This window comes from Phenylobacterium composti DSM 19425, assembly GCF_059568645.1.
This window is the reverse complement of sequence record NZ_JCANTT010000001.1, coordinates 67,635-125,305: the sequence shown is the minus strand read 5'-3', so window position 1 is coordinate 125,305 and position 57,671 is coordinate 67,635. Positions and strand designations below refer to the sequence as shown.

At 68.5% G+C, this 57,671-nt stretch carries 48 protein-coding genes (1 of these 48 only partly in view); 23 read left to right on the top strand and 25 right to left on the bottom strand.

Features of this window, described 5'->3' with window-relative positions:
* The 3 genes in view from BO64_RS00525 to BO64_RS00515 are tightly spaced (each overlapping or abutting the next) and all read left to right on the top strand, a layout consistent with a single transcriptional unit that may run on beyond the window.
* Positions 1 to 846, top strand: partial view of a TonB-dependent receptor domain-containing protein gene (locus BO64_RS00525; protein WP_496401311.1) — the end only. The gene continues 2,079 nt to the left of window position 1, outside the view; 846 of the gene's 2,925 nt are visible here — the last part of the coding sequence; its start codon lies beyond the left edge, outside the window; it ends in the stop codon at positions 844 to 846.
* A complete protein-coding gene (locus BO64_RS00520) occupies positions 846 to 2,330 on the top strand; it encodes an MmgE/PrpD family protein (protein ID WP_496401310.1) in 1,485 nt (494 codons plus the stop codon). Before BO64_RS00525 ends, BO64_RS00520 begins: the two co-directional genes overlap by 1 nt.
* Positions 2,330 to 3,085 (top strand): IclR family transcriptional regulator, encoded by a 756-nt coding sequence (locus BO64_RS00515; RefSeq protein ID WP_496401309.1) that lies wholly within the window; start codon positions 2,330 to 2,332, stop codon positions 3,083 to 3,085. Before BO64_RS00520 ends, BO64_RS00515 begins: the two co-directional genes overlap by 1 nt.
* 13 nt (positions 3,086 to 3,098) lie before the next feature.
* Here the strand turns inward: BO64_RS00515 and BO64_RS00510 are convergent, their stop codons facing one another.
* The 12 genes from BO64_RS00510 to BO64_RS00455 all read right to left on the bottom strand — a co-directional run bounded on the left by BO64_RS00510 (position 3,099) and on the right by BO64_RS00455 (position 15,544).
* Positions 3,099 to 4,040: a glycosyltransferase family 2 protein gene (locus BO64_RS00510; protein WP_496401308.1), complete on the bottom strand. Its 942-nt coding sequence runs from the start codon at positions 4,038 to 4,040 to the stop codon at positions 3,099 to 3,101.
* 3 nt (positions 4,041 to 4,043) lie between these two features.
* The gene (locus tag BO64_RS00505) at positions 4,044 to 4,670 is read right to left on the bottom strand and encodes a class I SAM-dependent methyltransferase (RefSeq protein WP_496401307.1); all 627 of its coding nucleotides are present in this window, start codon (positions 4,668 to 4,670) and stop codon (positions 4,044 to 4,046) included.
* 21 nt (positions 4,671 to 4,691) lie between these two features.
* Positions 4,692 to 5,258: an LbetaH domain-containing protein gene (locus BO64_RS00500; protein ID WP_496401306.1), complete on the bottom strand. Its 567-nt coding sequence runs from the start codon at positions 5,256 to 5,258 to the stop codon at positions 4,692 to 4,694.
* A 10-nt stretch (positions 5,259 to 5,268) separates the two neighbouring features.
* Positions 5,269 to 6,477, bottom strand: a complete 1,209-nt coding sequence (locus BO64_RS00495) for a glycosyltransferase (protein ID WP_496401305.1) — start codon at positions 6,475 to 6,477, stop codon at positions 5,269 to 5,271.
* Positions 6,474 to 7,631 carry a glycosyltransferase gene (locus tag BO64_RS00490; protein WP_496401304.1) on the bottom strand — a complete coding sequence of 386 codons (1,158 nt, stop codon included), beginning with the start codon at positions 7,629 to 7,631 and terminating at the stop codon, positions 6,474 to 6,476. Before BO64_RS00490 ends, BO64_RS00495 begins: the two co-directional genes overlap by 4 nt.
* 3 nt (positions 7,632 to 7,634) lie before the next feature.
* Complete coding sequence (locus BO64_RS00485) at positions 7,635 to 8,435, bottom strand: glycosyltransferase family 2 protein (RefSeq protein ID WP_496401303.1); 801 nt, start codon at positions 8,433 to 8,435, stop codon at positions 7,635 to 7,637.
* On the bottom strand, positions 8,428 to 9,699 hold the full coding sequence (locus BO64_RS00480) for a hypothetical protein (RefSeq protein ID WP_496401302.1): 1,272 nt from the start codon (positions 9,697 to 9,699) through the stop codon (positions 8,428 to 8,430). Before BO64_RS00480 ends, BO64_RS00485 begins: the two co-directional genes overlap by 8 nt.
* A gap of 63 nt (positions 9,700 to 9,762) precedes the next feature.
* Positions 9,763 to 11,145 carry a lipopolysaccharide biosynthesis protein gene (locus tag BO64_RS00475; RefSeq protein WP_496401301.1) on the bottom strand — a complete coding sequence of 461 codons (1,383 nt, stop codon included), beginning with the start codon at positions 11,143 to 11,145 and terminating at the stop codon, positions 9,763 to 9,765.
* On the bottom strand, positions 11,138 to 12,223 hold the full coding sequence (locus tag BO64_RS00470) for an acyltransferase family protein (protein ID WP_496401300.1): 1,086 nt from the start codon (positions 12,221 to 12,223) through the stop codon (positions 11,138 to 11,140). Before BO64_RS00470 ends, BO64_RS00475 begins: the two co-directional genes overlap by 8 nt.
* Positions 12,220 to 13,197, bottom strand: coding sequence for a GDP-L-fucose synthase (fcl, locus tag BO64_RS00465; RefSeq protein ID WP_496401299.1), 978 nt, complete (start codon positions 13,195 to 13,197; stop codon positions 12,220 to 12,222). Before fcl ends, BO64_RS00470 begins: the two co-directional genes overlap by 4 nt.
* Complete coding sequence (gene gmd, locus BO64_RS00460; RefSeq protein WP_496401298.1) at positions 13,190 to 14,266, bottom strand: GDP-mannose 4,6-dehydratase; 1,077 nt, start codon at positions 14,264 to 14,266, stop codon at positions 13,190 to 13,192. Before gmd ends, fcl begins: the two co-directional genes overlap by 8 nt.
* Positions 14,267 to 14,284: 18 nt before the next feature.
* Positions 14,285 to 15,544, bottom strand: coding sequence for a WcaI family glycosyltransferase (locus tag BO64_RS00455; protein WP_496401297.1), 1,260 nt, complete (start codon positions 15,542 to 15,544; stop codon positions 14,285 to 14,287).
* A 171-nt stretch (positions 15,545 to 15,715) separates the two neighbouring features.
* Between BO64_RS00455 and BO64_RS00450 the strand changes: the two genes are divergently transcribed.
* Positions 15,716 to 16,687, top strand: coding sequence for an NAD-dependent epimerase/dehydratase family protein (locus BO64_RS00450; protein ID WP_496401296.1), 972 nt, complete (start codon positions 15,716 to 15,718; stop codon positions 16,685 to 16,687).
* A gap of 1 nt (position 16,688) precedes the next feature.
* On the opposite strand, the gene BO64_RS00445 is transcribed toward BO64_RS00450, so the two are convergent.
* Entirely contained in the window at positions 16,689 to 17,300 is a 612-nt protein-coding gene (locus tag BO64_RS00445) for a sugar transferase (protein WP_496401295.1), read from the bottom strand.
* Positions 17,301 to 17,566: 266 nt separating this feature from the next.
* Between BO64_RS00445 and BO64_RS00440 the strand changes: the two genes are divergently transcribed.
* Positions 17,567 to 17,821, top strand: a complete 255-nt coding sequence (locus BO64_RS00440) for a hypothetical protein (RefSeq protein ID WP_496401294.1) — start codon at positions 17,567 to 17,569, stop codon at positions 17,819 to 17,821.
* Here BO64_RS00440 and BO64_RS00435 read toward each other — a convergent pair.
* The 6 genes from BO64_RS00435 to BO64_RS00410 all read right to left on the bottom strand — a co-directional run bounded on the left by BO64_RS00435 (position 17,818) and on the right by BO64_RS00410 (position 25,320).
* The gene (locus tag BO64_RS00435) at positions 17,818 to 20,043 is read right to left on the bottom strand and encodes a GumC family protein (RefSeq protein ID WP_496401293.1); all 2,226 of its coding nucleotides are present in this window, start codon (positions 20,041 to 20,043) and stop codon (positions 17,818 to 17,820) included. The genes BO64_RS00440 and BO64_RS00435 overlap by 4 nt on opposite strands.
* A gap of 98 nt (positions 20,044 to 20,141) precedes the next feature.
* Positions 20,142 to 21,443 carry an outer membrane beta-barrel protein gene (locus tag BO64_RS00430; RefSeq protein WP_496401292.1) on the bottom strand — a complete coding sequence of 434 codons (1,302 nt, stop codon included), beginning with the start codon at positions 21,441 to 21,443 and terminating at the stop codon, positions 20,142 to 20,144.
* A gap of 153 nt (positions 21,444 to 21,596) precedes the next feature.
* On the bottom strand, positions 21,597 to 22,463 hold the full coding sequence (locus BO64_RS00425) for a hypothetical protein (RefSeq protein WP_496401291.1): 867 nt from the start codon (positions 22,461 to 22,463) through the stop codon (positions 21,597 to 21,599).
* Positions 22,464 to 22,583: 120 nt separating this feature from the next.
* A complete protein-coding gene (locus BO64_RS00420) occupies positions 22,584 to 23,165 on the bottom strand; it encodes a hypothetical protein (RefSeq protein WP_496401290.1) in 582 nt (193 codons plus the stop codon).
* Positions 23,162 to 24,511, bottom strand: coding sequence for an O-antigen ligase family protein (locus tag BO64_RS00415; protein WP_496401289.1), 1,350 nt, complete (start codon positions 24,509 to 24,511; stop codon positions 23,162 to 23,164). Before BO64_RS00415 ends, BO64_RS00420 begins: the two co-directional genes overlap by 4 nt.
* A gap of 32 nt (positions 24,512 to 24,543) precedes the next feature.
* A complete protein-coding gene (locus BO64_RS00410) occupies positions 24,544 to 25,320 on the bottom strand; it encodes a transglutaminase-like cysteine peptidase (RefSeq protein WP_496401288.1) in 777 nt (258 codons plus the stop codon).
* A 317-nt stretch (positions 25,321 to 25,637) separates the two neighbouring features.
* Between BO64_RS00410 and BO64_RS00405 the strand changes: the two genes are divergently transcribed.
* A complete protein-coding gene (locus BO64_RS00405; RefSeq protein WP_496401287.1) occupies positions 25,638 to 26,195 on the top strand; it encodes a polysaccharide biosynthesis/export family protein in 558 nt (185 codons plus the stop codon).
* A gap of 26 nt (positions 26,196 to 26,221) precedes the next feature.
* Positions 26,222 to 27,370, top strand: a complete 1,149-nt coding sequence (locus BO64_RS00400) for a glutathione S-transferase family protein (protein ID WP_496401286.1) — start codon at positions 26,222 to 26,224, stop codon at positions 27,368 to 27,370.
* A 66-nt stretch (positions 27,371 to 27,436) separates the two neighbouring features.
* On the opposite strand, the gene BO64_RS00395 is transcribed toward BO64_RS00400, so the two are convergent.
* Positions 27,437 to 29,533, bottom strand: a complete 2,097-nt coding sequence (locus BO64_RS00395; protein ID WP_496401285.1) for a PQQ-dependent dehydrogenase, methanol/ethanol family — start codon at positions 29,531 to 29,533, stop codon at positions 27,437 to 27,439.
* Between the two features lie 248 nt (positions 29,534 to 29,781).
* On the opposite strand from BO64_RS00395, the gene BO64_RS00390 reads away from it, so the two are divergent.
* Together BO64_RS00390 and BO64_RS00385 are read left to right on the top strand one after the other, a co-directional pair.
* Entirely contained in the window at positions 29,782 to 32,487 is a 2,706-nt protein-coding gene (locus tag BO64_RS00390; RefSeq protein WP_496401284.1) for a TonB-dependent receptor, read from the top strand.
* A gap of 116 nt (positions 32,488 to 32,603) precedes the next feature.
* A complete protein-coding gene (locus tag BO64_RS00385; RefSeq protein WP_496401283.1) occupies positions 32,604 to 33,224 on the top strand; it encodes a TetR/AcrR family transcriptional regulator in 621 nt (206 codons plus the stop codon).
* Here the strand turns inward: BO64_RS00385 and BO64_RS00380 are convergent.
* Genes BO64_RS00380 through BO64_RS00360 form a run of 5 tightly spaced genes read right to left on the bottom strand, consistent with a single transcriptional unit; the run spans position 33,191 to position 38,908 of the window.
* Positions 33,191 to 34,072 (bottom strand): TetR/AcrR family transcriptional regulator, encoded by an 882-nt coding sequence (locus BO64_RS00380; protein WP_496401282.1) that lies wholly within the window; start codon positions 34,070 to 34,072, stop codon positions 33,191 to 33,193. The two genes, BO64_RS00385 and BO64_RS00380, sit on opposite strands and share 34 nt — an antisense overlap.
* Positions 34,073 to 34,123: 51 nt before the next feature.
* Entirely contained in the window at positions 34,124 to 34,591 is a 468-nt protein-coding gene (locus BO64_RS00375; protein WP_496401281.1) for a VOC family protein, read from the bottom strand.
* Positions 34,588 to 35,865, bottom strand: coding sequence for a hypothetical protein (locus BO64_RS00370; RefSeq protein ID WP_496401280.1), 1,278 nt, complete (start codon positions 35,863 to 35,865; stop codon positions 34,588 to 34,590). Before BO64_RS00370 ends, BO64_RS00375 begins: the two co-directional genes overlap by 4 nt.
* Entirely contained in the window at positions 35,862 to 37,211 is a 1,350-nt protein-coding gene (locus tag BO64_RS00365; protein ID WP_496401279.1) for a DUF1552 domain-containing protein, read from the bottom strand. Before BO64_RS00365 ends, BO64_RS00370 begins: the two co-directional genes overlap by 4 nt.
* Complete coding sequence (locus BO64_RS00360) at positions 37,208 to 38,908, bottom strand: DUF1592 domain-containing protein (RefSeq protein WP_496401278.1); 1,701 nt, start codon at positions 38,906 to 38,908, stop codon at positions 37,208 to 37,210. The genes BO64_RS00365 and BO64_RS00360 overlap by 4 nt, the downstream gene beginning before the upstream one ends.
* Positions 38,909 to 39,013: 105 nt before the next feature.
* Between BO64_RS00360 and BO64_RS00355 the strand changes: the two genes are divergently transcribed.
* From BO64_RS00355 to cas2, 14 genes are all read left to right on the top strand, one after another.
* Positions 39,014 to 39,445: a c-type cytochrome gene (locus BO64_RS00355; RefSeq protein WP_496401277.1), complete on the top strand. Its 432-nt coding sequence runs from the start codon at positions 39,014 to 39,016 to the stop codon at positions 39,443 to 39,445.
* A gap of 151 nt (positions 39,446 to 39,596) precedes the next feature.
* Positions 39,597 to 40,076 (top strand): RNA polymerase sigma factor, encoded by a 480-nt coding sequence (locus tag BO64_RS00350; RefSeq protein WP_496401276.1) that lies wholly within the window; start codon positions 39,597 to 39,599, stop codon positions 40,074 to 40,076.
* Positions 40,077 to 40,991, top strand: coding sequence for a FecR family protein (locus tag BO64_RS00345; RefSeq protein ID WP_496401275.1), 915 nt, complete (start codon positions 40,077 to 40,079; stop codon positions 40,989 to 40,991).
* A 14-nt stretch (positions 40,992 to 41,005) separates the two neighbouring features.
* Positions 41,006 to 43,531, top strand: coding sequence for a TonB-dependent receptor (locus BO64_RS00340; protein ID WP_496401274.1), 2,526 nt, complete (start codon positions 41,006 to 41,008; stop codon positions 43,529 to 43,531).
* A 137-nt stretch (positions 43,532 to 43,668) separates the two neighbouring features.
* Positions 43,669 to 45,918, top strand: coding sequence for a TonB-dependent receptor (locus BO64_RS00335; RefSeq protein ID WP_496401273.1), 2,250 nt, complete (start codon positions 43,669 to 43,671; stop codon positions 45,916 to 45,918).
* A 20-nt stretch (positions 45,919 to 45,938) separates the two neighbouring features.
* A complete protein-coding gene (locus BO64_RS00330; RefSeq protein WP_496401272.1) occupies positions 45,939 to 47,423 on the top strand; it encodes an amidohydrolase family protein in 1,485 nt (494 codons plus the stop codon).
* 29 nt (positions 47,424 to 47,452) lie between these two features.
* Positions 47,453 to 48,982, top strand: a complete 1,530-nt coding sequence (locus BO64_RS00325; protein WP_496401271.1) for an amidohydrolase family protein — start codon at positions 47,453 to 47,455, stop codon at positions 48,980 to 48,982.
* 315 nt (positions 48,983 to 49,297) lie between these two features.
* The gene (locus BO64_RS00320) at positions 49,298 to 51,802 is read left to right on the top strand and encodes a CRISPR-associated endonuclease Cas3'' (RefSeq protein ID WP_496401270.1); all 2,505 of its coding nucleotides are present in this window, start codon (positions 49,298 to 49,300) and stop codon (positions 51,800 to 51,802) included.
* Between the two features lie 72 nt (positions 51,803 to 51,874).
* Entirely contained in the window at positions 51,875 to 52,564 is a 690-nt protein-coding gene (gene cas5c / locus BO64_RS00315; protein WP_496401269.1) for a type I-C CRISPR-associated protein Cas5c, read from the top strand.
* Positions 52,561 to 54,369 (top strand): type I-C CRISPR-associated protein Cas8c/Csd1, encoded by a 1,809-nt coding sequence (gene cas8c / locus BO64_RS00310; RefSeq protein WP_496401268.1) that lies wholly within the window; start codon positions 52,561 to 52,563, stop codon positions 54,367 to 54,369. Before cas5c ends, cas8c begins: the two co-directional genes overlap by 4 nt.
* 15 nt (positions 54,370 to 54,384) lie before the next feature.
* Positions 54,385 to 55,392, top strand: a complete 1,008-nt coding sequence (cas7c, locus tag BO64_RS00305) for a type I-C CRISPR-associated protein Cas7/Csd2 (protein ID WP_496401267.1) — start codon at positions 54,385 to 54,387, stop codon at positions 55,390 to 55,392.
* A gap of 21 nt (positions 55,393 to 55,413) precedes the next feature.
* Positions 55,414 to 56,112, top strand: coding sequence for a CRISPR-associated protein Cas4 (cas4, locus tag BO64_RS00300; protein ID WP_496401321.1), 699 nt, complete (start codon positions 55,414 to 55,416; stop codon positions 56,110 to 56,112).
* Positions 56,109 to 57,149 carry a type I-C CRISPR-associated endonuclease Cas1c gene (gene cas1c, locus BO64_RS00295; RefSeq protein WP_496401266.1) on the top strand — a complete coding sequence of 347 codons (1,041 nt, stop codon included), beginning with the start codon at positions 56,109 to 56,111 and terminating at the stop codon, positions 57,147 to 57,149. The genes cas4 and cas1c overlap by 4 nt, the downstream gene beginning before the upstream one ends.
* Positions 57,150 to 57,157: 8 nt before the next feature.
* Complete coding sequence (gene cas2, locus BO64_RS00290) at positions 57,158 to 57,448, top strand: CRISPR-associated endonuclease Cas2 (protein WP_496401265.1); 291 nt, start codon at positions 57,158 to 57,160, stop codon at positions 57,446 to 57,448.
* Positions 57,449 to 57,671: the final 223 nt, after the last annotated feature.

Here is a 57,671-nt window from a genome sequence, read left to right as displayed (position 1 = left end):
GGCAGCTCGGTGAGCGGCATCGCCTCCGGCAACCTCGACCTGAAGGAAGAAACCGCCGACACCTGGACGGCGGGCCTCGTGTGGCAGAGCAAGTTCGACCAGCCGTGGCTGAGCGGCCTGTCGGCGTCGCTGGACTACTATGACATCAAGGTGAAGGACGCGATCGGCGTCATCACCGCCAGCGTCGGCCTCAATCGCTGCTTCAACGCCGATGGTCAGTCGAACCCGACCTATGACCCCAACAACTACTACTGCTCGCTGACCACGCGGAACACGAACGGCGGCATCGAGACCCAGCTGCAGCCGACCCTGAACCTCGCGGCCTATGAGGTCTCCGGGCTCGACTTCCAGACCGACTGGCGGGTGCGCCTCGATGACGTGGGCCTGGGCGATCTGGGGACGCTGAACCTGAACCTCGTGGTCTCGCGTCTGCTGGACTACCGGATCCAGAATCTGCAGGGGGCGCCGTTCCTCGACTACGCGGGCACCATCGGCAACTCGCAGATCGACTCCGGCGCCATCGGCTTCCCGAAGTGGAAGGTCGCCGCCAACCTCACCTATGAGTACGGCCCGGCGACCGCGACCCTCAGCTACCGCTGGTACGATTCCATGTCGCACGCCTCCGACGTCGGGCTTCCCGCCCCGACGCTGCCGGGCGTAACGACCCGCCAGTACGTCGATCTCACCGGGACCTGGCGAGTGGGGGAAAAGACCACCCTGCGGGCCGGTGTGCTCAATGTGTTCGACACCGCGCCGCCGGAATGGACGGGCTCGGGCGCGACGGACCTCGCGCTCTATGATCTTTTGCAACGCCGCTACTTTGTCGGCCTGAAGAGGCGCTTCTGATGATCCGTTCCAACCGACGACAGGCGCTCTTTGGCGCCGCCGCCGCGGGGCTGCTGGCTTTGCCGGCCGCCCGCGCGGCGGCCCAGGCGGCGGCTCCGGCCACGGGCGTGACCCCGCTTGTGACGGGTCCGATCAGCGCGTTCATCGCCGGGGCCCAGAAGATGGCGATCGACGCCGAGACGCTCGATCTCGGCCGGCGGCACATCCTCGACACCCTCGCATCCACCGTGGCGTGCCGGGATCTCGAGCCCTCGGAACTGGCGCGGCGGTACGCCCTCAGCCAGAGCGGCGACGCCCGCCGGGGGACGGTGACCATCCTGGGCACCCGCCTGCGCGCGGGCCTGGCGGATGCGGTGTTCGCCGGGGCCATGACGGCGCACGGGGCCGAGATCAACGATTTCATCCCGTCCGCCTTCGTGCAGCCCGGGCCGGCCATCGTCAGCGCCGCCGTAGGCCTCGCGGAACAGCGGGGGTACTCCGGGGCGGAGGTGCTGCGGTCGGTGATCGTGGGCTACGAGCTCGCCGGGCGCATCCCCAAGGCGCTCGGCCTGGAGAACCTCCGGCGCGCCAACATCGCCAACCATGGGATCGGGCCGGTGTTCGGGACGGCGGCGGCCGCCGCCTCCATCATCGGCCTGCGGGAGGATCAGATCCCGCACGTGCTGACCTACTGCGCCCAGCAGGCCTCGGGCTCATGGCAGTGGATGCTCGACGTGGAGCACGTGGAGAAGTCCTTCGTGTTCGCCGGCATGGGCGCCCGCGCCGGGCTTCAGGCGGCGCTGTTTGCCGAGCTCGGATTCCGCGGCGTCCGGGACAGCCTGGACAATCCGGCGGGCTGGATGAACTCGGCCATCTTCCGCGAGCGCGACGCCAACCGGGCCTATCTCATCGAGGCGCTCGGGCGGCGCTGGGAGCTGCCGGAGACGGCCTACAAGCGCTACCCGGTCGGGGGGCCGACCCAGCCGGCGGTGCATGGCCTGCTGCAGCTGCTGCCGCAGATCGACCGCAACCGGGTGGCGTCGGTGAAGATCTCCATGCCGGGCCGGTGGCAGGCGTTCCGCGACGCAGCCATGCCGGCGCTGAACCTCCGCTACCTGACCTCGATCATCCTGATCGACGGCCGCCTGGACTTCGTCTCCGCCCAGTCGCTGGAGCGGATGCACGGGGACGCTCAGGTCAAGGCGCTAATGCCCAAGGTGGACGTGGTGCACGATCCCGCCCAGGAGCACGCCCCTGGCGAACCGCGGACCGAATCCGCCCGTGTCGAGGTGGTGCAGGAGGATGGGCGCCGGTTCGAGATCTACGTCCCGTACGTCGTCGGCTTCCCGTCCCACCCCATGAGCAAGGCGGATGTGGAGGCCAAGGCGCTCGAGCTGATGACGCCGCGCCTCGGCGCCGGACGCGCCCGGGACGTGGTGGCAGCGGTCTGGGACATCGAGGGGCTGTCAAAGGGCGGCAAGCTCGCGTCGCTGATCGCGACCTGATGCGTCCGGTCCGCACCGCCCTGGCCGCCATCGAGGCGATCGGCCGGCTGCAGCCGGTCGGCGTCTCCGAGCTGGCCCGTCGGCTCGCCCTGCCGAAGTCGACGGTCCAGCGCACGCTCGGCGTCCTTGAGGAGGCCGGGTGGATCGAGGCGGCTGACGGCGAGCGCGCGGGGTGGGTCCTCACCCTGCGCGCGGGGCTGGCGGTGGGACGCGCCGACTACGCCACCCGCCGGCTCCGGACCGCGGCCCTGCCGGTGATGGAGGAGCTGCGGCGCCGCACGAGCGAGTCCATCTACCTCGCCGTCCGCTACGAACGGCAGATCGCGCTGGTCGAGCGCCTGGATGGCCTGAACCCGGCCGTCCACGCCTGGCCGCTCTGGCGGGCCGGGCCAATGCACGCCACCTCCCTCGGCAAGGCGATCCTCGCGGCCCTGCCTCCCGACGAGCTGAACGACTATCTCTCGCGGCCGCTGCGGGCCGTGACGCCGCGGACTCAGACGGATCCGGACGCCCTGCGGGCCGAACTCGACGAGGTCAGGGCGCGGGGTTTTGCGGTGACCTTCGAGACCAACTGGCCGGGGGAGAACGGCGTGGGCGCGGCGATCCGCGACGGCGCCGGCGCCCCCTTTGCGGCGATCTCCATCTCGGCCCCCGTCGAGCGCGTCAATGCCGCCGCCGCCCTGCAGCTGGGCGAGGCGCTGATGGAGGCGGCCCGGCGCATCAGCCTGGGGCTGTCGGCCGCCGGCGCCAAATGACGAGGCCGCCGATCTAGGCGGCGCCTCCGGACGGATGATCCTTGGCCGGCGCTAGCGGCAAGCCGGTCAGCTGGGCGAGCTTTTCCAGCGCAGCATCGCCGGTGAGGTCCCCCAGCGCCCGCTCCAGTTCCGCGACCTTGGCTCCCACCAGGAACCGGTACCAGTAACCCTGGAGGAAGTGGTAGATCGCCCCCTCGCGACCGTCCAGGAAGCCGAGCTGGACCACATAGCGCAGCAGGAAATAGGCCGTGGCGCTCACCTCGAAGGGCAGGCGGTTGTAGACCCTCTCCTTCAGAAGGCGCGTAAGGCCAGCTTTGGCCGAGCTGTTGCCGGCGGCGAGGGCGGTGTCGCGGGGAAAGAGGCCGCGCCGCTGGTTGATTACATCCACCGCCTCGCGGGTGGCGTAGCGGTTGTGCTTCTCCGTGAAGAAGCTGAGATCGTTCAGGTTCACGTCGGCGAAGCCGCCCCGGAAGGTCACGGCGCGCCCCTCGGTGAGCAGCATGTGCTCGTCCATCCAGCGCTGCTCGATCCGCGCCTTGCCCCGCCGCCAGATGCGCAGCAGCACCAGCGGATAGCGCCCGCCATGGCGGATCCAGCGGCCCATGAAGATGTGCTTGCGCCTGAGGTTCACCCCCGTCACGTCCGGCGGCAGCCGGGGCAGTTCGCGGGCGATCTCGGCCGCCAGGTCGGGCTCGACCACCTCGTCGGCGTCCAGCCGCATCACCCACTCGGCGGTGATGGGGGCGTTGTCGAGGGCCCACTGGAACTGCTGGGCGTAATTGGTCCACCGGTTGTGCAGCACAGTGGCCCCGAGCTCACGGGCGATGTCCGCGGTGCCGTCGGTGGAGCCGGAGTCGATCACGAACACCTGCGGCTGGAGCGCGGCCACGGACTCCAGGCAGCGCCGGATGTGCCGGGCCTCATTGTGCGTGAGTACGACAACCGCGAGCCGCATCACTTACCGCTCGGCGTAGGCGAACATGGACTTGGAGAGCGGATAGAAGCGGCCGGCGTAGGCAAATCGGATGTTCCGGAACCCAGCCTCCTCAAGCAGCTGGCCAAGCGTCTTACGCGACCAGAACTTGATGTGGCCGTGATCCCAGAGCGCAGTGAAGTGATCGTCCATCTTTCCGGTAGCGGCTAGTAGCAAATTCTTCCAGTAGCCGTGGAAAGGCGTCGAGATGATCAGATGCCCGCCATCCTCAAGAAGATTGTACGCGGTCCGGGCGAACGTCCGGGGCGCGTAAAGATGTTCGATGACTTCCAGCGCAAAAACGCACGGGAACTTGCCGTATTTTCCCACCAGGTCATCGTACGCCGAGCCTTGCTCGATTCGGGCCTTGGGCGCGTTGTGATGCGCTAAGGCGACCCCGTCCACCGATGGCTCGACGCCCACAACCTCGTACCCCGCCTCGGTCAGGTGCGCCGCAGTCCAGCCGACGCCGGCGCCGATCTCAAAAAGCCGCTGAGTGGGTGGGGCGACCTGACGAAGCAGGCGAAGCAGGAACGGGCGGAGATAGCCTTCGGACTCCGGTTGGTCGCTGCTGTGTCCATAGACAGCGGCATTGACTGTGTTTGAGGGCATGAGATGGCTCCGACCTTTGGGTCAGGTGAGTTGGGTCCGACGCTTCACTGGCTTGGCGGGGTTTCCCGCATAGATCGTCCAGGGATCTAGATCGCGGACGGTGACGGCTCGCGCCCCCAGCACCGCGCCCTCGCCCACGGTGACGCCCGGACCGACGAAGGCTTCGGCGGCGATCCAGGCGCGGGCGCCGATGCGGATCGGCCGGGTCTTCAGCTGGAAGTGTGCATCCTCCACGTCGTGGGTTCCGCCGCACAGGAACGCGCCCTGGGAGACGAGGGCGTAGGGGCCGAGCTCGATGCGATCCATGCAGTAGATGCGCGCGCCCGGCCCCACCGTGGCGTGCTCGCCCATGACGAGGTTGGGCGGGTACCAGACACGGGCGGAGCCGTAGACATTGGCGGTGGACGCCACACGAGCCCCGAACAGCCGCAGCAGCCATCGCCGCCAGGCTCGCAGAGGCGGCGGCGTCCAGGCCGCCAACAGCGTCCAGGTCACGGTCCAGGCCAGCCGCCGCAGCCGGTGACGCAGCGAGAAGCTGGGGCCGCCGTGCAGGGGCGAGGTTTCGCGGGCATCGAGCAGGTCGGTCATGCGGGCGCCCTCATGAGCTGGGCAAGCCGACGCGCGGTCTCGGCCACGTCGAAATGCCCAGGTGGTCCATCGTCGCGACCAGGGCCTTCACGGACCCGATCGCCGTGAAGTGCTGCTCATAGGTCGCAAGGGCCTGAGCGGACATCGCGGCGCGCTCGTCCAGGCTCATGGCGGCGAACCGCCTGAGCATGGCGCCGAGGCCATCGACGGTGTCTTCGCAGGCGAGCGCTGCGCCGCCTTCGACCGCTTCGCGCCAGATATTCACCCGCCTGGTGATCAGCGCCGGCACGCCACAGGCCAGGGCTTCAGCGACCACCATCCCGAAGTTCTCCTGATGAGACGGGAGCACGAGCGCGCTCGCCCCCCTCAGCGCCGCCCACTTGAGATCGCCGTGCAGCATCCCGGGAAAATGGACGCGGTCGCCAACACCGAGTTCGCGAGCTTGCCGTCGGAGCGTTTCGCCGAGCTGGTTCGTGTCGGGGCCGGCTATCATCAGGTCGCATGCCAGGTCCTCGGCCAGGTCAGCGTAGGCTGCGATCAGCTGATCGCAGCCCTTCACCGGATGCAGACGGCCGAGAAACAGGAGATAGGGGCGGGCGGAGAACGCCGCCGTCACCTTCGCCCATTCGCCGGCGGCGTCGGGGCATATGGGAGGCGGAGGATTGATGCCGGAGGGCGCCACCCGCGTCGTACAGCGGTACGGAAAGAAGGCGTTCTCCGCGAGGCGGCGTTCCTCCTCGGCGGTGAACAGAAGGGCGGCGGCGTCGTGAACCGCGCGGCCTTGCGCCAGGAGCCACCAGGCCTGCTTGGCCGCATGCTTCAGCCTGAACTGTCGAAACCACGGCGAGAGCATGCCATGGGCCACGATCACATAGGGCGTGGATCTGCCCTTCAGCCCTCGCCAAGTTCCGATCGAGGCGTGGTTCCAGAGGCCGTGGGCGATCACCACGTCGTAGCGCCCGGCGTTCTCCGCTAACCAACGGGCTAGGCGCGGCGTGTACCCGTATCTGGCGATACGGGCAGGCAGTCGGGCGTCAGGACTTACGCCAAGCCGATGGACCTTGATGCCGGAGCTGTCCGAGTTCGTGTCCGGCGGTTCGAGCGTCGCGACCTCGCGCTCGATACCGAGCCGCTCGGCTGCGACAAGGGCCGCCTGGAGCGCCGAGACGGGACCGCCGCCAACGGGGTCCATCGAAGGAATAACGTCGAGAATCCTCATGGGCGGAGTCTCGGGGCCTGGGTTCCGAAGTAGGGCGTCGGCGGCGGGTAGCCATCCAGCACGTGCGCCAGGATGCCGGCCAGAGCGCGTGCGCCGGCCTCGCCGGTGAGATGGCGATGCGCCCAGGTCGCACGGGCGAGGCGGCTCGCGTCCGAGCGCATCTGCGGTTCGAGGAGGGCGTCCACCGCGGCGGCGATCGTTTGTGGGGTCACCGTTTCGAGCACCGCGCCCAGGGCGGGATTGACCTCGACACAGACCGACGCCCCGGCCCGCACGGAGACGACCACCGCCGCGCCCGCAAGAAGCGCTTCCGAAACGACGGCGCCCCAGCCATCCTTTACGGTCGAGGGCAGGATCAGAACATCAACGTCGGCGAGACGCGCTCTCACCTGGGCATTGGAGAGCGCAGGCGTGTAGCGCACATCAGCCGCGGCGCTTCCCGCAAGCTCCTCGGCGACGGGCCGCAAGCTGCCGTTGCCGATGATCTCGACGCGGTGCGGTTTCTGCAAAAGCGGCAGCGCGGCTGCGAACCGGTCGAAGCCCTTGGTGGTCTCAAGGCGGCCCACATAGGCCACCGTGGGGATCGTCCTGGCCCCACGCCCCGCCTGCGGCATGGCTCCGCCATCGAGAAAGTAGGCGAAAGGGAAGACGGCGCCCGGCCGGTAGCCCGCGCGCGCAAACCAGGGCGGGCCGTTGCGCCCAATGGCGAGCACCATCCTTGCATTGCGGCGGAGCGGTCCCTCCGTTAGCCAGGATTGCAGCAGCCGAGCGCAGCCCGCGACGCCCTCCGAAGCGCGGGGCTCGCTCATGATGCCAAAGGTCCGCTTGTGGCGCCGGGCGGCCCGCAGCCCTGCGACGATCATCGGCACATGGCGGATGCCGGAGAAGATGTGCACCGCGTTCATGTCGGAGTTCTCGACGATGCGCGGGATTTCCGAGGCGTCGGGGCCGATGATGAAGCGGTCCGAAGGGTGAGGGGCCACCGACCAGCCCTGGGCGACCCGCTCGGGCGGAATATGTTGCGGCGCGATGTAATAGGCCGCGCCAAAGGCCTCCGATGCATTGACCGCGCGATAGAGCGCGATCTTGTGGGGCGAGACGGACGGGTCCCAGAAGTAGATGTCCCGCCGTGGCGGCGTTGCGGGCATGGCCATGGCTCAACGCATCGCGGGCGCAGGCCGGGCGACCTGCGCCACAAGCCGCCGCACGTCCGAGGCGCGCAGCGCGACCCAGATGAGGCGGGTCCACAGGCGTTGCAGCGGGGCCGCCCGGTCCGGCAAGACCTTCGCCGCCATCCGCTGCTGGTCCCGTTCGTAGGCCGGGATGAGACGGCCGCTGCCGCTGATGGACTCGGGATAGATTCGGAACAGCCCCCAGTCGCGCCAGACGCGCCGGAACGTCGCGCCGCGGCAGGCGAGGTCGAAGAGGACTTCGCCGTCCCAGCAGGTCCGATTTTCGACGTTGAAGCCGCCGATCTCGCGAAGCTTCGCGGTCCGGAGGAAGGTCGACTGCTGCACCACCACGGCGAGGCCGCGGGCGTAGAGCCGGGGCGTCATGCGGGGCGCCGAAACCAGCCGACGGATGACCTTGTCCTCCTCGTCGATGACCAGGCCGTTGCCGTAGACCACATCGACGCCGGTGGCGTCGAGCAGCTGGACGGCTTCAGCGAAGGCCCCTGGCGCCACCATGTCGTCGGAATTGAGATAGTAGAAATAGTCGCCGGTGCTCGCGGCCAGTCCCTTGTTCAGCCCGTCGGCGGGGCCGGCGTCGGGCTCGAAGATCGTTCTGGCGATCCGGTCGCCGTATTCCCTGATGATCTCGCGACTGCCGTCCGTAGAGCCCGGATCGACAACGATATATTCGACGTCGACGCCGGTCTGGCCGAGGACAGACTCTATACAGCGCCGAAGATAGGGCGCCTGGTTGTACGAGATCGTGACGACCGAGAGCTTAGGCATGAGGCCCCGATGGTCTGAGGTGGAACGCACGTGCGCGGGCCACTTGTCTCGCGAATGGAGCTGGCCTGGGCAGGCTCCTGTGTTCGCGGAAGACCCAGATGGCCGCGATGATCTGGCCTGCCGCCATGAAGCGGGCCTCCGCGCCGAAGGGTGAGAAGGGGATCGCCCACAGCATCTGGATGATGAGATAGCTGACGAACGGCGTCGCTGGTGACTGCAGGTCCAAGAGCCGGAACAGGGCGGTTGCGACGTAGGCGAACGCGAATGCCCAGAAGACCGCGCCCAGGACTCCAGCCTCAACCCAGGCGCCTAGGATGTAAGAGTGGGTCGGGATGAGTTCCGAGGTAATGCTCTCGTTGGCCTGGACGCCGCGCTGTCGCCGCAGGAGGACGCCCAGCGCCGCGTAGGATCGATCACTCGCCCAGGAGCCGCGGCCGATGATCGGCGAATCCGCGATGGCTCGGACTGACACCAGAGATTCCCACCGGCCAGACATCAGCAGGCCAAGGTCGCCTCGGGTCTGCATCTCGTATTTTTGTTTCGCATCCTGGCCGAGCAGGCCACTGCCGGCGGCGTGACTGTAAAGCGTCGTGCTTCCCCAGGCCGCGACCCCGCCCAGAACCAGCAAGGCGCCGACGAGGGCGGGCGTCACGACCCGGCGCCCCGGCGCAACCCTGGCGGCGACCGTTGAGAAGGCTGAAATCGCGGCCGTCCCGACAAGCATGGCGTAGTGGCTGCGGAAGTTGAACGCGAGGTTCAGCGCGCCCATGCCCAGCGGCAGGGCGGTGGGCGCAAACGGCCGTACGCGCCGCTGGGCTGCAGGCCAACTCGCCAGGACCACGCAAAGGAGTCCAAGCGGAACGGCGTAGCCGAATTTCCAGGGCGCGCCTTGTTGAAACCCAGTGGGCATGAACGCCGTCTGGATTGCGCCGGCCGCGGCCACGCCGAGGAAGAAGACCATGAGGCGGCCAATTCTCGCGTCGGTCAGCCAGAGAAGGCCGACAAACGAAACCATGAAGAAGATGATCTTCGCCCACCCGCGAGCGTAGTTCTCGAAGGGGCTCTGCCGCACAATGTCTGACACCATCAGCCCCACCAGCCACAGCATCATGAGGACGATGAATGGGGCGGCGGATCGCCACTGTGCAGGCCGCATACGAAGAAGGGCCAGTGGGACGAGACCAAGAAGCAGGATGTCGGTGAGGAACAGTTCGCCGATCACCCGGATAGAGACGAGCTGCCCAAAGCCGATCAGGAACAGCAACGCCCGGATCCAGAGTTCGCGTGCTGTGACGAGGCGGTCAGTCGGAGACGACAACGACATGGCTCAGCGCCTCCAGAACTGCGCCAGTCGAGCGATGGCGACGTGGCTGAGTGCGAGGTCATCTCGCCGGGGCAGAAACGCCGCGCGAAGAGTCATCAGGGGAGATGCGCCAAGCAGTGCGCCGGCACGGTGTAGTGCGATCGCCGCGATGACGAGTTCCGCCGCCAGAAGGATCGTAGCCGGTGCGGGCGTGTATTCGGCCGGCGTCAGCAGGCAGGCCGCGACCGCCAAGCTGTTCACAACCAGATGAGAGGCCGCCAACTCACGATGGTTGTTGGAGCCGTTGAGCACGATGTAGCTGGGATAAGCCGTCGCCTGGACGGCGGATGCCGCCATCAGAAACAGGAAGGTGGGCCAGTCCAGCTGGACTTTCCCCGCGGTCCACGCGTGGACGAGAGGTTCAGCGACCAGACAGAGGCTGGCGGCGATCGCCAGCGAGAGCCAGGTGGCCATCCACGTGAGGAGGTGCAGCATCTGGCGCAGACGCTCCAGTTGGTTCAGGCCAAAGCTGCGCGAGATTTCAGGCCGAACGGATTCCAGCAGTGTCCGGATCGGCATGATGGCCAGTCGCGAGGCCGTCCGCAGGGTCGAGAAGAGGACCACCGCCTGTGGAGACGACGAGGCGCCGACCGCCAGCAAGACGCCTTGGTTGTTCAGCGCGTTCGAGGCTGGAAAGAGGAGAAAGGACAGAGACGGGCCGGCAAGCTCCCAGAGTTCCTTCCAGCTGACGCCGACTTTGCTGCTTGTGAGCCACGGAGAGGTCAACCTTACAAAGAGCCCATAGGCGAGGGTGAGCAGCAGCGAGGTCAGCAGCGTTACGAGCGCACAGGCCGCGGGCCCGCCGCCGGCGAGGGCTGTAGTGGCGAGGGCGGCGAACTCCACCGCCCGGGCCGCAGCGAGGAGGATAAGGCCCAGCGGATAGCGCCCGTCGGCATAGAGGACGGAGTAGAAGACGGCCCTGATCATGCCGAGCAGTGTGCTGATGCTTAGCGCGGACAGGATCACGCGCGCGTCGTCGGCGGAGATCTGCCCGCCCAAAAACGTCTCAAGCGGAAGCAGCGACGCTGCAAGCAGCGCCAACGCTCCACAGACGACCGCCGAGGTCAGGGCCAACAGGATAGCGGAGTGGAAACTTCGGCTGGCGCCGGCGAGGTCGCCTCGCGCAAAGCGCATCGCCATCTGGTTGCTTGCCGCGGTGCCGAAACCGAAGTCGCTGAGGCTCAGGTAGGTCGGAATGGCCGCCAGCATGAGCCAGGCGCCGTAGGTGGACACCCCCCAGGCGGAGAGCAGGATCGGAACGGAAGCGAGTTGGATTCCAACCGCGAGCGCCTGTTGGACGAGCGATGCGCTAGCCGCCTTCGCAAGACGCTGCAGCACGCTACTCATGGGATGCCGTTCCCGGCGTTACGCTCGACGAGCACGCGCACGCTACGACGGTTGGTGTTTGGCAAGGCAAGGCTCGCAGCAGCGGCCGTTCCACTGCCAGATGGAAGGCGAGCCCCGCCAGGCAGGCCCCGACGACGCTGAGCACGAACCAGAGCGGCGCCGGTAGGCCGAGCGTAACCCCAATCTTCGCGAAGGCCGAAAGCGCCGGGAAATGGATGAGGTAGATGCTGTAGGAAGCCGCCCCGAGGATCGTCAGCATCTTGGGCGGGCGCAGTCCGGCCCGCTCAAGGGCGATGAGGCCGACCAGGCTCGCCATGGCGCCTAGGCCGAACCCCCAGATGACGAAAGGCAGGCGGCGGGGGACGTCGCCAAATGCGACGAGGCCCCACATGCCGGCGAACAGCAAGAGGCCGCAGGTGGCCAGCAGACGGGGGGCTGGGACCGACGCTCGCTCTGTCGCCCAGGCGGCCAACATCCCCATGCCGAAGAGGGCGTGATACGGCGAGGCCAGGAAGCTGAGTGGGTATTCGAGCTTCCAGAACAGCGAGAGCGCTGAGGCCGCGCACCACAGCCAGAGCGCGGGCAACCCCAAGCGCGGGCGCCACAGGGCGAAGGCGAAGAGCGCGTAGAACAGGACCTCGTGGCGCAAGGTCCATTCGACGGCCAGCAGGGCTTCCTCACGAACGGGCGTGATCAGGAACGCCGCGGCGACGGCTTTCCAGTCCAGGCTTTCGGCTGCGCGGCCGAACAGGAAGACCTCAGCGGCCAGCACCAGACACAGCACGGGCCAGAGGGGTAGGTAGATGCGGCGGAAGCGTTTCCAGAGAAACGTCAGCGACGCGCCGGCCATCCCGAACTGCCGGCCATGCGCCAGCACCATCACAAAGCCGCTGAGCACAAAGAAGAACTCCACGCCGGAGTCTCCGGCGGAGAACATGGCCCACTCGCGGCCGTAGTATTTGGGCAGGCCCATCACGGCGTTGGCGTGGAAGAGGACGACCGCCAGCGCCGCCAAGGCGCGCCCAGCTTCAAGGACTTCAACCGTCCCGCGCTGGCGCTCGGAGGTTGGCCCGGTCATCGCCGAGCCTCCGCCGAGACAGAGCGGGCCTTGTCCGCCTCTGCTGCAAACCCTGCATACACCGCCGCGACGCCCTCCCTCAGGCCGATGCGGGGGCGCCAGCCGAGGGCGCGGAGCTTGTCGCCGCTCATGAGCTTGCGGGGCGTACCGTCGGGCTTGGTGAGGTCGTGGCGGATCTCGCCCGTGAAGCCCACTACCTCGCAGACCAGGCGGGCGAGGTCGATGATGGGGATGTCCTCGCCCGAGCCGACGTTGACGTGTTCGTCCCCGGAATAGGTCTTGAGCAGGAAGACCAGCGCGTCGGCGCAGTCGTCGGCGTGAAGGAACTCGCGCCGGGGGGCGCCCGTGCCCCAGATGGTGATGTGATCCGCCCCCGCGGCCTTGGCCTCATGGGCCTTGCGGATCAGGGCCGGCAGGACGTGGCTGGTGTGAAGGTCGAAGTTGTCGCCCGGCCCATAGAGGTTGGTGGGCATGGCGCTGATGAAGTCGCAGCCGTGCTGGCGGCGGTAGGCCTGGGCCAGCTTGATGCCGGCGATCTTGGCCACCGCGTACCATTCGTTGGTCGGCTCCAGCGGGCCGGTGAGGAGGGCGTCCTCGGGGATCGGCTGGGGGGCGAACTTGGGGTAGATGCAGGACGAGCCGAGGAACAGCAGCTTCTCCACCCCCGCCTGCCAGGCGGCGTGGATGATGTTCGCCTCGATCATCAGGTTTTCGTAGAGGAAGGTGGCCGGGCGGGTGTCGTTGGCCAGGATGCCGCCGACCCTGGCCGCCGCCAGCACCACGGCGTCGGGGCGGTTGGCCGCCATCCAGGCCTCGACCTCGGCCTGGCGGCGCAGGTCGAGGGCCTCACGCCCCACGGTGAGGATCTCGCAGTCCTCGGAGGCAAGCCGGCGCACCACGGCCGAGCCGACCATGCCGCGGTGGCCGGCGACCCAGACGCGTTTGCCGGCCAGGGGGTAGATGACGTCAGGCATATTTGGCGATCGGTTCGTTGAGCATGGCCTTGAGGTCGGCGCGGACCATTTCGCGGGCGAGCTCGCGGACGCTGATCTGGTGGGTCCAGCCGAGCTTTTCGCGGGCCTTGGTCGGATCGCCGATGAGGAGGTCCACCTCGGTGGGGCGGAAGTAGCGTGGATCGACCTCAACCAGGCAGCGGCCGGTGACAGCGTCATAGCCCTTCTCGTCGACGCCATGGCCCTCCCAGCGCAGGCGGAAACCGGCGTCCTCGAAGGCCCATTCCACGAACTGGCGAACGGTGGTGGTGACGCCGGTGGCCAGGACATAGTCGTCGGGCTGGTCCTGCTGCAGCATGAGCCACATGCCGCGGACGTATTCGCGGGCATGGCCCCAGTCGCGCTTGGCGTCGAGGTTGCCCAGGAACAGCCGGTCCTGGCGGCCGTGGGCGATGGCGGCGGCGGCCCGGGTGATCTTGCGGGTGACGAAGGTCTCGCCGCGGATCGGGCTCTCGTGGTTGAAGAGGATGCCGTTGGAGGCGTGCAGGCCGTAGGCCTCGCGGTAGTTCACCACGATCCAGTAGCCGTAGAGCTTCGCCACCGCGTACGGGCTGCGCGGATAGAAGGGCGTGGTCTCCTTCTGGGGGATCTCCTGGACGAGGCCGTACAGCTCGGAGGTGGAGGCCTGGTAGAAGCGGGTCTTCTTCTCCAGCCCCAGGATCCGGATGGCCTCGAGCAGCCGCAGGGCGCCCACCGCGTCGGCGTTGGCGGTGTATTCGGGCGTCTCGAAACTGACCTGCACGTGGCTCTGGGCGGCCAGGTTGTAGATCTCGTCCGGCTGGGTCTCCTGGACGATGCGGATCAGGTTGGTGGCGTCGGTGAGGTCGCCGTAGTGCAGGACGAGGCGCGGGTCCTCCTCGTGCGGGTCCTGGTAGAGGTGCTCGATCCGCCCGGTGTTGAACGACGACGAGCGCCGCTTCACCCCGTGGACCGTGTAGCCCTTGTCCAGCAGGAACTCGGCCAGATAGGCCCCGTCCTGTCCGGTGACCCCCGTGATCAGCGCGACCTTGCGGCCCGATTTATCAACCATCTCGATCCCCTCCGGACCCTAGGCCGCCTCGCGGCGGCTGGTTGTGGTTGCCTGGGCGGCCGGCAGGAACAGCGCCGCCCGCTCGAATTCGCGGATGCCCGCCTGTTTGGAGAGGCTCGCCGCCAGGGCCAGCCGCCCGCGCTCGGCCGCGGGGTCGGGCGGGGCGGCGGCGGCGTCTGCGATGGCCGCGGCCAGGGCGTCGGGATCACCGGGCGGGGCAAGACGGCATGAGCCGCCCAGGAAGGTGGCCAGTTCGGAGCCCTCGTCGGCGGTCACCACGATGGGCCGGCCCGAGGCCAGCATGCCGCCCAGCTTGGAGGGCAGCAGCAGGTCTGCCGCCTTGCGCTCCTGGGGCAGGACGTGAAGGTCGGCGACGCGCAGAAATTCGCCGAACCTGGCCTCGGGCTGGAAGGGCAGGAACCGCAGGTTGGGAAGCTCGGCGGCGGCGGCCTCGAGCTGTGGCCGCATGGGCCCGTCGCCGGCGACCACGAAGACGATGTCCGGCCGCGCAGCCAAGCGGCGGGCGGCCTCGATCAGCAGCCCGAGCCCCTGTTTGGCGCCGAGATTGCCGGCGTAGAGGATCACGAAGTCGGACGGCGCAAGGCCCAGCTCCCGGCGGTAGGCCCCGGCGTCGAGGTCCGGGCGGATCTGGTCGATGTCGACCCAGTTGCGGATCACCGCGATCTTCTCGGCCGGGACGCCCTTGGCGGCGATCTTCCCGGCCATGCGGTTGGAAATGGTGATCACCCGGTCGAAGGCGCGGGCGGCCCATCGGTCGAACCAGGCGGCGAGCCGCGCCGCGAGGCTGCCGCCGTCCAAGTGGCCCACGGCGAAGGCGGCCTCCACCTCAAGATCCTGCACGTGCAGGACGGCCTTCGCGCCCACCAGGCGCGCGCCCAGGAGGGCAACGGGGGCGACGAAAAGCGTGGGCTCCACCGCCAGCACCACGTCCGGCCGCTGCCGCAGGATTCGCCACAGGGCCACGGGCGCGGAACTGAGGGCGAAGGACAGCGGCGCCAGCATCCGCCGCACGCCGCTCATCTGCTCGTGCAGATAGAGCGGGCAACGATAGAGCGTGACTCCCGCCAGGGTCTCGCGCGTCCAGCCGTTGGAATAGCCGGGGCGGCAGCGCCAGCCCGGATAGTGGGGCGGGGTGGTGATGACCGTGACCTGATGGCCCTGGGCGGCGAGATGTTCGCCGATCTCGCCGGTATAGCGGCCCACCCCCGCAATCTCGGGGGCGTAGTTCATCCCGTAAATGACGACGCGTTTGCCCAAAATCACCGCCCCCCGCGGCGCCTCCGCTTGCGAAGGTCTCAGATGCGCATGATGACTACTGGCTCGTGGGTCCCGCGCTGCAACGTGTAGTGCGGTCATGATACAACGTCTGCACGAATGGCGCCGCGCGTTTCGGCGCCGTCTCGGCCGGGGTGGAAATTGAGCGAAGTTGTGAAACCCTTCGCGCGCGCCGTGGTCACCGGCGCCAGCGGCTTTATCGGCACGCGCCTTGTGGCGCGGCTGGCCGGGCAGGGCGTGGAGGTGGTGGCGGTGGACATCGCCACGCCGCGGGCTGTGCTGCCGGGCGTGTCCTATGTCACGGCGGATGTCCGCGAGCCCCTGGACCCGCGCCTCGCTGAAGGGGCGGACGCGATCTACAACCTGGCCGCCGTGCACCGCACGCCCGGCCATCCCCCGCACGAATACTACGACACCAACGTCAAGGGCGCGGCGCATGTCGCGGCCCTGGCCGAGGCGGCGGGCGTGGCACTGATCGTCTTCACCAGCTCGATCTCGGTCTATGGTCCGTCGGAGACACCGCTCACCGAGGACTCGCCCCTGCGGCCGACCACGGACTACGGCCGCTCCAAGCGGATGGCCGAGGAGGTGCATCGGGGCTGGCTGGAGGGCGGTGCGGATCGCCGACTGGTCACCGTCCGCCCGGGCGTGGTGTTCGGGCCCGGCGAGCGGGGCAACTACACGCGCCTCGCCAGGGCGTTGAAGCGGGGTCTGTTCGTCTATCCGGGACGGCGGGATGCGGTGAAGAGCGGCGGCCACGTGGACGAACTGCTCCGGGCCATCGACTTCGCCGTGGGCCTTGGCCGGCGCGAGGTGCTGTTCAACTTCGCCTTTCCGGAGGAGAGCACCACCGAACAGATCGTCGAGGCTTTCGCCCGGACGGCGGGCTATCGGCGCGCCTTTGCGACCCTGCCCCTGCCGCCGCTCCTGGCGGCGGCGCGGGTGTTCGAGGCAGCGGACAGGCTGGGCCTGAAGAACCCGATCCATCGCGAACGGGTGATGAAGCTGGTGCGGTCGACGCGGGTGACGCCCCGGTGGTTGCTCGACAACGGCTACCGGTTCGAACTCGACCTCGAGACCGCCCTGGCCCACTGGAACGCTGAGACGCACGGTCATTTCGACTGAGCTAATAGACGCCGCGGCGCAGGATGACGGCCGGGACGGTGGCGGCGAGGATCGCCAGGTAGCGACCGACGGAGCGGGTCCTGGCGTAGAGCACATCCAGGGCCACGCGGCGCCGATAGCTGACATCGTTGCGGCCACGCACCTGCCAGAGGCCGGTGATCCCCGGGCGCACGGCGACGTAGTAGCGGAACCAGCGGCCGTAGCGCGGAACCTCGGCGAGGACGATCGGCCGCGGCCCCACCAGGCTCATGTCGCCGGCCAGGACATTCAGGAGCTGGGGCAACTCATCGAGGCTGGTGACCCGGATCAGGCGTCCGATGGGCGTGACCCGGGGGTCGCGACGCAGCTTGTGGGTGGCGTCCCATTCGGCGCGGGCGACAGGGTCGGAGGCGAGGAGCGCATTCAGCCGCGCTTCGGCGTCCACGACCATGCTGCGAAACTTCCAGCAGCGGAAGGTGCGACCGCCGCGGCCAATCCGGGCATGGCCGAACAGGATCGGGCCGCCGTCCTGCAGCTTGACCGCCAGGGCCAGCATCGCGAGCGTCGGCAGGAAGAACAGGAGCAGCGCAAGGCTCAGGACAATGTCCAGGGCCCGGCAGACATCGAACGCCACGGCGCGACGGCCACGGCCGACAGACTCCGGATGTCCGGAATCGGGACCGCCGTCGATCGCCAGTCGATCTGTGCCAGCTAGAAACACCGTCGCCCCCCGACTACGGCTAACGTCGTTCTAGCTCGCCAAAAGCGTGCCAACCACAACTTTCCCCCCCCTCGTGCGCCAGAAAGCGGAACGGCGTTCGCCTTTGCGTCCCGCGAGGCCCCAGAGACGGACTGTTAAGCAGCCGGCGGCATCCTGCTTCCGCACTTGGGAGGACAGCCGTGGCGCGGCCTCTGCAGAAGCCAGCAGAAGCGCTGGCGCCCCCGCTCGGCCGAAAGGCCGCTCCGGCCCTGGTCGTGGCCGTGCCGCCGGACGGCGATGGTCCGGCCCGACGCCTGCAGCGGGAACTGGAATGCGCCCTGGCCGGCGGGCCTGAAGACCTGCGCTGGTCCGCCCGCCGTTCGACGGCCTTTGCGCTGGCCGTGAACGGCGCGCTCTGGCTGGCCCTGGCGGGCGGTCTGCGCACCGTCCTCTAGCTCGCGTAGTACTTCTTGTAGTCGGCGTAGTAGTAACCAGGATCGCCATAGCCGTACCGGGCTTGCTGACGCATATCCATCTGGGTGAGAGCGACGCCCGCCACATGGCCGCCGGTGCCCTCGAACTGGCGGAAGGCGGCCTCGATCGCCTGCTGTGGCGTCTTCCGCCAGCGGGCGAGCAGCACCACCGTGTCCACTTTGGACGCCAGGACGCGGGTGTCGGCGACGGGGAGAACCGGGGCGGTGTCGAGCAAAACTAGGTCGTAGCGCGAGCGCAGGTCCGCCAGGAGGCGATCCATGGCGCCGGACCCGAACAGGTCCTTCGGCGTAAAGGCGCCCGGCGCCAGTGACAGGAAGTGGGCGCCCGACGCCTTGTCGGCGATGATCGCCTCCTCAAGCTTGGCCGCGCCGCTGAGCACTTCAATGAGGCCGCAGGTGGGCTCCTGCCCCAGGATGCGGTTCACGGTCCGGCGCCGGATATCGCAGTCGACGACCACGACCCGCGCGCCCTGCAGGGCGACCGTGCGGCCGAGGCAGACGGCGGTGGTGGTCTTGCCTTCGCTGGGCAGCGCCGAGGTGATGGCGACGATCCGGACCGGTTCGCCCAGGCGGGCATAGGTGATTGACGCGCGGAGGTTCCGGAACGCTTCGCTGAACCCTGAGAGGGGCTTTGCGACCACATAGTCGATGGGCGAGGCTGCGCCTTCGGCCACCGATGAGAGCAGCGGAATGGCGCCGAGATAGGCGGTGTCCAGTTTCCGCTCGACGTCCTCGGCGGTGGCGAGGCCGGAATCCAGCAGTTCCGCCACCACGACCGCGCCGCCGCCGGCGGCCACGGCCAGGAGCGCGCCTAGCAGCAGGTTCAGGCCGACATTCGGCGAGCTCTGGCTGGTCGGCACCTTCGCGCGGGAGACGATGCGGGCGTCCGACTGTTCGATGCCCTGCTGAGCGCTGGTCTGCTTGTAGCGGGCAAGATAGCTCTCATAGAGCGTCCGGGAGGCCTCGGCCGTGCGTTCGAGCTCGTTCAGCCGCACCATGGCGCGGTTGTTGGCGGCGAGCGTGCCCTTGGCCCCGCCGAGGCTGCCGGCCAGGGCCGCGGCGCGTTGTCGGGACACCGCGGCTTTCGCCTCCAGGTTCGAGATGATCCGCTGAATCTCCTGGTCGATCTGGGCGTCGATGTCGGAGAGCTGGCGCTTGGCCTTGAGCATCTCGGGGTGGCGCTCGCCATAGCGCCCCTGGAGATCGGCGACCTGGCCGCTGACCTGGGCCCGCTGCGCGCGAAGTTGCTGGACGACCGGGGAACTCAGGGCCTCGCCCACATCGTCCCCCGACGAGCCGGCGGCCAGCTGACGCCGTGCCGTGGCCAGGCGCGCTTCGTCCTCGGCCACCTGCGCCCGCGCCTGGGCGAGGGTCATGTTGTAGTTCGAGATCTCCTGCTCGGTGAGGCTGGTGCCCGAGGCGCTGAGGAGATTGTTGGCGATCTTGAACTGCTGGACCGCGGCTTCGTCGGCGATCACCTGGGCGCGGAGGCTGCTCAGGCGTTCATTCAGCCAGTTGGTCGCCTGCTGGGTGGCGTCGAACTTCGCCTCCATCTGCTCGAGCAGGTAGAGCTCGGCGTACTTGTTGGCGATGGTTGCCGCCTTGGCGGGGCTCTTGGCCTCGTAGTCGATGCGGATGACGTAGGTGAGGCCCGAACGGCGCACGGACAGGCCGCTGAGCACGGCGTCGATGACGGCGTCCCGCTGCCGCTCCAGCTCTAGCCTCGTCGGCGTCTTTGCGGGCGTCCCTATGCCAAGGGCATCCCTGGCCCCGGCGAGGATCGCCCCCATGCCCTTGGGCTTGCGGAGGACGGCGTTGAATTCCGGATCCTCGTCGAGCTTGAGGGCCTTGACCACGCGGCCGGCCAGTTGCCGCGACTTCAGGACCTCGACCTCGGTGTCGACGGCGCCGGAGTCCGCCGGCAGGCCCGAGAGCACGGCCTCGGCGTCCATGACCTTCTCGGTCCGGGTGTCCAGCATGACGCTGGCCGTGGCCGTGTACTTGGGCGTCGCCTGGACGGTCACGAGCACCGCGGCCAGGAACACCAGCAGGGCGATGGCGGAGAACAGCCGGATACGACGCAGGAACGTCGCATACAGCCGCCGCAGGTCGAGTTCACCGAACTGCCCGCGCGATGGAGAACGGTTCTCCGCACCGACCGGCGCAGACGCATGAATGTTCATGTGCAGCCTCTAAACCGGCGGCTCGCATCCTGATGGACCAAAGCCAGACTCCCCTGTCGCCGTGATGACGACAGCGCGCGCAGCCGCACGCTTCGAACTCAGAACTGGGCGGTGAGGGTGGCGAAGACCTTGTGCTGCTTGTAGCCGACGCCCACGCCCTTCACGACGTCGCGGCGGTCGAAGCTCCAGCCCCCCGTCACGCCGAGGCCGCGGTTGAGCAGATAGGTCGCGCTGAGGCCGGCGGCCTGCCGCTCGTCGCGGCGGCCGACCACGTCGTACTCGTCCTCGCCGTAGCTCGCGCGGGCGGTGAGGATCACGTTGCGCAGCAGCTCGTGATCAACCACGACGCCCACATTATTGGCCAGATAGCCGCCGGACCCGGGCGTGGCGCTGTCCTCCACGCTCCGCGAGCCGCTGAAGGTCACGGTGGTGAGTTGGGTCGGGAACCATTCGAGCTCGGCCCGGACGCCGAAGCCGTCGATCTTGTCGAGGCGGGCATCGTCGAACTTCTGCTCCAGGTAGCCCACGGCCAGTTCGCCGCGGAGCAGGGCGCTGAGCTCGAAGTTCGTCCCGGCCAGCACCTGATAGCCGTCGGAGTCGCGTCCGAGATCCGTGGCCGAGCCGTTGTAGTCGTAGTTCCGGTCGTTGCCGGTCACCTCGACGAAGACGGCGGAGGCGGGGCTGACCGCATAGTCGATCCGACCGCCGTAGGTTTGGATCACGCGGTCGCGGTAGCTCTGGTCGACCCGGCCGCCGCCCACGCGGTCGACGGACTGATAGTCATAGCGACGCGCGTCGTAGCGGGCCGTGAAGCGCAGCCGGTTCACGGTGTGTTGGCCAACCAGGCCGAAGACGCCCAACTTGTAGCGCACGGGCTCGGCGGCCAGACCCGGGCTGTCGGGCGAGGTGCGCGGCTCGGTGAGCTTGGAATAGTCGATGTTGCCCCGCAGGTTGGTGAAGCGCAGGACGTCCATGCGGCCGTTGGCGCCGACGGAGTAGTCGGTGGTGTTCTCGTCCTTGGCGTCGGAATAGCGGCTGAGGGTGGTGCGGGCGTAGGCGCCGATGGCGTGCCGGTTCCAGTCGGACGACAGCGAGACTTCCGGCGTCACGCGCCAGATCACGTCGTCCTCCTCGAGGCCCTCGGTGGCGTAGATGTTGTCGTTGTACTCGGCGGTGGCCGTCACCTTCGGGTACAGCAGCAGAGTCCCGGCGCGCAGGCCGCGGGCCTCGTAGCCCTCCCGCGGGCGTTGGGAGACGCTGATGTTGCGATCCCGGGCGAAGAGGTCCGCCGCGTCGGTAGGCAGGGCCACCCCGATGCGCTCGCCGCCCTGCGGCGATGTCGATGACGGCCCCGCCGGCTGAGCGATGCCCGCCCCAGCCATGCCCAGCACAAGAGCCACGGCCGTTCCGGCCGCAAGGACGCGCTTATCCCCGTTCACAGCTTTCCCCTGCTCTCATTGAATTTCGTCAGGCCCGCGCCTCCCCGACGCGCGCCTGACGACCAACTTCTCACTCAGTCACTGGCCGGTCCGAACGCCTGGCCGGTCCGGCGGTCAGCCCAGACCGGGCAGATAGTCCGGATCGGAGTTCTCTTCCGTATCGACACGGGTAGGCGTGTCGGTCTGGGTTTGAGGTTGCGTGGTCGTGGTCTGAGTGTTCGTCGCCGCCGTGTTGGTGGTCGGCGGCGCCAGCGCCACGGCGATGCCCTGACTGGCCAGGTTGTTCTGGGCGACGGCCACCGCGGCCGCCACCACGGCGTCGGACGCGCCCGAGGCGGCCACGACGGACTCCGTCGCCGCCTGCGGATCGGCGCCGGAAGCGACGGCCGTAGCGATGGCGGCAGCCACTACTTGGGTCTGGGCCGCCTGGACGCCGGCCAGGACCGCGCCCTGCAGCGCGCCGGCCTGGCTGAGGTTGGAGACGGCCTGAGCCACGGCGACATTGGCCACGGTCGGCGGAGCCTGGGCGGCGGCGAGGGTGGAATTGACCGCCGCTTCCACAGCGGCGGGCGTCACGGCGCCGCCCGTCTGGACGACCACGGCCTGGACCGCGGCGGTGACGGCCGCGCCGACCACCACCTGCTGCACGGTCGTGGCGACATTGGCGCTGAGCCCTTCGCCCTGCAGGGCGACGGCGGCTTGCGCCAGGGCCTGGGCCGCCACTTGCGGCGGGACCTGGGCCACTTCCTCGGCGATCACCTGCTGGATCAGATCGTCGAGATTCGAAGCCCCCTCGTTCTCGCGGACGACCTCGGCGACGCGCTCGGCGATCTCCGCGGCGAGGGCCGCGGGCGCCTGGGGCGCTTCAGCGGCGGCAGGCGCCTGGCCTTGAGCGATGGCGAGGCCGCCGACGGCGAGAGATGCGAAGAGGGCGGTGGCGACGCGCGCGCCTGCGCCCTTGCGAGTGAACACACCAGCCATACTGACCCCCAATCCGTAGCGGTGTTCGTTGCGCCGGGTTCATAATCCAGTGGTCGCCGAGAGTCTATAGTTGCGATTTCGAGGCTCGGTTACTGCTGCTTTTCTAATCAGCGAGCGCCGCTAATCGTGCGAGTTGAAATAATCGCGCGCGAGTTGAAATTTCCGCAGCAACAGGGCCGCGGCGACGCGCCCGGCCGGATCGCTTATTTCCCCAAGCAGGGCTTCCACCCGACCGGCCTGGCCATGGAGCCTGTGGACAGTCTCGATTTCGTAGAGCGCCGCCTGCCGGGTGGAGGGATCGAGGGCCGGCCAGTTCTCCAGGGCCAGGCGGCTGCGGCGCAGGGCCGCCCGGGGATCCACCGGCAGGAGCCGGTAGGAGAGCGCCAGCTGGTCCTCGGCGGCGGCAGAGAGATAGCCCAGACGGTCGCGCTCGAGGCCGGCGAGACTCAGCCGGGCGGCGGTGTTCATCGGCGAGAGCGCCAGGGCTTCACGGAGCCTGTCCTCGGCGGCTGCGAGGTCTTCGGGACGTCCGCCGGCGGCGAGGCGGTCGGCGGCCAGGCTGTAGCCGTGGCTGAGCCCGAGGCGGACCGGTCCTGCGCCTACGGCGCCGCCGGTGTTCAGGGCGACGAGGCCGGCAAGGCCGCAGGCGGCCGCCAGGGCGGCGACGGCGGCGGCGAGGAAGGCGGGCGAAGGCGTCTTCATCGGACGGACGATCCCTGGGCGGCGCTGAAGCCCAGACCCAGCAGCAGGCTCCACAACATGGCGATGGAATAGAGTTCGAGGGCGAAGTCGCTGGCCCCGTGGACCAGGACGACCACGCTGGCGGCGAGGAGGCCGAACAGGATGGGCTTCAGGCGGGTGCGGCGCAGGGCGTTGCGCACGGTCAGGGCGAGGACGGCGCCGATGGCGGTGAACATCGGCAGGGCGCCGAAGAGGCCGGCCTGCTCCAGCCAGTTCAGATAGACATTGTGGGCCGCAGCGGCGGTCCAGACGCTCTGGATGCTGGCGGCGGCGGTGACCATGCGGTGCACGGTGTCGAAGGTCCCCAGGCCGTAGCCCATGAGCGGGGCGGCCTTGAATGCCTCCCAGTGCATCTGGAACAGCAGCCGCCGGCCGTCCGCGTCCCAGGCGTTGGTCGCCAGGCGGTCGAGCAGGCGGTCGCCGAAGATCCCCAGGGCCGCGGCCGCCAGCAGCAGGCCGCCCAGGCTGAGCACGGCGGCGCGAGAGAGCTTCACCGCCCCGCCGAAGGTTAGGAGGGCGATGAAGGCGACGAGGCCTAGGGCCGTGGCGACGAATCCGCCCCGGGACGCCGTCGCCAGGACCGCAACCAGGATCAGCAGCGCGAGGCCGCCCGCGGGCGCGGTCTTGCTGAACCGCAGCTGCGGCGGGGCGGCCCGGGCCCGGGAGACGGTGACGCCAAGCGCCGCCATCAGGAGCGCGCCGAACATGGTAGCGGCCGGGTTGGGCATGCGGAAGGGCGCCCCCAGCCGCAGGCCGCCGGCGCCCAGCGGATCGGCGGCGAAGGCGATCAAGGACCAGAGCGCGAGGCCGCCCGCAAAAACGGCGATGACGCCTGCCGTCAGTCGGGCCCGGTCGTCGGACGAGCCCAGGCCCAGGCCGAGGGCGAACACGGCGGCGAGGCCCAGGAGCTTGAACAACTCGGTAAGGGTGCGCGACTTGTCCACGGTGGAGGCCGGCGGCGAAACGCCCGCATAGTCCCAGACCGGATGCGGCCCGCCGGGCGCCCATGGCGTCAGCGACCAGACGATCACAAGCAAGGCGAGGCCGAAGGCGGCCGCCGGGGTGGTGAGCCCGCGGATCCGATTCAGGTCCCGGCGCAGGGCCGGGTCGAACAGGGAAAGCCCCAGCAGGATCGCTGCAGCGAGGGCCAGCGTGAAGGCGGGTTTCGAGAGCGCCGCGCCCGCCGGCGCCCACTGGGCGGCGAAGACAAGCAGCGGAGCTGCGAGGGCCAGCCAGCGTCCCCCCAGCCCCCACCAGCGCGGACTCCAATACGGAGCCGACGGACCTGCGTTCTCCCGAATCTGCACGCGTACCCCCGTTATCGGGGCGCGAGAAAACTCTAGCCGAGGCGGGTGGGCAAGGGCGGCTCGGCGCCCGCGGAGGTCGCGGGCTCGGCCCCGGACGCCGGCAGCGCCCAGCGGGTGGATGAGCCAGCCACTTGGCGCTGGAGCCAGCGATAGCCGGTCTTGCTCCAGGGCAGGATGTAGGGGGTCAGGTTGTCGAGGGCGTAGGCGCCGCTGGCGGTCTCCACCAGCAGCACGGCATGGCGCTCGCCCTTGGGCGTCACCACGACGGCGATGGACAGGGCGTCGCGCCGCACCCCGGCGGCGAGCAGGGCCCGGCGCTTCTCCAGCACATAGTCTTCGCAGTCGCCGAATCCGACGCCGGCCTGGAGCGGCAGGCTCCAGAACTCGTCCACGCCATAGGCCTCGATGTCGGCCTTGCGGGCGATGGCGCGGTTGATGCGGTCGTTGACGCTGGTGAGGGTCGCCCAGAGCTTCGGCGTCAGCTCCACCGCCTCGGGGGCGAGCGCGGCTTCTATGGCCGCCGCCGGCGGCGCGGCGTGGGCCGCCGGCGCGGTGCGCAGCAGGGCCGACCAGTGGGGCTGGATCGCCGAGACGGCCTCGGCGGCTTCGGCGGCTGCAAGTTCCGGCGCTGATTCAGCGGCGGCGGGCGTGAGCCTGACGGCGGCGAAGGCGCCGCCGCATTCGGCGGGCTCGCGCTGGCAGAAGGCGATGAAGCCCTGCGGCGGAGCGGCGCGCAGGCCCAGGGGCATGGGGGAGGAGGCCTCGGGGGTGGTCGCGCAGGCGGCGGCCGAGCAGGCCAGGAAGATCATCAGCGCATACTGCGCGAGTGTGTTGATTTGTCGCACTTGGCCACGTCCCAATTCTTGGGTTGCGGCCTCCGGTATTGCAGGTGCTGCTTAACTGCGGCTGTATGATTGTGGACTATGACTAGCAAACAACTATGGTTGAGTTGCAATTTACCATGAACTTTCACTGAAAGTGGCGGTTATTTATTTAAATCGCTGTTATCCAAATTTTGCCGCTCAGGGCTGCGGCCTGGGGTTGCAGGCGGGGCTATTCCGCGCGCGGGCCGGCTGAAGTAAGAAAAGCGCCGTTCGGGAAACCGCGGTTGCGGAGTTATTGCGTCATGACGAGACTGTTCGGCCTGCTGATGGCCGTCACGGCCCTGGCTCTGACCTCGCCGACTGTGGCTGCGGCGCAGAAAGCCGAAGCCACGCGCGAGGTGCCCGAATACCGGCTGGGTTCGGGCGACAAGATTCGCGTGATCACCTACGGCGAGGACTCCCTGACGGGCGAGTTCCAGGTGAGCGGCGCCGGGAAGGTGTCGCTGCCGCTGGTGGGCGAGGTCGAGGCCGCCGGGCTCACGGCCCGGGAATTCCAGGAGCGCGTCGAGGCGGCCCTGAAGGACGGCTACCTGAAGGAGCCGCGAGTCAGCGTCGAGGTGCTGAATTACCGGCCGTTCTACATCCTGGGCGAGGTCACCAAGCCGGGGGAATACCCCTACACCAACGGCCTGACCGTGCTGAACGCCGTGGCGACGGCCAACGGCTTCACCTACCGAGCCAACAAGAACAAGGTGTTCATCAAGCGCGCCGACGGCGACAAGGAAGAAGAATACCCCCTGACCAGCACGACCCAGGTCGCGCCGGGGGACACCATCCGCATCGGGGAGCGCTTCTTCTAGGCCCAACTCCGCGTTAGACGAGGGAGATGACCTCCGCAGATCACATCCTCTACGGCGTTCCCCATTCGCTCTACACGGGCAAGACGCGGGCCTACCTGCGCAAGCAGGGGATTGTGTACGAGGAGCGGACCCCGGCCTCGCCCGAGTTCCGCGAGCAGATCATGCCGGTCATCGGCCGGTCGATCATTCCGGTGGTCGTCACCCCCGACGGCGAGATCATCCAGGACACGGTCGACATCCTCGACCATTTCGAGGCGACGGGCGCTCGGGTCAGCGCCTATCCACCGGGCGCCCGGCAGCGGGTGCTGGCCCATGTGCTGGAGCTCTACGCCGTCGTCACCCTGAGCCGCCACGCGATGCACTACCGTTGGTCCTATTTCGACCAGCAGGAGGCCTTCCTGGTGGACGCCTTTGCCCGGGGCTCAGGCCGGGAGGCGGCCGAGGCGGTGATGCGGCGCATGGCCTCGTACCTGCCGGGGCTGGGCGTCACGCCCGAGACGATCCCGGTGATCGAGGAGTCGTACCGGCTGCTCCTGGCCAATCTCGAGGCCCATTTCTCGGTGCACCCCTACCTCTTCGGGGGCGAGCCGTCGGTGGGCGACTACGGGCTGTTCGGGCCGCTGTTCGCGCACCTTGGCCGCGACCCCATCCCTGCCGACCAGATGAAGCGCGAGGCTCCGCGGGTGGCCCGCTGGGTGGAGCGCATGAACGCCCCCGACCCCGACCTGCCGGAGTACCGGGACTATCCGCCGGCCTATCTCGACGGCGACGCCGTGCCCGAGACCCTCGCGCCGCTGCTCGCCCAGGTCGCCGAAGAACTGCTGCCCGAGGCCGAGGCCAAGCTCGCCGCCTTCCGGGCGTTCGTGGAGGCCAACGACCCGCAGGAGGGGGCGCCGGTGGCGCCCAAACCGCATCAACGGGTGATCGGCCTGACCGCCAGCAGCTTCCGGGGCGTGGCGTGCGAGACCGTGCTGCAGCCCTACATGCTCTATCTGTGGCAGCGGGTCACGGACGCCTGGGAGGCGCTGGAGCCGCGGGCGGCGGATGAGGTCCGGCAATACCTGGGCCGCTTCGGCCTCGACCGACTGCTCACGGCCGAGCGGCCGATCCGGGTGGAGCGGCGGAACCACATCGAGGTGTGGGGCCCGCGTCAGGGCGCGTCGCTGGCCGGCTGAGCGGGCTTCAACGCAAACGGTCCGGGAAGGTCCCGGGCCGCAGGGCGTCGTATGCGGAGGCGGGGCCTAGCGGCGCTGCTGCGCCTCGGCCGCCGCCTTGGCCTTGTTGGCCTCGCTGACCACATAGTGCCAGATCATCTCGGCCTCCCCGGGCGCCAGCAGGGTCTTGAACGAGGCCATGCCGCGGGCGGCGCGCGATCCATCGATCACCACGGCGTTCCAGTCGGCCAGGCTGTTCAGGGTGGTGGAGTAGCGCAGGTCGGGGATCGACTTGTCGGCAACCGCGGCCGCGCCATGACAGCCTGAGCAGACCCGGGCATAGGCGGCTTGGCCGGAGATGACGTCCTCGTTGGTGCCGGTGAGGAGCGGCGGATCCAGGGTCTGCCGGATCGTGCCGGCCTGGGCGGCCGTGAACGGTTCGGCGGGCAAGCGGGCCTCGCCTCCCAGCTTGTAGACCAGCAGGCGGGAGTTGTTGGCGCTGACCGGGCTCGTTCTCTGCTGGCCGTCCGGCAGGCCGCGGGCCCCGGCCAGGACGGCCACATACTGTTCGCCGCCGATCTCATAGGACATCGGTGCGGCGACGATCTTGGCCTGCGTCGGTTGGGACCACAGCCGACGGCCGGTCGCAGCGTCATAGGCGTCGAAGGTCCCGGCGTGGTTGCCGGAGAAGACGAGGCCGCCGGCCGTCGCCATCACCCCGCTCGACCCATAGACGGCGTTCTCCACGCGCCAGACTTCCTTCGCCTGGACGGGGTCCCAGGCCTGCAGGTAGCTGCGCACGGCCCCACCCTTGGGCGCGCCCGGCTGCTTGTAGAGGGGCAGGGCGGCGGCGGCGTCGACCCCCGTGTTGTAGGCGCGGTCGCTGACCTTGAGCTCCGCCGTGCTGCCGTAGGGGCCGTTGTTCTCGGTCACCGGCAGGTACACGAGGCCGGTCCGGGGGCTGTACGACCAGGGGTGCCAGTTGTGCGCTCCCAGGGGGCCGGGCGAGACGATCACCGGCTCGCCGGTGCGGTCATAGCGCGCGGCGGGGCGCTCGACGGGGCGGCCGGTGGCGAGATCGACGCGCTCGGCCCAGTCCACCGGCGCGAACTTCTCGGCCGACAGCAGGGCGCCGGTGCGCGCATCCAGGACATAGAAGAAGCCGTTCTTGGGAGCCTGCAGGACCACCCGGCGCGGCCGCCCGCGCCACGGAAGCGTCGCGACCATGATCGGTTGGGCGGCGGTGAAGTCCCAGGTTTCGCCCGGCGTGGTCTGGTAGTGCCAGCGATAGGCGCCGGTGTCCGGATCGAGCGCGACGATGGAGGACAGGAACAGGTTGTCGCCGCCGCCGGGGCTGCGGAACCGCTGGTTCCACGGGGTGCCGTTGCCGACCCCGATGTAGAGGAGGCCGGTCTCGACGTCATAGGCCATGCCGTCCCAGACCGTGCCGCCGCCGCCGAGCTTCCACCATTCGCCAGTCCAGGTGCGAGCCGCCTGCTCGAGCTCGGGCGTTTCGAAGCCCGCGGCAGGATCCCCCGGCACGGTGTAGAAGCGCCAAAGGCGCCGGCCGGTGGCGGCGTCATAGGCGGTGACATAGCCGCGGGCGTTGTAGTCGGCCCCGCCGTTGCCGATGATCACCTTGTCCCGCACGATCCGGGGCGCCCCGGTGATGGTGTAGGCGCGTCCGGGTTCGGTCGTCAGCACGGACCAGATTTCCTGGCCGGTTCGGGCGTCCAGGGCGATCAGCCGGCCGTCGAGGACGCCCAGGTAGATGCGGCCCTTCCAGGCGGCGACGCCGCGGTTGACCACGTCACAGCAGGCGATCTGGGCGACCGCGGGATCGACCTTCGGGTCATAGGACCAGAGCGGCCGGCCCGTGGCCGCATCGAAGGCCTTCACCTTGCTCCAGGCGGTGGTGACGTAGAGCACCCCGTCCACGACGATGGGGGTGGCCTCCTGGCCGCGCTCGGTGTCGATGTCGGCGTACCAGGCCAGGCCCAGCTGTCCGACGGTCTTGGTGTTCACCTGGGCGAGGGGGCTGAAGCGCTGTTCATCGTAGGTGCGGCCGACCGCGAGCCACTCGCCGTTGCGCTCGGCGCTGCGCAGCCGCCGCTCATCGACGCCCGCCGACGGCGACGCACCCGCCACAAGGAGCAAGGCGGCCAGGGCGGTCGTCAGCGCCATCGCCCCGCCGCGCCGGAAGTTTCGCGCGCCCGGGAGCCGCGCCCTCCCACGATCCGTCGCCAGCGTCATTTGCCCCTCCATTGCTGACATCATCACCATAAAGGCCGGTGGCCAACTTTGTGAATGTTGGATCGCCCTGGCGAATCCGGCCGGATGTGTCGCCGGATACAGCGAGAGCGTATTGACGATCAAACCATTATGATCTCCATTCAGCGCCACAATAGGAGACGCTCCAAAGGGGGGAACCAATGCAGCGCGCGCTTCTGGCGTCGGCGTCTTTTGCCGCCATCGCCCTGACCACGCCGGCCTTCGCGCAGGACGGCGGGGGCTCTGTCGTCGATGAGCTCATCGTCACCGCGCAGAAGCGCGAGGAATCCATTCAGGACGTGCCGATCGCGGTGTCGGCCTATAGCGAGGAGGCCCTGCGGGCGCAGCGAATCGACGGCGTGGGCAACCTCGTGCAGTCGGTGCCGAACCTTACGTTCCAGCGCCGGTCCCTGCGGACCAACTTCCAGATTCGCGGGGTGGGGGCCCAGCTGATCGCCACCACGGGGGACGATGGCGTCGGCGTTCACCTCAACAACGCCCCGCTCACCGCCAACCGTATCGCAGACGCCGAGTTCTTCGATGTGCAGCGGGTGGAAGTGCTCCGCGGTCCGCAGGGCACCCTCTACGGGCGCAACGCCACCGGCGGGGTGGTGAACGTGATCACAAGCAAGCCCGAGCATCAGTTCAGCGCGGGCGTCACGGCAGAGCTGGGCAACTACGACACGCGGCGGGCCCAGGGTTATCTGAACCTGCCCCTCGGCGACATGTTCGCCGTGCGCCTGGCGGCCTTCGGCCTCGACCGCGAGGGCTACACCCGCAACACCGTGGACGGCCGGCGCATCGACGGCCGGGAGATCCTGGCCGGCCGCGCGACCCTGCTGTTCGAGCCGACCTCCACGTTCAGCGCCACCCTGATGTGGGAGGGCTTTTCCGAGGACGACACCCGCGGCGCGCGCAAGGCGCTCTGCAAGTATGACGCCGGCCCGGCGACGGTCGGCGGCGTCGCCACCGGCGCGGCTCAGGCGGCCTTGAGCCAGGGGTGCCTGACGGCCTCGGTCTATGGCGACGACGTGTATGACGCCGCCAATGTGCTCGCCACGTTCCCCGGCATCCTCGGGCGGCAGATCGGCCTGTGGACCGCGGATCCGAACGCCGGGGCCACCGTGTCGCGTAACCTGCGTGAGGTGGAGGTGGTCGGCCGGCCGGTCTACCGGCCGCGCACCGACATCTATCAGCTGAACCTGGAATGGCAGGCCACGCCGAACCTGACGGTGACGTCGCTCACCGGCTATGCGGAGAACGAGAGCTACGCCCGCGGCGACACCACGGGGGTCCGCACCCTCCGGCCCTTCGGCGTCACCCGCTTCACGCCCGCCGGCACGCTCACCGACGGGCAGTTCGGGGTGACGGACCGCTTCCAGGCCGAAGCCGGGGCCGCCGCGCACAGCGAGCAGTGGAGCCAGGAACTGCGACTGCAGTCCGACTTCGACGGACCGATCAACTTCAGCCTCGGCGGCATTTACCTCGACTACGAGACCAGCACGACGACCTATTCGGCCTCGAACGTCACGACCCTGGCCACGCAGGTCCTAGTGCCCACGGCCTATGTCGATCCTCTGGCTGATCCGGACTTCACCGGCCACAACTACTTCATCAGCCTGACGGAATACGACCTCACCTCGAAGGCGCTGTTCGGCGAAGTTTACTGGCAGGCGACCGACACCCTGAGGATCACGGGCGGTCTGCGCTACACCGACGACCGGAAGAAGACCCGGGGCTCCGGCGCCACCCTGCTGGCGCCCGGGCGCGGCCCGACCTTCAGTCCCGAGCAGCGCGTGCGGTTCAAGGAGACGACCGGGCGACTCAACGTCGACTGGTCGCCAGACCTGCCGTTCACGGACAGCACCCTGATCTACGCCTCCTACGCCAAGGGCTATAAGGGCGGCGGCTTCAACCCGGCCAGCGTCGTCACCATGGGCCTGCGGGAGGCGTTCGCCCCCGAGTTCGTCAACGCCTATGAGATCGGGACCAAGAACACCCTCCTGGGCGGCGCCATGGTCCTCAACCTCACCGCCTTCCAGTACGACTACAAGGGCTACCAGATCGCGCGCAGCGTGAACCGGTCGATCTACAACGAGAACGTCGACGCCACGATCAAGGGCGTCGAACTCGAGGGAATCTGGGAGCCGGTGCAGAACCTGCGGCTGAACGCCAACATAGGCTATCTCCGTACCCGCATCGACGAGGGAAGCGCAGTCGACACCTTTGACCGCACCCACGGCGACAGCCGGTACATCTACGCCAACGCCACCACGGGCGGCTGCATCCTGAACGCCGCGGGCGTGGCCGATCTGCTGCGTAATCCGGTGGGGCCGGCCGTCCTGGCGGGTGTGGCGTGCAGCGGTCCGGCGACCATGATCGCGCGGCTGACCGCCGCCGGGGTCGCCCCGGCTGCAGCGGACGCGCTGGCGGCGGGGGTGTACTCCTACGATCCCGGCGTCGCCCTCTATTCGACCGGGGCCGGCGAAGGGGTGGTTCAGAGCCTGGTGGGCAACGACCTGCCGGCGGCGCCCAAGTGGACTGTCTCGCTCGGCGCCCAGTACCGCTGGACCCTGCCGGGCGGCTGGGAGGCGACGGCGCGCGGCGACTACTACCGCCAGTCCCAGAGCTACATGCGCTACACCAACCACCCGACCGATCGCATCCGGGCCTGGGACAACGTCAACGCCACCCTGACCCTGGACCGGCCGGAAAACGGCCTGAGTGTCCAGCTCTTCGTCAAGAACCTCCTCGACGACGACACCATCGTCGGCTTCGACATCTCGGACGAAAACCTCGGGGCTCTGCGGAACGTGATCCTCCTGGATCCGCGCACCTACGGCGTCGCCGTCACCAAGCGCTTCTGACGGTGTTCCCCTACCGGGCGGCGGCCGGCCGGGCCGCCGCCCGATCTTTTCCATGGCGCGCCGCATCGCGTGTCCGCCCAAAGCCGACTAAGAAGGGCCCGGTAGAGGAGGGCCGCGTGGCAGGCAGGCAGAGGCTGACGCCGGAAATCCGCCGTCAACAGATCATCGCGGCCGCGAGGACGCTGCTGCTGGAGAAGGGCTATCTGCCCCTGCCCATGGAGGCGCTCGCGGCGCAAGCCGGGGTCTCGAAGGGCCTCGTCTATGGATACTTCCCGACGCAGCACGATCTCTTCAACGCCATGCTGCTCGAGGAATTCGCCGCCCTGGAGGAGGCCGGGCTGGCCGCCGCGCTGTCCGCCCCAGGCCTCGCCGCCCGGACCCAGGCCGCAGCGGAGCTCTACCTTCGGCATGTGGCCCTTCGCGGGCCCGCCCTGCACTACATTCTCCGCGACAGCTATATGGCCGGCCGGTTCGATCCGCAGGCCCGGAGGCTGAGGGACCGGATTTTGCGAGGCTTCGCCCGGCTCGCGCGCCGTGAACTGCGCCTGCCGCCGCAGGAGGCCATCGCGGCGGTCGCCATGGTGATTGCGATCCCCGAGGAGACCGGGCGGCTGGTTTGGCAGGGCGAGCTGCAACTGCCCCGCGCCCTTGAGATGGCGGGCCGGCTCGTGGCCTCGTCCATATCCGCCCTGCGGCCGGCCGGTCAGGCCTCGGCGTCGGCCGTCGGGGAGCGGTAGGCGCGCACCAGGTCGCGGTGGCCGGTCATGGTGATGGCCAGGGTGAGCCGCTCGGCGGCGTCGATCCCGATCTTGCCGCCGGCCACAAGGCGGCCGGCTCGCAGGCAGACCGCGGTCAGCACCGTCGTCAGCACCCGGGCGGCGTCAGGCGGCATGCCGTAGGCGTCGGCGAGGCCGGCCACCAGCTGGGTTCTGTCCGACTGCTGGGCGGCCTGGCGTTCAGCCCGCAGCGCCTCGCGCACCTCGGCGGACTGGGTGAGGAGCTGGATCAGCGCCCCCCGGTTCGCCGCCTCGCGCAGATAGGCCATCGTCGAGAGCGCCAGGCGGGTGTAGCGGTCATGTCCCCGGTCGATCTCGGCGCGCCGCCGGGCCTCCATGGCCGCGAGCTCTCGGCGGGCCAGGGCGGCGAGCAGGTCGCGCCGCTGGGGGAAGTAGTTGTGGGCCTGGGCCTCGCTGATGCCGGCGGTCCGGGCGACCCGCTTCATCGTCAGGGCCGGCAGGCCTTGGGAGGTGATGATCTCGGCGGCCGCGTCGATCAGCTGCTCGCGCCGCTGTTCGGTAGGAAAGCGCGTCCGTTGGCGCCGGGAGCCGGGACGTTCGCCGCCAATGACGATTGGGTCCTCGACGCCGGGCGGCGGCGGCGGCAGGGGCGGGGGCTCCGGCGCCCGGCCGGCGGCGACCTTTCCCCAGTGGTCGCGGCCAGGATAGGGGATCAGCAGGCGGTCGCAGATCTTGGACAGGCCGCTGCTGCTGAGGCCAAGGTCGCGCGCCACCGCGCTCAGCGGCCGGGTCCAGATTCGCTCATAGAGATCGGCCCGACTGAGGACGGTGCGCGGCGGCTCGCTCATGGCGGGAAAGCCTAGCCCCGCCAGACGGCGACGGCCAGTCCGCCCGCCGCCCTACCGCGCCGCAGGGCGCTGGTAGAGTTCGATGGCGTAGCCGTCGGGATCGCGGACCACATGGACGGTATCCGCGAGGCGGGTGGGTTCATGACCGGCCGCGGCGGCGCGCTCGGCCATGGCGCGGCTGTCGGGCACGGCCAGCACCACGCGCCCGAACGCCGTGGCGCCCGGCGGCGGCGCGCTCTCCCGGAGGACGATCAGGGCGTCGGTGCGGACATCGCCGCTGACGCCCAGGAGATATTCGCGGGCCGGCCCCTGGGCGGGCACGCGCGCGGCCACCTTCAGGCCCAGCACCTCGGTGTAGAACTGCATCGAGCGCTCGAGATCCGACACCGACAGTCCGACGCCCGCCACCCGGATCGGGCGGAGCGGATCGGGAAGCGGCGCCGCGGGCTCGGCCTGGACGGCCGTGGTTCCGAAGGCGAGGGCGGCGGCCAGGGCCAGGGCCAGGGGCGATATCCTCATGGCGCGCCTCCGGCGGCGGTCGTCGACGATGGGGGCAGCAGCGCGCTCTCGGGGAGGGACTCGGCCTTGGCGCCCTTGGGCACGACGATCCCGTCCACCACGTTGAAGGGCGAAGGCTCGGGGACCGAGGCCTCAGGGCGGGCGAGGGCCTTGTAGGAGGTCGCGCGGGCGCTGCGCTTCGCGTCCGGGGTCAGCACGAAGGCCGGGATCGCCGAGACCCGGTAGGCGAAGGAGATGTGGGTCTTCTCGCCGTTCGGGCCCGTGGGGCTGTAGTCGGCGTGCCGGCGCAGGGCGTAATAGACGTCGGGCAGGCGCACCCAGGTCAGGGCCTCGATCACCGGCCCTCGCGCGCGCACATAGCCGTCGTAGACCGGCTTCCAGGGCCGGTAGCCGCCCACATAGCCGGAGAGGCCGCCATCGGGCTGCAGGGTCAGGTCGAGGCGGGCCTTGAGCAGCTGCAGTTCGCGGGCCATGCCGGCGTCCCGCATCCAGACCTCGTCCATTGGCCGGGTGGACACGATCCGGCCATTGACGCTCCTGGCCTTGAAGATGGCTTCGAGCTTGCGGTCGGGCTTGATGCGGAAGGTGTAGTCAGGCGCCACGCCGCCGGCGGCGTCTTTCACCAGCTTGTCCTGGCTCAGGTAGAAGCCAACGGTGACGTCGTCGTCGTTCATCGGGTCCTGGCCCCGGCCTTCCAGGACGACGACCATGGTCCAGGCGCCGTCGCGCATGGCGTCGTTGCTGGAGAGGGCCCCGCTGGATAGGCGCGGCGGCCCGCGGAAGGTCTTCCAGCATCCCAGGGCGCGGTAGAAGGCGTTGTCGATCCCGCGCTCCCCGGTCGGGCTGACGAAGCCCGTCGTGGGGTCGTCGTCGAGGTCGAGGCCCTCGCCGATGTCGCCGCTGACCCCCACCAGACCGCCGTCCGGCGTGGATGTGGGGTTGATGTAGACGTTGGCTCGCCCGGCGCCCCGGAAGGCCATCTGGTTCTGGCCGTGAACCGGGCTGCGGGTGGGGTTGGCCGGATTGCGCAGCCAGAGGGCCTGTTCCCGCGTATAGCCCGCGTCGATCAGCACCTTGATCCAGTCGGGCTCGGGATTGGTCCCGGCCGGGCAGTCGGTCCCGGGCTCGGTCGTGCCGCTCTTGGCCCCGTAGTACATGGCCGGCTCGTACCATTCGACCGCGAAGCCGCGGGTCCAGGCCGCCAGGGCGGGCGCCGGCGCGGCGAGAGCGGCGGCGAGCGCGAGCGCGACGCGGAGACGGATCGATCGCTTCACGCCATGAGCTCCGTGATCGGGCGGGAGGTCCGCATGCCGCCGACGCCGAATTCGCCCACCGACACGCCGACCAGCTGCTGGGCGGTCAGGGAGACCCGGGTCACGGCCTCGCCCTTGCCGGCGATGTGCTGGCCCGTTCGGTGGCGGCCCCCGGCGCCGCCGGCCAGGAAGATCGGGATGTTCTCGATCGAATGGATCTTGGCGTAGCCGGTGTCGCTGAAGGCCATCACCAGGGTGCGGTCCAGCAGCGTGCCGTCACCTTCCTTGATGGCGTCGAGTTCAGTGAGGAACGCGCCGAGGCCCTCCATCACCAGCCCGGCCAGCCGGCTGGTCTCGATCTGGTAGCCCAGGCGCGCGTCGGTGGGCTCGTCGTGGGTGATCTGGTGATAGATCTTGCTCTCGCCGGGAATGTAGGTCTCGGAAGCCCCCGGCGTATGGACGAAATTGAAGACCTTGGCCTGGTTGCACGCCAGCGCCATCGCCAGCAGCTTCGCCATGGTGCGGGTGTTGCTGTTGACCACGTCGATGGAGGCGCCCCGCTTCGGCGCCTCCGGCTCAGGCGGCACCGCGCAGGACTCGCACGGCTCGGGCCGCTCAAGGCCCAGGGCCAGCTGCTGCTCCAGTTCACGCACCGAGGTGAAGTACTGGTCGAGTTTGACGCGGTCGGCGCGACCGACGTCGGCGAGCAGAGCCTGGCGCTGATCGGTCACCGCCGAAAGCACGCTCTGCTGGAGCATGATCGAAGGATCAGGCGTCCAGTCGGGGCGGTTGGGGTCCTGGAAGCCGGGGCCGAACAGGCGGGTGTAGAGCTCCACCGGCGTGGTGTCGGGGGTGGCGAAAGCCGAGCCCGTGCGGGTGGAGTAGCTCACCACCTTGCCTGACGCCGAGGCGTCGAGAACCTTGAAGCGGACGCCCCCGCCGATGGCGTCCGCCACCCGGGTGTCGAAGGAAGGGCCGTCCATCCGGTTGATGGCCGCCGGGGCCACGCCGGACAGGATCGCGGCATGGCCCGTCCAATGGACGAGATTGGGCCGGCCGTCGCCGATAACCCGGAAACCGGACAGGACCGAGACCTTGTCCTTGACCGGCCGCAGCGGCTCGAGCTCCGGCGTGATCTCATAGTCGGGGCCGACGGTGGTCGGCACCCAGCGGCTGCCGCCGGCGGGGGTGTCGGTGAGGCCGAGGCCCCAGAAATAGGTGCCGAACCGCACCGGCAGGCGCTTCCCGTCGGCCCAGGCCTGGCCGTGGCCGTCGAGGAAAAGGTCGAGCGCCGGCAATCCGAGCGTCACCGCGCACCCACCAAGGGCGCCGCGCAACAGGGAGCGGCGGTTGAAACGCTGGCTCATGGCATGCCTCCCGTCTCGCCGGTCGGGGCGGCGGCCACGGTGGTGGCCGGGCGGGCCCGCGCCGGCAGTTTTACCTTGAAGAACTCTGGGCTTTCGGCGATGCGCGCCATCATCTCCGGCACGCGGTAGCCGTCCTTGGCGAAGGCCTCGGTCTGGTCGGCCAGGTAGTCCTCGTCGCGCTCGTCGGGCGCCTTGCCGACGCCGTAGGCGTAGACATTGCGCACGAGGCAGGCGGGGATCTTTCGCTGGGTGGACAGGTAGGTTCCGAGGCCCTGGGCGCCGACGAAGCGGGCGCCGTTCACCTCGGCGCTGACGTCGATCGGCTGGCCGTTCTCGAACATGCGCCGCTGTCCGATGCCGTCGAAGTGTTCGAGGGCGAGGCCCGCCGGGTCGCTGACCCTGTGGCAGGCCGCGCAGCCCTCATTGTCCATGTGGGCCAGCAGGCGGGTGCGGACGGTGCCCTGCTCAAGCGCCTGAACCTTGGAGAAGTCCACATCGGCGGGCGGCGCGGGCGTCGGCTCGCACATGAAGATCTCATGCAGCTTCACCCCCCGCCGGGTCGGCGACGACGCCGCCGGATGGGAGAACAGCGACAGGAAGGTGACCTCGGTCAGGATGCCCGAGCGCCCCGCCTCCTTGGGGAAGGTGAACGGCGACCACTCCTGCGTGGAGGTGAAGGGCACCTGGTACACCGCCGCCAAGTGGCGGTTGATGAAGGTCGAGTTGCTGGTGAACAGCTCGCGGTAGTCGCGCCGCTTGTCGATGAGCAGATCGATCGTCGTGCGGAGGGTCTGTTCCCGGGCGCTGTCGGCGAGGGCCTGGCTGAACTTGGGATAGGCGTTGGGGTCCTTGGTCAGGCCGTCGAAGTGCTCCAGCTGGAGCATGTCGGTGAAGAACGCCCGCGCCCCGTCGCGGAGCCTCGGCGATCCCACGAGCCGGGTCAGCTGGCGGCGCAGGCCGTCCGCCGTGTGCAGCTCGCCGGTTTCGGCCGCCCGGCGCAGGTCCGCATCGGGCGGCGCGTCCCAGAACAGGAAGGAAAGGCGGGAGGCCTTGCTGTAGCCGTCCAGCCGATACTGGTTCGGCTGCGCCGGATCAGGCTCGGCGCGCTCCAGCCGGAACAGGAATTCGGGCGCCACGAGCAGGCTCTTGAGGGCCAGGGCCACGCCCTCGTAGAAGTCGCCGGTCCGTTCGGCCCCCAGGGCGGCGGTCCGCAGGCGCGGCGCGATCTCGGCCTCGGTCAGGGGGCGCCTGAACAGTTGTTCCCCGACCTTGGCGATGATCCGGCGGGCGCATGCCTCGTCCGGGGCGGCGTCCGAGCCCGGGCGGCAGTCGGCCAGCCGGTCCCGGCGCTCCGGGGCGACGACTTGGGCGGCGATGCTGTCCGCCAGCCGATAGTACTGTTCGAAGCCGGCGGGGGTGATCGACAGCTGGCTGCTGCCGATGGCCAGCAGCCCCTCATCCCTCAGCTCAGGCTCGAAACGGCCGTCAACGCGGACATCTGCACCAAAAACCTCGGCGATCGATCGGCGGTACTGGCTTTCGGTTAGGCGCCGTGCGGCGACGATCATGGGGGCGCCGGACGTGGCCGCCGCGGAGGCCGTGGGGGCCGCCAGAGCCGTATGGACCGCGAATCCCCCTGCGCCGGTGAGGGCGCCGATGGCCAAGGCCGCCCCGGCAGCGCCGCTCCATTTCAACACGTCGCCCTCCCTTGCTCGCCAACTCCAGTTCGGCGGATAACTGATAATTGCACTAATAGCAATTCGCGGCTACGGGGAAGAGGCAGACTGTCGGAGGTGGTGGAGATGTGGTGCTGGCGTATGGCGGCGACGGTGGCGGCGACTGCGGTCCTGGCCTTCGGCGGGGCGGGGTGGAGCGCCCAGGGCGCAGGTGCGGCCGAGGCGGCCCAGGATGCACTGGTCCCCGACGAGGAAGCCGGGGCCGAAATCTACGCTGCCCAGTGCCGGGGTTGCCATACGGTGTCCATCGCGCCGACCCTGCGGGGCGTGGCTGATCGCCGCATCGCCAGCGTCGCGGACTTCGGCGGCTACAGCGAGGCTCTCAAGGCGAAGGGCGACCAAGTCTGGACCGCTGAGAACCTGGACGCCTTCCTCGCTGCGCCCCAGGATTTCGCCCCCGGGACGCGGATGGTGCTCGCCGTGCCCGACGCCCAGGCCCGGGCGGACGTCGTGGCCTATATCCGTTTGCTGCCGCCGCCGCGGGCCGCCCGCGACTGAGCGATCGCTCAGGGTGTGACGCCGGCCTGAGCACCACGCGTTCAACACCGCGCCATTTCGCGCTAAGCACGCGCGACAGGGGGCGGCATGGTTCGTGGTTGCTTGACAGTAGGAGGGGTCGGCTCGCCAGATGGCGCCCCGAGGGGGCGCCATGAGTGAGTTCGACGCGTCTCGCTGGGACGAACTGTTGCGGAAGCTGCGCCGAAGACTGCGCGGCGACGCATCCAGTGAGGATTACCTGCATTCGGCGTTCATCCGCCTGCAGCGCTATCGGCAGACGACCAGCGTCAGCAATCCGGACGCCTTCGTGCTGCGCACGGCGACGAACATCGCCATCGACCATCAACGGCGGGGACGCTGGATCAAGCCCGAACCCTGGGAGACGGCCTGCGAACTCATGCCGGCCGAGGGGCGGTTGCCTGATGAGGCGCTGGAGGCCCGCGAGCGCCTGAAGCGTGTCAACGAGGCGCTGGGCCGGATGCCGCCCCGGACTCGAGAGATCCTGCTCATGCATCGCCTCGAGGGCATGAAGTACCGCGAGATCGCGGCGACCCTGGGGATCAGCCAGGGGGCCGTCGAGAAGCACATCGCCAAGGCGACCCTCGTCCTTCTTGAGTATGCGGAGGGCTGAATGGCGGGTGACAATGACCTGCGCGGCATCCGCGAAGAGGCGGCGACCTGGCTGGCGCGGCTGCGCGCTGATGACGTCAGCGAGGCGGACCACGAAGCTTTCCGAGCCTGGATGAACGCCGACCCGCGCCATGGCGAGGTGTTTGACCGCGCCACCCGCCTGTTCGAGAGCGTGGGCGCTGTCGCCGTGGCGCCCGCAGGGGCGCGCGGTGAGCGCCGGAACCGCTCCCGCCGCATGGTGGTGGGCGGGCTGGTCGCCGTTTTGGGCGGGGGCGGGCTTGCCGCCGTGGGGTGGCGCCAGGCTGGGGCGCAAACGTTCCGCACCGGCCATGGCGAGCGCTCGGTCGTCCGCCTGCAGGACGGCTCGACCCTTACCCTCGACGCCCTGAGCGCGGCCAGGTTTGAGCCCCTGCAGCGTCGGCTGCTGCTCAGGGAAGGGCGGGCCAGCCTGGAGATCGCTGCGGGCCGACGGCCGTTCTGCATCAATGCCGAGGGGTGGAGCGCCGTGGCCGAGGGTGGGCTTTGTGAAGTGAGCCTGCTCGAAGGCGGCTACAGCCTCCTCGTCGTCAGCGGCCAGGCGCGGGTCTCGTCTCTGATGGCCGGACCCGGCGAGACCCTGGTCAGGGCAGGGGAGCGCTTCACCTCGGCCGGAGTTGAAAAGGCGCAGAGCGATCACCTGCTGGCCTGGCGGGAGGGACAACTGGCGTTCGAGGATGCGACACTTGCCGCCGCCTGCCGGGCGTTCAACCGCTACAGCCCTATCACACTGGAAGTGGATACGCGGGTGGCCAGCCTGCCGGTCAGCGGCGTCTTTGCCGCCGATCACGGCGAAGCGTTCGCGAAGGGCGTGGCGCAGATGCACGGCCTGAAGCTCCGAAAGACCGCCGGCGTGCTGCGGCTGGAGCCGGCGGGGTGAGCTGGACCTAGGCCATGAACGCTCGCCGACGAGCCGCGGGGCTGCAGGCGGTGGCGGCCATCGCGATCCTCGGCTGGTGTGGTCTGGCCCGTGCCGGAACTCCGGTGGAGTACGACATCCCGGCCGCCCCCCTGAGCCACACGCTGCGCGAGATCGGCCGCCAGGGCCGCATCGACATTCTGTTCCCTTCGAACCTGACTTCGGGGCGCTGGAGCTCGCCGCTCAAGGGCCGGCGAACGGCCGAGGCGGCGCTGAACGCGGTCGCGGAGGAGGCGGGCCTTGAGGTGGTGCGTACAGGGCCGACCTCGTTTCTCCTGCGCGCCCGTGCCCGGGCGGAAACGTTCGCGGGGCAGGATCAGCCGTCGCAAGAGACCTGGGCACCGCGGGAGACCCAGCTCTCCGAGATGGTGGTCACGGCGCTGCGGCGGCCGGAATACCTTCAGCGCAGTCCCGCGAGCATCACCCTCATCACGGAGGATCGTCTCTCCGCCGTCCCGGGGGCGGGGCTTTCGGAGATTGGTCGTCGGGCGCCCGGCCTGATTTTCACGGAGAACGGGACAGGCAAGCGGCGCATCACCATGCGCGGCATCCAGAGCTCAGGTGAGAACACGGTCGGTCTCTACATCGGGGACACGCCGCTCACCGGGCCCAGTACGGCTACCTCGGACATCAGCCAGATGAGCCCGGATCCGGCGCTGGTGGATGTGAACCGCCTGGAGGCGCTGCGCGGCCCCCAGGGCACGCTCTATGGCGCCGGAGCCATGAGCGGTGCGGTCAAGATCATCTACAACTCGCCCGATCTAGCCCGGGCGAGCGCCGAGGCGGCGGTCCGGGCCGAGCAGATAGGGGGCGGCGGTTCGGGCTATGGCGTCGAGGCGGTGATCAACGCGCCGCTCCTGCAGGACCGCCTCGGCGTTCGTTTCGTCGCCCATGACAGCGTGACGCCCGGCTATGTCGACAACGTCGTCCTCGGGCTTTCGGATGTGAACAGGGGCCGTACCAGCGGTGGGCGGATGTCCTGGCTCTACGTTCCCAGGCCTCGGAGCCGCTTCTCCCTGGTCGCCCTCCACCAACGACAACGCATTGAGGACAGCGCGTTCGGTCGGGCCGCGCTGGCCGACCAGGACAGCGACAACCTCGTTCGTCTGCCGTTCCCCAACGATCTGACGCTCATCAGCGCCTCGGCGGAGCTTCCGGTGCGGGCGCTGGCCCTGACCCTTAACAGTTCGGCGTCCCGCTGGGACACGGAACGCTATATCGACACCAATCCCGCGTCCCTCGCGGTCATCGAGCCGGCCACCTACTGCCCAGCCTTCGCGGGCGTTCCAGTCTGCGACGAAGCGCAGAAGGCCGCCTACCGCGCCTATGTCCGCGCGCGTCTGCCCGCCGTGAACCGGCAACCGGCGCGGGTCGAAAGCTGGACGCACGAGGCGCGCCTCTCGGCCAGCGGCGGCGCGCTGTCTTGGTCCGCCGGCGTCTTCCTGGAGCGCCGTCGAGACCACAGCGAGAGCGGCACCTATGTGGCCGACGCGGCGACGGGCCGGCCCTTGAGCCCGCCTGTCGTGAATCTCTTCCGGACGGTGTCTGTGGAAACCGATCAGACGGCGGTGTTCGGCGAGGCGCGGCTGGAGTTCGCGCCGCGCTGGACCCTGACCGCCGGCCTGCGCCGTTACGCCTATGACAAGGCGGCCAAGTCCCAGATTCTTGAGTCCAGCTACATCAACGGGGCCATGGCCGGACCGCTCATTCGCCGCTCTACGCATCACGACGGCGTCGCGCGCAAGGTCAATCTGGCCTTCGAGCCCAGTCCCAATCTCCTAGTGTACGCCCAGGCGGCGGAGGGCTTTCGCCCGGGTGGCGTCAACACCGTTCCCAACCTCCCTGAGCCGCTCGTGGTCTTCGAGCCTGACAGTCTCATGTCTTACGAGATGGGGCTGAAGGCCAGCTTGGATGGGGGGAGGGCGACGCTGAATCTGGCGGCCTTTCAGATCGACTGGCGCGACATGCAGGCCCGCGCCCGGCGGCCAAGCTTCACCTATGTGGCGAATGTCGGCGCCTCTCGAGTGAAGGGGCTGGAAGTCGAGGCCGAGGCCGAGGTCGCACGCGGGTTGCGCCTTCAGGCGGGGCTGAGCCTTGTCGACGCTCGCCTGACGAAGGATCAGACGTCAAGCGAAGTGGGCGCTGGCCGGCGAGGCAACCGCATCCCCTTCGAGCCCGACATCACCGCATCGGCGGGAATGTCCTACACCCACAGGTTCGGCGACCGCGCCGAAGCGTTCGGTCGGCTGGACTATGTCTATACGGGACACTCCGCCTCGGCCTTCAACGGGACTAGCCCCTACTACGAGACCATGGGCGGGTTCGGCGTCCTGGACCTGCGGGCCGGTTTCGCCATGGAGGCCTGGCGGGTCGACGCCTGGGTCTCCAACCTCCTGAACTGTCGGGGCGCCTACAAGGTCGAGTCAGACCTGAACTCGGAGCAGCTCACCCTGCGCGCCAGGCCCCGGACAATCGGTGTGGGGCTGAGCCGCCGCTTCTGATCGATCTGGAATATTTTGCCGCAAACACGCTGCTTTGCGGCTGCTCGCAAAATTTTTTCGCATTTTGGGGTGGGGTAAACCGCCGCCTCGTTCGTCCCCCCTCCGAAGCCCGAATGGGCAGAAGAGGGGATATCGCCATGATGCGTGTGTTTAACGGTCGCCAGGCGCGGCTTTTCTGTGGTGCAGCCATCTCGACGCTGCTGGCCGGTGGTGTGGCCGCCGCTCAGCCCGCCGATATCGAAGAGGTGGTGGTGACCGCGCTGAAGCGCGACACCAAGCTTCAGGACACGCCGCTTGCCATCTCGGCGGTGACGGGCGCCTCCCTGGAGAACGCCGGCGTCTCGGCCGTGAACGACATGATGCGCATGGTGCCGGGTCTGAACATGACCGAGGGCAACACCGGCCAGCGTCGCGTCACCATCCGGGGCGTGCAGAGCGCGGGTGAAAGCACGGTCGGCCTGTACATCGGCGAAACCCCGGTTTCCGGCCCGAACTCGGCGACGTCCGACCCGAGCAGCATCACGCCGGACCTCAACATGTTCGACATCGCCCGTGTCGAAGTCCTCCGGGGGCCGCAAGGCACCCTGTACGGCTCGGGCTCGATGAGCGGCACGCTGAAGATCGTCTTCAATGAGCCCGACGCGCGCAGCTACTCGGGCGCGATCGATGTGACCGGCAACTCCATCAAGGGCGGCGACACCGGCTACGCCCTGCGGGGCATGGTCAACGTGCCGCTGATCGAGGACAAGCTGGCTGCGCGGGTCGTGCTGTACGACGAACTGCGTGGCGGCTACGTCGACAATCCCCGCCTCGACGCCAAGAACATTAACGAGGCCCGCGCCTACGGCGCGCGGATGATGGTCAAGTATCAGCCGCTGGATCGCCTGACGATCAACGGCATGATCAACCTGCAAGAGCAGCGCGTCGCCGACTCGAGCGTCTGGTATCCGAGCGTCGGCCGCTATCAGGCTGACAACTACCACAAGCTGCCGTTCCCGAACTCGTTCCGCCTGTTCAACCTGCGGGCGGACCTTGACCTCGGCTTCGCCTCGCTGACCGCGACCACGTCGAAGTACGACTGGAAGGCCACCAAGTACATCGACGGCACCCGCGCCGCCCTGAACGTGATCCAGCCGGCGACCTACTGCGCCCGCTACCTCAATGTGGGCAGCTGCACCCCGGCGCAGCAGGAGATCTACCGCGACTACGTGCGCTCGGTGCTGCCGCTGAGCGGCTGGCAGCCGATGACCGTTGACACCTGGGTCCACGAAGTGCGGCTTTCCTCGACGGGCGACAGCAAGCTGAACTGGACCGTCGGCGCCTTCCTCGAGGACCGCTCGGACTGGTCGCAAAGCTCGACCGTGGAAGCGGATCCGACCACCGGCCAGGTCATCCAGCCCATCGTCTACAACTTCGCCCGCATGGTCGCCATCGACCTGCAGCAGAAGGCGCTGTTCGGTGAAGTGACCTACCGCCCGATCGACCCGCTGAGCATCACTGTCGGCCTGCGTCGTTACAGCTACGACAAGACCTCCAAGTCGCAGGTCCTGATGACCAGCTACATCAACGCCTCGGTGGCGGGTCCGCTCAGCGAGTACGACAGCGACGCCAACGGCTGGGTGAGCAAGGTCAACGTCAGCTACGACGTAACGCCCGACTTCATGGTCTACGCCCAGCGTTCGGAAGGCTTCCGTCCGGGCGGCATCAACAACACGCCGGGCCTGACGCCCGACCTGATCCCGTACACTTCGGACGAACTCGTGAACTACGAGGCCGGCGTGAAGTCGAGCTGGCTGGGCGGTCGCCTGATCCTGAACGCCTCGGCCTACCGGATCGACTGGACCGACATGCAGATCTCGGCCCGGATCCCGAACTTCAACTTCGTCACCAACGTGGGCGCGTCCCGCATCGAGGGCCTGGAACTCGAAGGCACCCTGCGCCCGATCCCGGGCCTGACGATCAATGGCAACATGAACTTCGTGAACGGCAAGCTCCGGACCGATCAGGTCAACGGGGTTGTCGAAGCGCCTGGCCGCAAGGGCGACCGCATCCCGTACGAGCCGAAGTTCACGACGGCCGTTTCGGCTGAATACACCTGGCCGCTCGTTGGCGACCTCTCTGGCCTGGCGCGCCTCGACTACTCCTACACGGGCAAGTCGTACTCGGAGTTCCGTCCGAACAACTCGAACTACGAGGAAATGGGCGACTACTCCAACGTGAATGTCCGCGGCGGCGTCGAGGGCGAAGACTGGGGCGCGTACATCTTCATCAACAACCTGCTGAACGACGTGGGCAAGGTGAAGGTCAGCTCGGGCGTGCTCTCCGAGCAGGCCACCCTCAGCACTGCGCCGCGCACCGTCGGCGTCAACGTCCGCCGTCGCTTCTAGGTCCAGGGGGAGATTCTCAGATGACCAACGTCACCCGACAAGGCTTCCTCGGCCTTGCGGCAGCCGCCTTGGCCGCAGGCTCGGCCAAGGCGCAGCCGAAGGCCGCGCCGACCCCCAGGCGCGGCCTTCGCACCCTGATCCGCGGTGTGGACGTCCTGACCATGGACGACAAGTTCACCGAGCTTCTGGGCGTGGACGTTCTGCTCGATGGCGGCAAGATCGCCGCCATCGGCAAGAACCTCTCGGTCGCCGACGCTGAGGTGATCGACGCGCGCGGCATGATCCTCATGCCGGGCATGGTCGATGGCCACCGGCACACCTGGCAGAGCATTCACCCCGGCCATGTGGTGAAGACCGAGCCGGGCTATAGCGGCCACTACCAGGCGTCCAAGATGAAATACATGGTCGCCTTCACGCCGGAGGACATGCATTTCGCCAACTACGTGGGGGGGCTCACCGCGATCTCCACGGGCGTGACGTCGATCATCGACTATGCCCACGTCCAGCACACGCCGGCCCTGGCCGACGCGGCGGCGGCAGGGCTCAAGGAGTCGGGCGTCGCCGGCTGGTACTGCTGGCAGATCTCCCACACGCCCAGCTATGGCCCGGGCGCGCGGATCCCGCTGCGTCAGGCCGAGGCCGACCGCGAAGCGCTGCCTGAGGCGTGGCGGTACGAGCACGCCGCGAAGATGCGCGACAAGTACTTCTCGGACTCTTCGGGGCTGCTGAAGTTCGGCCTGGCGCTCAGCGCCGCGCCGAAGAACAACTTCGCGCAGATCAAGGACGAGATCACCCGCTGCCGGCAGCTGGGCGCGGGCAAGATCGTTCACCACTATCGCACGCCCATCAATCCGCCGCCGGGCGCCTATCGTGGGATCCCCGACCTGCATGACCACGGCCTGATGGGCCCGGAAATGCATTTCGATCACGCCAACAACCTGACCGACGAGGACCTGCGGATCATGCGGGACCACGGGGCCAGCATGTGCTCCACGGTCATGGGCGAGTTCCCGTACGACCAGCCTCCGGCCCACTGGCGGGCTCGGGCGGCGGGCGTTGCGGCGAGCATCGGCGTCGACGTGCCGCTGGCGCTCAACAATGACTACTTCGAGAACACCCGCGCTGCGTTCTGGAACATGTACCGGACGCCGGAAGGGGCGAAGATGGCGGGCACGTACCATTCGTACGACGTGCTCGACTACGCGACCCGTCTGGGGAACCGCGCGCTCCGTCAGGAAAGCTACGCGGGCTCTGTGGTTCAGGGCATGCGGGCGGACCTCGTCCTGCTCCGCACGGACCGCTTCGGCTTTGCGCCCTTCGGGTCGCTGGCTTCGCGGGTGCTGAACTTCGCTTCGTGGGGCGACATCGACAGCGTCTGGATCGCCGGTGTGGCGCGCAAGCGCAACGGCGAGATGGTCGGGGTCGATATGGCCAAGATCAAGCAGAAGCAGATCGAGATCCAGGAGAAGGCGAGCAAGATCGCCGACACCATCGTCTTCACCTGATTTTCCGCCTGCCGTTGAAAGGGCCGACCATGCCTCGTCTTACTCGCAAGACCTTCCTTGGTTTGACTGCAGCCGTCGGCGCGGCGGGGGCCGCCTCGGGGGCGGCCGGCCCTGCGGCAGGCGCAGCCTCGCCCCAGCCGAAGGCCGCCCGGCGCCAGCTCATCCGCGGCGCCGACGTGCTTTCCATGGATCCGCGCATAGGCGACGCGCTGGCGACGGATGTCCTTGTTGAGGGCGGCCGCATCGCCGCCATCGGCAAGGGCCTCAGCGTCGCCGACGCCGAGGTGGTGGACGCCACGGGCATGATCCTCATGCCCGGCATGGTCGACGGCCACCGCCACGTCTGGGAATGCATCGACCTGGGCGGCGTGGTGAAGACCCAGCCGCAACGGTACGCCGGCTACCAGGAATGGAAGATGCGGACGATCGTCAGCATGTCGGCCGAGGACCACTATCTCGCCGGCCTGCTCGGCGGCCTGCTTTGCATCGACTCCGGCGTCACCTCCGTGCTCGACTATGCGCACGGCCAGATCGACGCCGACCGGGCCGTCGCCGCGGCCCGGGGCCTGCAGGCCTCGGGCGTCGGCGGCTGGTTCGCCTTCCAGATGGGGGTCTCGTCGAGTTACCGGCCCGGCGACACCGTGCCGCTCTCCAAGGCCGAGGGTGAGCGCATCGCCACCGTTACCGAAGCCCACTGGGCGACGGCCGAGCGCCTGCAGAAGGAGGTGTTCTCCGACAGCAACGCGATCCTGCAGCTGGGCCTCGCGCCGGCGGCCGGGGTCGGCGACAGGGTCGAGGCGGTTCGCGCGGAGTTTGCGCGGGCCAGGAGCATGGGCGTGAAGATGATCGCGGCCCACGTCCACAAGCCGCCGCGGCCCCTGGCCGCCGGCTATGTGGGGCATCGGGACTCGGGCATCACCGACCTGCATGCGGCCGGCCTCCTGGGCCCGGACTACCACCTGTCCCACGGCAACCGCCTTACGTCCGAGGAGCTTCAGATGCTCCGCGACACTGGCGGCATGGTCTGCGCCACGGCCATGGGCGAATTCCCCTACATGACCCAGTCGTTCCGCGGCCCCTCGGTCCATGGCCGGGCGCGGGCGGCGGGCGTCGCCACCGGCATCGGCCAGGACGTCAGCCTGGCGCTGCCCTTCGACTATTTCGAGCACTGCCGGGCCGCGTTCTGGAACCTCTACCTCGACGAGGAGAGCCGAAAGGTCGTGGAAGGGTACAGGTCCGAGGACACCCTCGACTTCGCCACCGCGCTCGGCGCCCGGGCGATGCGGCTGGGCGATGTGACCGGGACGATCACCGTCGGCAAGCGTGCGGATCTGGTGCTGCTGCGCACCGATCGTCCCGCCTTCAGCCACGTGGGCAGCTTGGCCGACCGGGTCCTCAACTTCGCGGCCCGGGAGGACATTGACAGCGTCTGGGTGGCGGGCGTCGCCCGCAAGCGCAACGGCAAGCTCCTCGGGGTCGATCTGGAAAAGCTGAACCTGCAGCGCCAGGCCGCCCAGGCCCGCATCCAGCGCGATGCGGCGACCATCACCTTCACCTGACGCGAGGGCGAAAGCCCGGCCTGACAGGTTTTCCGCGCGTAAGCAGCGCCCCCGGGCGGCGGCCCGTCAGGCCGCCATCAGGCGCCATCCTGACGGCGTGCCTGTGATCCCCAGAGGGGGAGCGATGTGTCTGGGGGGCTCATTTTGACCGAAGACCGACCTTCTGGCGGCAAGGTTGGGTGACCGGTAGCTAAACGTTCACGCTATTCCTTCGGGCATGGCTCGAGGCGCCGTCCTGCCGCAGGCTCCGATCCGCGCCGCCCGTCTGACCGAAGGGGCTGAGGCGTTCACCCAAGGCGGAACTGCCCAGGGGCGATGACTTTGGGGGGTGCCCTTCAACCTGCGCTGTCCCCGGGGTGGCCTCGGCGATCCCCTGGAACAGCTGGGGCGCCGTCGAGCAGCCGGCTCGATTTCGATGCGCGATTCTCGTCCGCGAATTCGATCGCGTGGAGATTCCCTGATCAGCAACTATGGATAATTCTTCGAATATTGCCGAGGTGCAGGGCAGTCGTCGGGGGCTCTGTCATGTATGCACATTCTCGCCCGGGGGCTGGGCGCGAGACATGGGAGCCGCTGGCGGATCACCTTGAGGAGGTCGGGCGTCGCGCGGCTGCTTTTGCGAGAAGCTTTGGGTGGATGGAGGCGGCGCGCGCCGCAGGCCTTCTGCATGACATTGGCAAGGCGTCGAACGCCTACCAAGCTTATATCGCCGCGCCCCAGGAGGGGGCGTCCAGAGGGCCTGATCATTCCACCGCCGGCGCACGGGAAGCTGAGAATCTCTATGGGCCGTACCTCGGGCGAATGCTCGCCTACGCCATCGCGGGCCATCACGGCGGCCTTCCAGACTTCAGGGATCTGGACCGCCGGGTTCGCGAGAAGGCGTTGGAAGACTGTACCCGCTGGCGCGAGGCCGTAAACAACCTGCCCGAGTGTGCAGCGCTCGTATCCAGGCGCAGCCGCCCTAACGTCCATCCGGGGTTCAGCGAGGCGTTCCTGATCCGGATGCTGTTCTCCTGCCTCGTAGACGCCGACTTTCTCGCCACAGAGCGATTCTACGAGCAACGCGAGCGTGAACCTCCAACCGACCTCGCCTTGCTGCAGGGGCGACTGATGTCGCGCCTGGCGGCGATGCGGCGCGACGACACGGAGCTGAACCGCAGGCGCTCGGAGGTTCTTGATCACGTGCTGCAAAAGGCGGGGCTGGAGCCCGGCCTGTTCACGCTCACGACGCCTACTGGTGGGGGAAAGACCCTGACGTCGCTCGCCTTCGCGCTGGAACACGCCCGCCTCCATGGCCTCAAGCGGGTGATCTACGTGATCCCCTATACGTCCATCATTGAACAGACGGCGGCGGTGTTTCGGGAGGTGCTCGATGCTCCGGAGGATGTGCTCGAGCACCATGCCAGCTTCGATTGGGAACCGCAGCGCCAGAGCATTGAGGAGGCGGACGATGAGGGACGCGCCGGCCTGACCAAGCTGCGCAGGGCCGCCGAGAACTGGGATGCGCCGATCATCGTCACAACGGCCGTCCAGTTCTTTGAAAGCCTGTTTGCACGCAGCCCGTCACGTTGCCGCAAACTGCACCGCATCGCGGAATCGGTGGTCATTCTCGACGAGGCGCAGACACTTCCTCTGCGACTGCTGCGTCCCTGTATGGCCGCGCTCAACGAGCTGGCGACGAACTACCGTACGAGCATCGTCCTCTGTACGGCTACCCAGCCCGCCTTACGTCTCTGCGACGGGTTCTCCGATGTTGGTCGTGCGCCGCGCGCCAGGCCGAAGAAGGTGGGTTTCGACATCGACGATAAGCGCGAACTCGCGCCTGACCCGAAGGGGCTCTTTGAAAGCCTGAAGCGGGTGGAGGTCGAACTGCGCGGGAAGACAGGGGACGACGAGGTCGCAGCGCGGTTCGCCGAGCAGCCGCAGATGCTGTGTATTGTCAATAACCGCCTCCATGCGCGCCGGCTGTTCGACCGCTTGAAGGCGGATCCGGACGTCGCGGAGGGCGTCCGGCACCTGACCACCCTGATGTGCCCGGCGCACCGCAGGGCCGTGCTCGCCGATGTCAGAACGCGCCTTGCGGGGGGCAGGGCGGTGCGGCTCGTGGCGACATCGCTCGTGGAGGCCGGCGTCGACGTCGATTTCCCCGAGGTCTGGCGCGCGATCACGGGGTTGGACTCGATCGCCCAGGCGGCCGGTCGCTGCAATCGTGAGGGGCGGCTGGTTCGGGGACGCACCGTCGTGTTCGAACCGGCGGACGCCGCGCCGCCAAGGGACCTTGAGCCGCTGATCGCCGCCGCGCAGAGCGTGTTCCGCCGAGGGCTGGACCCGCTCTCGTTGGAAGGCGTGCGGGCCTACTTTCAGGAGGTCTACTGGCTTCGCGGCGCCGATGCGATGGATCGGGCCGGCACGAGACGGAATCCGTGGTCCATTCTGCAGGCGCTTGAGGAGCGGGTCGACGGGCTCGAGTTCGAGTTCGAGACGATCGCGCGGGGGTTCCATCTGATCGACGACGACCAAGCGACGGTCATCGTGCCTTATGACGCCCCGGCGCGGACAGCGCTGTCGCGCGTGGCGACGATGGACCGACCTTCCGGCTTGGATTTGCGAAAGCTGCAGCAGTACGCCGTGTCGATCCCGCGCCGTGACCGGGACGCCTGGCTGGCCGCTGGCATTCTACGGCCTGTCAATCCGCGGCTCGGGGAGGCCTTGCTGGCGTTCCGGGACCTGGCGCACTACAGGGCCGACACGGGTGTGGATCTGTCCGAGCGGGACTGGCGCGACCCACTCGCAAACATCGTCGGAGACGCTGCGACCTAGATTTGACGTATCGACGTTCCGTGGCGTTGCGGCTTGGCCGTAAATATGTTCATCCTTCACTGGGGGGTGATCATGAACTACGGCGTCAGGCTTCATGTCTGGGGCGATCGGGCCTGTTTCACACGGCCCGAGATGAAGGTGGAGCGGGTCAGCTACGACGTCATGACGCCATCGGCGGCGCGTGGCCTGCTGGAAGCGATCTACTGGAAGCCAGCGATCCGATGGGTGGTGGATCGGATCCATGTTCTGAAGCCGATCCGCTTCCAGTCATTCCGACGCAATGAGGTCGGGGCCGTCGCCTCCGTTCGGTTGGCGCAGTCGGCGATGAGGCGGGGCGACGTCAACGGCTTGGGTTTGGTGGTCAGCGATCACCGCCAGCAACGGGCGACCTTGCTACTTACTGACGTGGCCTACCTCATCGAGGCGCATTTCGAGCTGACCGATCGCGCCGGCGCCGACGCTGACCCGGCCAAGCACATCGCCATGTTCCAGCGCCGGGCGGAAAAGGGGCAGTGCTTCCACCGGCCTTGCTTCGGTGCGCGCGAGTTTCCAGCAGAATTCGCGCTTCTTCCGAGGGACGCGCCGCCGCCGCCCAACGAGTTGCCGGCCGACCAGCGGGACCGGGACCTCGGCTGGATGTTGCACGACATCGAGTTCCGGCCGGACGGCAGCGCCAAAGGCTCCATCTTCTTTCACGCCCGGCTGAAGGATGGGGTGCTTGATATCCGCGACTGCCTCGAACGCGACGGGCTCGTCAGATGATCCTGCAGGCCCTCGACCGCTATTATGATCGCATGGCGGCCCGGGGGGAGGCCGAGCCGTTCGGTTGGGGAACAGTTCCGATCGGCTGGGTCGTCGAGCTTTCCGCCAATGGGGAGCCCGTGGCCGTGCTTCCGCTGCTTGATCCGGACAGCAACCGCCCCCGGCCGCGACCCCTATCGGTTCCGGGGCCCGTGAAGCGCGCCTCCGGGATCGCGCCGAACCTGTTTTGGGACAAGACGGCTTACACGCTTGGCCGCACGGCTGGTGACGGCAAGCGCACGGCGCTCGAGCACGCTGCTTTCAAGCGGGCGATGCTGGACCTGATCAGCGACAGTGAGGACGCCGGCCTGGTGGCGCTGCGTCGCTTCCTCGAAACTTGGAATCCTGAGCGTTTTGACAGCGCGCCGTTCCGGCCCGAGATGCTCGATGGCAATCTGGTTTTCCGTCTGGGCGGCGAGCTCGGTTTCATACATGAGCGGCCAGCTGCGAAAGCTCTGCTCGAGCGGCACGCCGCCTCGGCTGCGGGGGAGGAGGGCGAGGACCAGTGCCTCGTCACCGGCGTGCGGTCATCGCCGCTGAGACTTCATCCGACCATCAAGGGCGTCTATGGCGCGCAGAGCGCAGGCGCGTCCCTGGTGTCGTTCAATCTCGACGCCTTCAAGAGCTACGGGCGCGAGCAGGGCGCAAATGCGCCGACATCTGCGGCGGCTGGACATCGGTACGGCGCGGCCTTGAATGCCATGCTGGCGCGAGGCAGCCGAAACCGGCTGCCCCGGACAATTGGCGACGCCACGGTGGTGTTCTGGGCGGATGCGTCGGGGGCTGATGAAACTGCGGCCGCAGCCGCGGAGAGCTGGTTTGCACAGGTTTTTTCCGCTCCGGACGGTTACGAGGACGATGGTGACGCTGGCCAGACCGCAAAGCTTCGCGATGCCCTGGTCGCGCTGGCGGAAGGCCGAGGCCAGGACATTGATCCGCGCGGCGTCCGGTTCCATGTTCTCGGGCTGGCGCCCAATGCTGCGCGGCTGGCCGTGCGGTTCTGGCTCTCCGACACGTTTGAGGCCTTCGCCGCATCAGCCCTGGCCCATCTGGAGGATGTCTCGATCGAGCCGCGGCCGGGTGGCTGGCCGCCAGGGGGCGGTGCGCCGTCGTTATGGCGGTTGCTGATCAGGACGACGGCGGCGCAGGAAAAGCCGGAGAACGTGCCGCCGCTGTTGGCCGGTGAGGTCATGCGCGCCGTTCTTGGCGGCGGCTCATATCCGCGGTCCTGGCTGATGGCCGCCCTCATGCGCCTGCGCGCGGGGGACGATCCGGCGACCGGCTGGCACGCTGCGGCGATCAAGGCCTGCATCAATCGGCAGAACCGCGTCGGCCGTAGGGCCGGCGATCGTGCGAAGGAGGATCTCCCGGTGGCGCTCGATCCGGATCACGACAACACGGCTTACCAGCTCGGCCGGCTCTTCGCCGTGCTGGAAGCGGCCCAATACGCCGCGCTTGGGCGGGTGAATGCGACTGTCGCCGACCGCTACTACGGTTCGGCTTCGGCGACGCCAGCGCGGGTGTTTCCGACCCTGCTGCGCAATGCGCGACACCACGTTTCGGACGCGAAGAAGCGAGGCGGTGGCGGTTGGGTCGAACGGAAGCTGGACGAGGTTATTGCGCGCCTCCCGCCTGATCTGCCCGCGACCCTGACCCTCGAGGACCAGGGGCGCTTTGCTGTTGGCTACTACCACGAGCGTGCGTCACGGCCGCCAAAGGTCAGTGTGGAGGACGAGAACGCCGCAACTGAGGACGCCCAAGCCTGAACCGGAGGATCGCCCATGACGACCACTGCGCTCTCACGCCGTCATGAGTTCGTGCTGTATTTTGATGTGACTGACGGGAACCCGAACGGTGACCCGGACGCCGGCAACATGCCTCGCATCGACCCGGAAACCGGCCACGGACTGGTGTCGGACGTCTGTCTGAAGCGAAAGGTCCGGAACTACGTTGAGCTTGCGAAAGGCGATGCGCCGGGCTTCCGCATCTATGTGACGGAAGGGGCGATCCTCAATGAAAAGCATCGGGAGGCGTACATCGCTCACCCCGAGGCGGCCTCGGAAGATCGTAAGCAGGGCAAGATCAATCCCAAGAACGACGAGGCCGCCGCCCTGGTTCGCCGCTTCATGTGCGAAAACTTCTTCGATGTGCGTACATTCGGCGCCGTGATGTCCACCGGCGTCAACGCCGGTCAGGTCCGGGGCCCGGTGCAACTGGCGTTCGCACGCTCCGTGGAGCCTGTGCTCCCGCTGGAAGTTTCGATCACCCGGATGGCGGCCACAAATGAGGCCGAGAAGGCGCAGCGGGAGTCAGGATCGAACGTTGAGGAGAAGCGTGGCGACGCCCGGACGATGGGGCGAAAGCATGTGATCCCCTACGGCCTCTATCGCGCCTGCGGCTATGTTTCCGCGTCTCTGGCCTCCCAGGGGCCTAAGGCCACTGGGTTCTCGGAGCAGGATCTGGCGCTGCTCTTCCGCGCCCTCTGGGACATGTTCGAACACGACCGGTCTGCGGCTCGCGGTGTGATGTCGACGCGCAAGCTCGTGGTCTTTCGCCACCCGACCGCGCTGGGCGTGACCCACGCGGGGAAGCTTTTTGCGCGGGTGGAGCATGCCCGCGCCGGAGCGGAGGGCCCAATTCCCGTCAATGATCGTCGCAGCGACAACATCGCCCCAGCCCGCCGCTTCGAGGACTATGTCATCACGGTCGACCGCGAAGGCCTGCCAGATGGCGTCGAAGTCTTTGAGGACGAGGAAATTTTCGCGGCGATGCCCCTGACGGCCGGATAGCGGAGCCGGATCTTGCCGACTGTGGCTCCCCCCTTAGCGTCACGGGACATTGAGGAGGCGCTGATACCGCTGTCGGCCCTGCAGCACTGGCTGTTCTGCCCGAGGCAGGCGTCGCTCATCCACGTCGAGCGCATATGGGCGGAGGACCACGCGACGGCTGAGGGGCGATTGCTACATGCTGAGGTGGATCGGGGGCGGAGCGAAACGCGTCCTGGCTTCCGGGTCGCGCGCAGTGTTCAGATCCGATCTCTCGCCCTTGGGGTCGTCGGCAGGGCGGACGTTGTGGAGTTGCGCCTGGGCGCCGACGGCGATCCGATCCCGTTTCCCGTCGAGTACAAGCGCGGCAAGCCGAAGGCGCATCGCGCCGACGAAGTGCAGCTCTGCGCTCAAGCTATCTGTCTTGAGGAGGCCTTCGCCGTGGCCGTCACCGAAGGCGCCCTGTTTTATGGCGAAGGCAGGCGGCGGATCCACGTCACTTTTGATGCAGACCTGCGGGCCCTGACGGCCAAGGTGGCGGCTGAGGCGCGTCAGGCCTTGCTGAACGGCGTCACGCCCAGACCTGTCCTGACCTCCGCATGCCGGCTCTGCTCCCTGCATTCGGCCTGCCGGCCCGAGCCTCTGGAACGACCGCCAGCGGTTAGGACATGGCTCGCCCGCCGTATCCGGTCAGTCCTTGCGGTCGAGCCAGGGTCAGGCTCGCCCGTTGAGGCTGATCCATGAAGCGGATGCTGAACACGCTTTATGTGACGAGCGCATCCGCTTGGTTGCGTAAGGATGGCGCGAACCTTGTGGTGGAGGTGGATGGCGTCGAGAAGGGACGTGCGCCGCTGCACTTGCTGGAAGGCGTGGTGGGGTTCGGGCGACCGGGGGCCTCGCCGGCTGTAATGGCGGCCTGTGCTGAGACTGGGATCGCCGTGTCATTTTGCGAGCCGAATGGACGCTTCCTGGCGCGAGTGGAGGGGCCGCGCTCCGGAAACGTCTTGCTGCGGCGCACGCAATATCGGATCGCCGACGATCCCGCCGCGAGCGCTGCGATCGCCCGCAACATGGTGGCGGCGAAGGCGGCCAACCAGAGGACCGTGTTGCAGAGGGCCCTGCGGGACCATGGTCCCAGCATGACGATCGATGCGGTGGAACACCTGCGCGCTGCTGCGCGTCGGCTTGGGGACGTCGCTCGCCGGGTGATCGCAGCAAGGGACGTGGGGGTCGTGCGTGGGCTGGAGGGCGAAGCGGCGGCGGCCTATTTTAGTGTGTTCAACCGCCTGATCCGCTCGGAGGACCCGGCGATGCAGTTTGGCGGACGATCGCGTCGGCCGCCGCTGGATCGGATGAATGCACTCCTATCGTTTCTGTACGCGATGTTGGGCCATGACTGCCGCTCCGCCCTGGAGGCTCATGGTCTCGATCCGCAGGTGGGATTTCTGCATGCCGATCGCCCCGGTCGGGCCGGTCTTGCCCTGGATCTCATGGAGGAGCTGCGGCCGGTCCTCGCGGACAGGCTCGCCCTGTCACTGGTGAACCGCGGCCAGCTGGAAGCGGGGGATTTTGTTGTTGAGGAGGCCGGCGCTGTCCGGCTGACCGATACGGGGCGCAAGACCGTGCTCGTCGCCTGGCAGGAACGCAAACGTGATGAGCGCGTGCATCCGTTCCTGGGGGAAAAGGCGCCGTTAGGGCTCACTGCCTATCTGCAGGCCCAGTTGCTGGCCAGAACGCTGCGCGGCGACCTTGACGGATATCCGTCATTTATCTGGCGCTGAGCCTGACCATGCTCATGCTTATCACCTATGATGTGAAGACGGAGACGGCTGTTGGCCGCCGACGGCTGCGACGGGTCGCGCGAGCGTGTCTGGACTACGGGCAGCGCGTGCAGAATTCCGTCTTCGAGTGTGATGTATCGCCAGCCGAATGGGTAGGTTTGCGCACACGGCTCATCGCCGAGATCGATCCTACTCAAGATTCATTGCGCTTCTACCGGCTGGGCGCTGAGGGGCGCCGGCGGATCGAGCACGTCGGGGCGAAGCCTACGCTGGACCTCCAAGGTCCGCTCATCTTCTGAGCCTGCGCGAACGCCAATCGACGAAGCTCTCCTGCTGGGTTCGCGATTCACACAACTGATTGTTTTATCAAGCGGTTTCCGGCGGTCGCGGCAATGCGACATCCCCCCGGCCATCTGCCAGGCGACGGGTTCGCGTGGCGACAGGCTTTGTCCTAGCTGTTTCAAGCGGTTACGTTGGGGCAGTCGCCCTCCGCATGAGGGCGTGGATCGAAACGCCGCGCCC

What these genes read in the sequence shown, in the direction of transcription:
- BO64_RS00520 (WP_496401310.1), top strand. Translation starts at nt 846, where the DNA reads ATGATCCGTTCCAACCGACGACAGGCGCTCTTTGGCGCCGCCGCCGCG.
- BO64_RS00515 (WP_496401309.1), top strand. Translation starts at nt 2,330, where the DNA reads ATGCGTCCGGTCCGCACCGCCCTGGCCGCCATCGAGGCGATCGGCCGG.
- BO64_RS00510 (WP_496401308.1), bottom strand. Translation starts at nt 4,040, where the DNA reads ATGCGGCTCGCGGTTGTCGTACTCACGCACAATGAGGCCCGGCACATC.
- BO64_RS00505 (WP_496401307.1), bottom strand. Translation starts at nt 4,670, where the DNA reads ATGCCCTCAAACACAGTCAATGCCGCTGTCTATGGACACAGCAGCGAC.
- BO64_RS00500 (WP_496401306.1), bottom strand. Translation starts at nt 5,258, where the DNA reads ATGACCGACCTGCTCGATGCCCGCGAAACCTCGCCCCTGCACGGCGGC.
- BO64_RS00495 (WP_496401305.1), bottom strand. Translation starts at nt 6,477, where the DNA reads ATGAGGATTCTCGACGTTATTCCTTCGATGGACCCCGTTGGCGGCGGT.
- BO64_RS00490 (WP_496401304.1), bottom strand. Translation starts at nt 7,631, where the DNA reads ATGGCCATGCCCGCAACGCCGCCACGGCGGGACATCTACTTCTGGGAC.
- BO64_RS00485 (WP_496401303.1), bottom strand. Translation starts at nt 8,435, where the DNA reads ATGCCTAAGCTCTCGGTCGTCACGATCTCGTACAACCAGGCGCCCTAT.
- BO64_RS00475 (WP_496401301.1), bottom strand. Translation starts at nt 11,145, where the DNA reads ATGAGTAGCGTGCTGCAGCGTCTTGCGAAGGCGGCTAGCGCATCGCTC.
- BO64_RS00470 (WP_496401300.1), bottom strand. Translation starts at nt 12,223, where the DNA reads ATGACCGGGCCAACCTCCGAGCGCCAGCGCGGGACGGTTGAAGTCCTT.
- fcl (WP_496401299.1), bottom strand. Translation starts at nt 13,197, where the DNA reads ATGCCTGACGTCATCTACCCCCTGGCCGGCAAACGCGTCTGGGTCGCC.
- gmd (WP_496401298.1), bottom strand. Translation starts at nt 14,266, where the DNA reads ATGGTTGATAAATCGGGCCGCAAGGTCGCGCTGATCACGGGGGTCACC.
- BO64_RS00435 (WP_496401293.1), bottom strand. Translation starts at nt 20,043, where the DNA reads ATGAACATTCATGCGTCTGCGCCGGTCGGTGCGGAGAACCGTTCTCCA.
- BO64_RS00425 (WP_496401291.1), bottom strand. Translation starts at nt 22,463, where the DNA reads ATGGCTGGTGTGTTCACTCGCAAGGGCGCAGGCGCGCGCGTCGCCACC.
- BO64_RS00420 (WP_496401290.1), bottom strand. Translation starts at nt 23,165, where the DNA reads ATGAAGACGCCTTCGCCCGCCTTCCTCGCCGCCGCCGTCGCCGCCCTG.
- BO64_RS00410 (WP_496401288.1), bottom strand. Translation starts at nt 25,320, where the DNA reads ATGATCTTCCTGGCCTGCTCGGCCGCCGCCTGCGCGACCACCCCCGAG.
- BO64_RS00405 (WP_496401287.1), top strand. Translation starts at nt 25,638, where the DNA reads ATGACGAGACTGTTCGGCCTGCTGATGGCCGTCACGGCCCTGGCTCTG.
- BO64_RS00400 (WP_496401286.1), top strand. Translation starts at nt 26,222, where the DNA reads ATGACCTCCGCAGATCACATCCTCTACGGCGTTCCCCATTCGCTCTAC.
- BO64_RS00395 (WP_496401285.1), bottom strand. Translation starts at nt 29,533, where the DNA reads ATGGCGCTGACGACCGCCCTGGCCGCCTTGCTCCTTGTGGCGGGTGCG.
- BO64_RS00390 (WP_496401284.1), top strand. Translation starts at nt 29,782, where the DNA reads ATGCAGCGCGCGCTTCTGGCGTCGGCGTCTTTTGCCGCCATCGCCCTG.
- BO64_RS00380 (WP_496401282.1), bottom strand. Translation starts at nt 34,072, where the DNA reads ATGAGCGAGCCGCCGCGCACCGTCCTCAGTCGGGCCGATCTCTATGAG.
- BO64_RS00375 (WP_496401281.1), bottom strand. Translation starts at nt 34,591, where the DNA reads ATGAGGATATCGCCCCTGGCCCTGGCCCTGGCCGCCGCCCTCGCCTTC.
- BO64_RS00365 (WP_496401279.1), bottom strand. Translation starts at nt 37,211, where the DNA reads ATGAGCCAGCGTTTCAACCGCCGCTCCCTGTTGCGCGGCGCCCTTGGT.
- BO64_RS00355 (WP_496401277.1), top strand. Translation starts at nt 39,014, where the DNA reads ATGTGGTGCTGGCGTATGGCGGCGACGGTGGCGGCGACTGCGGTCCTG.
- BO64_RS00350 (WP_496401276.1), top strand. Translation starts at nt 39,597, where the DNA reads ATGAGTGAGTTCGACGCGTCTCGCTGGGACGAACTGTTGCGGAAGCTG.
- BO64_RS00345 (WP_496401275.1), top strand. Translation starts at nt 40,077, where the DNA reads ATGGCGGGTGACAATGACCTGCGCGGCATCCGCGAAGAGGCGGCGACC.
- BO64_RS00340 (WP_496401274.1), top strand. Translation starts at nt 41,006, where the DNA reads ATGAACGCTCGCCGACGAGCCGCGGGGCTGCAGGCGGTGGCGGCCATC.
- BO64_RS00335 (WP_496401273.1), top strand. Translation starts at nt 43,669, where the DNA reads ATGATGCGTGTGTTTAACGGTCGCCAGGCGCGGCTTTTCTGTGGTGCA.
- BO64_RS00330 (WP_496401272.1), top strand. Translation starts at nt 45,939, where the DNA reads ATGACCAACGTCACCCGACAAGGCTTCCTCGGCCTTGCGGCAGCCGCC.
- BO64_RS00325 (WP_496401271.1), top strand. Translation starts at nt 47,453, where the DNA reads ATGCCTCGTCTTACTCGCAAGACCTTCCTTGGTTTGACTGCAGCCGTC.
- BO64_RS00320 (WP_496401270.1), top strand. Translation starts at nt 49,298, where the DNA reads ATGACTTTGGGGGGTGCCCTTCAACCTGCGCTGTCCCCGGGGTGGCCT.
- cas5c (WP_496401269.1), top strand. Translation starts at nt 51,875, where the DNA reads ATGAACTACGGCGTCAGGCTTCATGTCTGGGGCGATCGGGCCTGTTTC.
- cas8c (WP_496401268.1), top strand. Translation starts at nt 52,561, where the DNA reads ATGATCCTGCAGGCCCTCGACCGCTATTATGATCGCATGGCGGCCCGG.
- cas7c (WP_496401267.1), top strand. Translation starts at nt 54,385, where the DNA reads ATGACGACCACTGCGCTCTCACGCCGTCATGAGTTCGTGCTGTATTTT.
- cas1c (WP_496401266.1), top strand. Translation starts at nt 56,109, where the DNA reads ATGAAGCGGATGCTGAACACGCTTTATGTGACGAGCGCATCCGCTTGG.
- cas2 (WP_496401265.1), top strand. Translation starts at nt 57,158, where the DNA reads ATGCTCATGCTTATCACCTATGATGTGAAGACGGAGACGGCTGTTGGC.